Source organism: Papillibacter cinnamivorans DSM 12816 (assembly GCF_900176335.1).
In the GTDB taxonomy this organism is placed as follows: domain Bacteria; phylum Bacillota; class Clostridia; order Oscillospirales; family Oscillospiraceae; genus Papillibacter; species Papillibacter cinnamivorans.
Genome location: NZ_FWXW01000003.1, coordinates 115344 through 173014 on the forward strand (window position 1 = coordinate 115344; position 57671 = coordinate 173014).

The 57671-nt window shown below is 54.8% G+C and carries 51 protein-coding genes, 3 tRNA genes and 5 riboswitches (2 of these 59 cut by a window edge); of the genes, 14 read left to right on the forward strand and 40 right to left on the reverse strand.

Going from position 1 to position 57671, the window contains the following annotated elements:
• From B9A13_RS05420 to B9A13_RS05435, 3 genes are all read right to left on the reverse strand, one after another.
• On the reverse strand, nt 1-290 hold the start of the coding sequence (locus B9A13_RS05420; RefSeq protein ID WP_084234041.1) for a BMP family ABC transporter substrate-binding protein. It extends 847 nt beyond the left edge of the window; only the first 290 of its 1137 coding nucleotides appear in the window; its start codon is at nt 288-290; the stop codon falls past the left edge of the window.
• Between the two features lie 66 nt (nt 291-356).
• Nucleotides 357-929 carry a xanthine phosphoribosyltransferase gene (locus tag B9A13_RS05425; protein ID WP_084234042.1) on the reverse strand — a complete coding sequence of 191 codons (573 nt, stop codon included), beginning with the start codon at nt 927-929 and terminating at the stop codon, nt 357-359.
• 382 nt (nt 930-1311) lie between these two features.
• Entirely contained in the window at nt 1312-8004 is a 6693-nt protein-coding gene (locus B9A13_RS05435) for a DUF7601 domain-containing protein (protein ID WP_084234044.1), read from the reverse strand.
• A gap of 193 nt (nt 8005-8197) precedes the next feature.
• Nucleotides 8198-8301, reverse strand: a riboswitch (cyclic di-GMP riboswitch).
• Nucleotides 8302-8390: 89 nt separating this feature from the next.
• A riboswitch (cyclic di-GMP riboswitch) is annotated at nt 8391-8495 on the reverse strand.
• A 1636-nt stretch (nt 8496-10131) separates the two neighbouring features.
• A riboswitch (cyclic di-GMP riboswitch) is annotated at nt 10132-10217 on the reverse strand.
• A 173-nt stretch (nt 10218-10390) separates the two neighbouring features.
• On the opposite strand from B9A13_RS05435, the gene B9A13_RS05445 reads away from it, so the two are divergent.
• Together B9A13_RS05445 and B9A13_RS05450 are read left to right on the forward strand one after the other, a co-directional pair.
• Nucleotides 10391-11374 (forward strand): class D sortase, encoded by a 984-nt coding sequence (locus B9A13_RS05445; protein ID WP_084234046.1) that lies wholly within the window; start codon nt 10391-10393, stop codon nt 11372-11374.
• Nucleotides 11375-11518: 144 nt separating this feature from the next.
• A riboswitch (cyclic di-GMP riboswitch) is annotated at nt 11519-11604 on the forward strand.
• A gap of 73 nt (nt 11605-11677) precedes the next feature.
• Nucleotides 11678-11763, forward strand: a riboswitch (cyclic di-GMP riboswitch).
• A gap of 75 nt (nt 11764-11838) precedes the next feature.
• On the forward strand, nt 11839-12486 hold the full coding sequence (locus B9A13_RS05450; protein WP_159448036.1) for a CAP domain-containing protein: 648 nt from the start codon (nt 11839-11841) through the stop codon (nt 12484-12486).
• Between the two features lie 219 nt (nt 12487-12705).
• Here B9A13_RS05450 and B9A13_RS05455 read toward each other — a convergent pair whose 3' ends face one another.
• From B9A13_RS05455 to B9A13_RS05470, 4 genes are all read right to left on the reverse strand, one after another.
• On the reverse strand, nt 12706-13278 hold the full coding sequence (locus B9A13_RS05455) for a nitroreductase family protein (protein WP_084234048.1): 573 nt from the start codon (nt 13276-13278) through the stop codon (nt 12706-12708).
• A gap of 94 nt (nt 13279-13372) precedes the next feature.
• Nucleotides 13373-14461: an oxidoreductase gene (locus tag B9A13_RS05460; RefSeq protein WP_084234049.1), complete on the reverse strand. Its 1089-nt coding sequence runs from the start codon at nt 14459-14461 to the stop codon at nt 13373-13375.
• A 68-nt stretch (nt 14462-14529) separates the two neighbouring features.
• Complete coding sequence (locus B9A13_RS05465; protein WP_084234050.1) at nt 14530-14967, reverse strand: Rrf2 family transcriptional regulator; 438 nt, start codon at nt 14965-14967, stop codon at nt 14530-14532.
• 73 nt (nt 14968-15040) lie between these two features.
• Complete coding sequence (locus B9A13_RS05470; RefSeq protein WP_084234051.1) at nt 15041-15814, reverse strand: enoyl-CoA hydratase/isomerase family protein; 774 nt, start codon at nt 15812-15814, stop codon at nt 15041-15043.
• A 385-nt stretch (nt 15815-16199) separates the two neighbouring features.
• Between B9A13_RS05470 and spoIIID the strand changes: the two genes are divergently transcribed.
• From spoIIID to B9A13_RS05485, 3 genes are all read left to right on the forward strand, one after another.
• On the forward strand, nt 16200-16448 hold the full coding sequence (spoIIID, locus tag B9A13_RS05475) for a sporulation transcriptional regulator SpoIIID (protein WP_084234052.1): 249 nt from the start codon (nt 16200-16202) through the stop codon (nt 16446-16448).
• A gap of 199 nt (nt 16449-16647) precedes the next feature.
• Nucleotides 16648-17355 (forward strand): AzlC family ABC transporter permease, encoded by a 708-nt coding sequence (locus B9A13_RS05480; RefSeq protein WP_084234053.1) that lies wholly within the window; start codon nt 16648-16650, stop codon nt 17353-17355.
• Nucleotides 17352-17687 carry a branched-chain amino acid transporter permease gene (locus B9A13_RS05485; RefSeq protein ID WP_084234054.1) on the forward strand — a complete coding sequence of 112 codons (336 nt, stop codon included), beginning with the start codon at nt 17352-17354 and terminating at the stop codon, nt 17685-17687. Before B9A13_RS05480 ends, B9A13_RS05485 begins: the two co-directional genes overlap by 4 nt.
• 354 nt (nt 17688-18041) lie before the next feature.
• Here the strand turns inward: B9A13_RS05485 and B9A13_RS05490 are convergent, their stop codons facing one another.
• The 4 genes from B9A13_RS05490 to B9A13_RS05505 all read right to left on the reverse strand — a co-directional run bounded on the left by B9A13_RS05490 (nt 18042) and on the right by B9A13_RS05505 (nt 21165).
• Nucleotides 18042-18632, reverse strand: a complete 591-nt coding sequence (locus B9A13_RS05490) for an ABC transporter ATP-binding protein (protein WP_084234055.1) — start codon at nt 18630-18632, stop codon at nt 18042-18044.
• Nucleotides 18629-19423, reverse strand: a complete 795-nt coding sequence (locus B9A13_RS05495) for an ABC transporter permease (RefSeq protein WP_084234056.1) — start codon at nt 19421-19423, stop codon at nt 18629-18631. The genes B9A13_RS05490 and B9A13_RS05495 overlap by 4 nt, the downstream gene beginning before the upstream one ends.
• Complete coding sequence (locus tag B9A13_RS05500; RefSeq protein ID WP_084234057.1) at nt 19401-20411, reverse strand: ABC transporter substrate-binding protein; 1011 nt, start codon at nt 20409-20411, stop codon at nt 19401-19403. The genes B9A13_RS05495 and B9A13_RS05500 overlap by 23 nt, the downstream gene beginning before the upstream one ends.
• 61 nt (nt 20412-20472) lie before the next feature.
• On the reverse strand, nt 20473-21165 hold the full coding sequence (locus B9A13_RS05505; RefSeq protein WP_159448037.1) for a Crp/Fnr family transcriptional regulator: 693 nt from the start codon (nt 21163-21165) through the stop codon (nt 20473-20475).
• Nucleotides 21166-21369: 204 nt separating this feature from the next.
• On the opposite strand from B9A13_RS05505, the gene B9A13_RS05510 reads away from it, so the two are divergent.
• Complete coding sequence (locus tag B9A13_RS05510; protein WP_084234059.1) at nt 21370-22332, forward strand: LCP family protein; 963 nt, start codon at nt 21370-21372, stop codon at nt 22330-22332.
• Between the two features lie 129 nt (nt 22333-22461).
• Here the strand turns inward: B9A13_RS05510 and B9A13_RS05515 are convergent, their stop codons facing one another.
• The 9 genes from B9A13_RS05515 to ymfI form a co-directional block, all read right to left on the reverse strand.
• On the reverse strand, nt 22462-23847 hold the full coding sequence (locus tag B9A13_RS05515) for a nucleoside kinase (RefSeq protein ID WP_084234060.1): 1386 nt from the start codon (nt 23845-23847) through the stop codon (nt 22462-22464).
• 403 nt (nt 23848-24250) lie between these two features.
• Nucleotides 24251-24335: transfer RNA gene (locus B9A13_RS05520), tRNA-Tyr, on the reverse strand.
• Between the two features lie 4 nt (nt 24336-24339).
• Nucleotides 24340-24415 (reverse strand) — tRNA-Thr (locus tag B9A13_RS05525).
• A 201-nt stretch (nt 24416-24616) separates the two neighbouring features.
• Nucleotides 24617-25318 carry an ABC transporter ATP-binding protein gene (locus tag B9A13_RS05530; protein WP_084234061.1) on the reverse strand — a complete coding sequence of 234 codons (702 nt, stop codon included), beginning with the start codon at nt 25316-25318 and terminating at the stop codon, nt 24617-24619.
• Nucleotides 25319-25390: 72 nt separating this feature from the next.
• Complete coding sequence (locus B9A13_RS05535; protein WP_084234062.1) at nt 25391-26188, reverse strand: ABC transporter ATP-binding protein; 798 nt, start codon at nt 26186-26188, stop codon at nt 25391-25393.
• Nucleotides 26172-27203 (reverse strand): branched-chain amino acid ABC transporter permease, encoded by a 1032-nt coding sequence (locus B9A13_RS05540; protein WP_242942791.1) that lies wholly within the window; start codon nt 27201-27203, stop codon nt 26172-26174. Before B9A13_RS05540 ends, B9A13_RS05535 begins: the two co-directional genes overlap by 17 nt.
• Nucleotides 27190-28065 (reverse strand): branched-chain amino acid ABC transporter permease, encoded by an 876-nt coding sequence (locus B9A13_RS05545; RefSeq protein WP_084234063.1) that lies wholly within the window; start codon nt 28063-28065, stop codon nt 27190-27192. The genes B9A13_RS05540 and B9A13_RS05545 overlap by 14 nt, the downstream gene beginning before the upstream one ends.
• A 222-nt stretch (nt 28066-28287) precedes the next feature.
• Nucleotides 28288-29475, reverse strand: coding sequence for an ABC transporter substrate-binding protein (locus tag B9A13_RS05550; RefSeq protein ID WP_084234064.1), 1188 nt, complete (start codon nt 29473-29475; stop codon nt 28288-28290).
• A gap of 269 nt (nt 29476-29744) precedes the next feature.
• Nucleotides 29745-30479 carry an elongation factor P 5-aminopentanone reductase gene (ymfI, locus tag B9A13_RS05555; protein ID WP_084234065.1) on the reverse strand — a complete coding sequence of 245 codons (735 nt, stop codon included), beginning with the start codon at nt 30477-30479 and terminating at the stop codon, nt 29745-29747.
• A 219-nt stretch (nt 30480-30698) separates the two neighbouring features.
• Between ymfI and B9A13_RS05560 the strand changes: the two genes are divergently transcribed.
• Nucleotides 30699-30774 (forward strand) — tRNA-Val (locus B9A13_RS05560).
• Nucleotides 30775-31133: 359 nt separating this feature from the next.
• On the opposite strand, the gene B9A13_RS05565 is transcribed toward B9A13_RS05560, so the two are convergent.
• The 5 genes from B9A13_RS05565 to B9A13_RS05585 all read right to left on the reverse strand — a co-directional run bounded on the left by B9A13_RS05565 (nt 31134) and on the right by B9A13_RS05585 (nt 36208).
• Nucleotides 31134-32489 (reverse strand): sigma-54 interaction domain-containing protein, encoded by a 1356-nt coding sequence (locus B9A13_RS05565; RefSeq protein ID WP_084234066.1) that lies wholly within the window; start codon nt 32487-32489, stop codon nt 31134-31136.
• A 215-nt stretch (nt 32490-32704) separates the two neighbouring features.
• Nucleotides 32705-33004 (reverse strand): AtuA-related protein, encoded by a 300-nt coding sequence (locus tag B9A13_RS05570; protein WP_084234067.1) that lies wholly within the window; start codon nt 33002-33004, stop codon nt 32705-32707.
• Between the two features lie 3 nt (nt 33005-33007).
• On the reverse strand, nt 33008-34348 hold the full coding sequence (locus B9A13_RS05575; protein ID WP_084234068.1) for an acyclic terpene utilization AtuA family protein: 1341 nt from the start codon (nt 34346-34348) through the stop codon (nt 33008-33010).
• Between the two features lie 25 nt (nt 34349-34373).
• A complete protein-coding gene (locus B9A13_RS05580; protein ID WP_084234069.1) occupies nt 34374-35693 on the reverse strand; it encodes a CitMHS family transporter in 1320 nt (439 codons plus the stop codon).
• Nucleotides 35694-36028: 335 nt separating this feature from the next.
• Nucleotides 36029-36208 (reverse strand): hypothetical protein, encoded by a 180-nt coding sequence (locus B9A13_RS05585; protein WP_084234070.1) that lies wholly within the window; start codon nt 36206-36208, stop codon nt 36029-36031.
• A gap of 399 nt (nt 36209-36607) precedes the next feature.
• Between B9A13_RS05585 and B9A13_RS05595 the strand changes: the two genes are divergently transcribed.
• Entirely contained in the window at nt 36608-36958 is a 351-nt protein-coding gene (locus B9A13_RS05595) for an Asp23/Gls24 family envelope stress response protein (RefSeq protein WP_084234380.1), read from the forward strand.
• 25 nt (nt 36959-36983) lie between these two features.
• Entirely contained in the window at nt 36984-38615 is a 1632-nt protein-coding gene (locus B9A13_RS05600) for a DAK2 domain-containing protein (protein ID WP_084234072.1), read from the forward strand.
• Between the two features lie 132 nt (nt 38616-38747).
• On the opposite strand, the gene B9A13_RS05605 is transcribed toward B9A13_RS05600, so the two are convergent.
• A complete protein-coding gene (locus B9A13_RS05605; protein WP_084234073.1) occupies nt 38748-39350 on the reverse strand; it encodes a ferritin family protein in 603 nt (200 codons plus the stop codon).
• A 288-nt stretch (nt 39351-39638) separates the two neighbouring features.
• On the opposite strand from B9A13_RS05605, the gene B9A13_RS05610 reads away from it, so the two are divergent.
• Nucleotides 39639-40373 (forward strand): ABC transporter ATP-binding protein, encoded by a 735-nt coding sequence (locus B9A13_RS05610; RefSeq protein ID WP_084234074.1) that lies wholly within the window; start codon nt 39639-39641, stop codon nt 40371-40373.
• A 23-nt stretch (nt 40374-40396) separates the two neighbouring features.
• Nucleotides 40397-41287, forward strand: a complete 891-nt coding sequence (locus tag B9A13_RS05615) for a SufB/SufD family protein (protein ID WP_341456021.1) — start codon at nt 40397-40399, stop codon at nt 41285-41287.
• Nucleotides 41288-41354: 67 nt separating this feature from the next.
• Here B9A13_RS05615 and B9A13_RS05620 read toward each other — a convergent pair whose 3' ends face one another.
• The 13 genes from B9A13_RS05620 to B9A13_RS05680 form a co-directional block, all read right to left on the reverse strand.
• Nucleotides 41355-42071, reverse strand: coding sequence for a GNAT family N-acetyltransferase (locus B9A13_RS05620; RefSeq protein WP_159448038.1), 717 nt, complete (start codon nt 42069-42071; stop codon nt 41355-41357).
• Between the two features lie 413 nt (nt 42072-42484).
• Nucleotides 42485-43627, reverse strand: coding sequence for a sensor histidine kinase (locus B9A13_RS05625; RefSeq protein ID WP_242942793.1), 1143 nt, complete (start codon nt 43625-43627; stop codon nt 42485-42487).
• Nucleotides 43620-44309, reverse strand: a complete 690-nt coding sequence (gene vanR, locus B9A13_RS05630; RefSeq protein WP_084234381.1) for a VanR-ABDEGLN family response regulator transcription factor — start codon at nt 44307-44309, stop codon at nt 43620-43622. The genes B9A13_RS05625 and vanR overlap by 8 nt, the downstream gene beginning before the upstream one ends.
• Nucleotides 44310-44549: 240 nt before the next feature.
• The gene (locus B9A13_RS05635; protein ID WP_084234078.1) at nt 44550-46298 is read right to left on the reverse strand and encodes an NADH-dependent [FeFe] hydrogenase, group A6; all 1749 of its coding nucleotides are present in this window, start codon (nt 46296-46298) and stop codon (nt 44550-44552) included.
• Nucleotides 46299-46315: 17 nt separating this feature from the next.
• Nucleotides 46316-48109, reverse strand: a complete 1794-nt coding sequence (locus B9A13_RS05640) for an NADH-ubiquinone oxidoreductase-F iron-sulfur binding region domain-containing protein (RefSeq protein ID WP_084234079.1) — start codon at nt 48107-48109, stop codon at nt 46316-46318.
• Nucleotides 48110-48124: 15 nt separating this feature from the next.
• The gene (locus tag B9A13_RS05645) at nt 48125-48502 is read right to left on the reverse strand and encodes a (2Fe-2S) ferredoxin domain-containing protein (protein WP_084234080.1); all 378 of its coding nucleotides are present in this window, start codon (nt 48500-48502) and stop codon (nt 48125-48127) included.
• The gene (locus B9A13_RS05650; protein WP_084234081.1) at nt 48499-49053 is read right to left on the reverse strand and encodes an ATP-binding protein; all 555 of its coding nucleotides are present in this window, start codon (nt 49051-49053) and stop codon (nt 48499-48501) included. The genes B9A13_RS05645 and B9A13_RS05650 overlap by 4 nt, the downstream gene beginning before the upstream one ends.
• A 7-nt stretch (nt 49054-49060) precedes the next feature.
• Nucleotides 49061-49549 (reverse strand): NADH-quinone oxidoreductase subunit NuoE family protein, encoded by a 489-nt coding sequence (locus B9A13_RS05655; RefSeq protein ID WP_084234082.1) that lies wholly within the window; start codon nt 49547-49549, stop codon nt 49061-49063.
• 86 nt (nt 49550-49635) lie between these two features.
• Entirely contained in the window at nt 49636-50361 is a 726-nt protein-coding gene (locus B9A13_RS05660) for a PHP domain-containing protein (RefSeq protein ID WP_084234083.1), read from the reverse strand.
• Complete coding sequence (locus tag B9A13_RS05665) at nt 50352-50696, reverse strand: hypothetical protein (protein ID WP_084234084.1); 345 nt, start codon at nt 50694-50696, stop codon at nt 50352-50354. The genes B9A13_RS05660 and B9A13_RS05665 overlap by 10 nt, the downstream gene beginning before the upstream one ends.
• Nucleotides 50693-52063, reverse strand: coding sequence for a [Fe-Fe] hydrogenase large subunit C-terminal domain-containing protein (locus B9A13_RS05670; protein ID WP_084234085.1), 1371 nt, complete (start codon nt 52061-52063; stop codon nt 50693-50695). Before B9A13_RS05670 ends, B9A13_RS05665 begins: the two co-directional genes overlap by 4 nt.
• An 82-nt stretch (nt 52064-52145) precedes the next feature.
• Complete coding sequence (locus tag B9A13_RS05675) at nt 52146-52607, reverse strand: ATP-binding protein (RefSeq protein ID WP_084234086.1); 462 nt, start codon at nt 52605-52607, stop codon at nt 52146-52148.
• The gene (locus B9A13_RS05680) at nt 52607-52960 is read right to left on the reverse strand and encodes a DRTGG domain-containing protein (protein WP_084234087.1); all 354 of its coding nucleotides are present in this window, start codon (nt 52958-52960) and stop codon (nt 52607-52609) included. Before B9A13_RS05680 ends, B9A13_RS05675 begins: the two co-directional genes overlap by 1 nt.
• Nucleotides 52961-53634: 674 nt before the next feature.
• On the opposite strand from B9A13_RS05680, the gene serC reads away from it, so the two are divergent.
• The 3 genes from serC to B9A13_RS05695 all read left to right on the forward strand — a co-directional run bounded on the left by serC (nt 53635) and on the right by B9A13_RS05695 (nt 56654).
• A complete protein-coding gene (gene serC, locus B9A13_RS05685; RefSeq protein ID WP_084234382.1) occupies nt 53635-54723 on the forward strand; it encodes a 3-phosphoserine/phosphohydroxythreonine transaminase in 1089 nt (362 codons plus the stop codon).
• Nucleotides 54724-54770: 47 nt separating this feature from the next.
• Nucleotides 54771-55940, forward strand: a complete 1170-nt coding sequence (locus tag B9A13_RS05690) for a phosphoglycerate dehydrogenase (RefSeq protein ID WP_084234088.1) — start codon at nt 54771-54773, stop codon at nt 55938-55940.
• Between the two features lie 90 nt (nt 55941-56030).
• A complete protein-coding gene (locus B9A13_RS05695) occupies nt 56031-56654 on the forward strand; it encodes a class II aldolase/adducin family protein (protein ID WP_084234089.1) in 624 nt (207 codons plus the stop codon).
• Nucleotides 56655-56741: 87 nt separating this feature from the next.
• Here B9A13_RS05695 and B9A13_RS05700 read toward each other — a convergent pair whose 3' ends face one another.
• Nucleotides 56742-57671, reverse strand: the 3' portion of a protein-coding gene (locus B9A13_RS05700; protein ID WP_084234090.1) for a peptide ABC transporter substrate-binding protein. Its footprint extends 711 nt past the window's final position; only the last 930 of its 1641 coding nucleotides appear in the window; the start codon falls outside the window, past its right edge; its stop codon occupies nt 56742-56744.

The window sequence follows — 57671 nt, forward strand, 5'->3', positions numbered from 1 at the left end:
TCAGAGTCGGCGTTCTCAGGAACGTCTTCCACGTACATGCACTGAATGCCCATGGCTTCCAGCGCCAGCCTGCCCTGATCGTGAGCCTGGGTGTATCCCTGGTCGTTGATTTCACCAATGTAGATAAATCCGACCTTCAGGTCTTCCTTGGGGATACCGGCGGCCTGTGTGGGTTCCTCGGTGGGCGCCGCGGTGGGGGTCGGGGTGGCCTGGGTGCCGGTTCCGCCGCAGGCGGTGAGGACCAGCACCATGGCTGCTGCAAGAAGCGACGCAATCCATCTCTTCTTCACTATTTTTTCCTCCCAAATTTTTTTATATTTACACGGCTTAAGCCAAGTGTAAATCCGAATCGGGCATTACCGGAACACAATCCCGGTCCTGGGATCCATGGATTCAATCACTGCCAAAGATTCCACGCGGACTCCCCTGGCACGGACCAGGGCTCCGCCCTCCTGAAATCCTTTTTCAATCACGATACCCGCGCCCACCAGCTGGGCGCCCGCATCCTGCACCAGCCCCACCAGGCCGAGAAGCGCGCTGCCGCGGGCCAGGAAATCGTCTATAATCAAAACCCTGTCCTCGGGCTTTAAAAACTCCCTGGAGACGATGATGTCGTAGCTTCTCCCATGAGTAAAGGATTCCACGCTGCGGGTATAAACATCCCCCGAAATGTTCTTGGTCTGATTTTTCTTTGCAAATAGCACCGGAACATTAAAAAACTGCGCCGCAACACACGCGATCCCTATGCCGGAAGCTTCCACCGTCAGGATTTTCGTTACACCGCAGTCACCAAATATTCTTTTAAATTCTTTTCCGATTTCACAAAGCAGAGAAACGTCGATCTGGTGATTCAAGAAGCTGTCCACCTTCAGAACGTTTCCCTCTTTTACTTTTCCATCTCTGCAGATCCTGTCCTTCAAAAGCTGCATGGCGGGCCTCTTTCTGCCCCCTCATCCGGGGCAAACACATTGACAGAAAACACACGTGCCTTATATTAAAATTTTACCTTACCGGCGCATATTAAACAATTTATTTATTTGAACAAAAAGAAAGAAAAATTCACGGTTTTTTTGTAGAGAAAGGCAGAATTTCGCCGAGGGGGAAAAAGTCGGGAAAAACCGGCGGGCGGAGGATTGTGATATGCGTTGGACCGCGCATAAAAGCATACGTAATACTGATATGCGCCGGCGCTTTTTGGCCGAGGCCGATGGTGAGCAGACGATGAGGCTTTCCCGATAAAATAACCGCCTCCCCGGGAAAACCCGGGGAGGCGGCAGGCAGCGGATTTAACAATCCACGCCGGCGCTTATTTTATTCTTCGTCTTCTTTCTTCTTCCTGAAGCCCAGGATCGCGCCGGTTCCGGCCGTCATCGCGCCAAGGATGGCCATAGCGGTTGCCGCGGAAACTCCGCCGGTCTGCGGCAGGGTATCCGTATCGCCGGCGACGCCGCTGTCATCCGTATCGCCCAGAACTCCGGAGCTGGGAGAAGGAGAGGGCGCAGGCGTGGGAGTCGGAGTGGGGGTCGGGCTGGGGCTGGGGGTCGGAGTAGGAGTCGGGGTGGGAGTCGGGGTAGGCGTCGGGGTAGGAGTGGGTCCGGGATCGCTGTAGATATAGACCTGAGCCGAGGCCTGGCCGTCAATCCACTCTTCGTGACTGTTGTAGAAAGCAGCCCCAACAACCGTATTGGTGTAGCTGGCCGTATGCTGCGCCGTATAGGTCACGGTAACGGTGGCACCCACTTCGAAGGCATCGTCATAGTCAAACTCCAGGGTGTTGCCATTGATCTCATACCCCGTCAACGTTGACGTGCTGCCGTTGAGAGTCTTGGTGACACTCACCAGGCTGAAGCTTGCGGTTCCGAAAATGGGATCCGTAAACTGCACGTGACACAAATCGAGATTGCTGGTGTTAGTAATAGAGGCCGTGTAGGTCACCGTCGTCCCATATGGTACTGTGACGATCGTGGAGCCGTTCACCAGTTTGGTAACCACGACGCCCACGCTGGGATCCGCAATCTGGACCGAGGCGGTGTCGGAAGCCGTAGCCGTCTTTCCGCGGAAGCTCAGGACCGCAGAGGCGGTGTTGCCATAGGACCCATCTTCTTTGAAGACGATGGTATAGGTGATGGTAACGGTCGCTTCCGAAGCCACTTTGGGATAGCTGGGCTCACTGACCGTCCCGCTGTTGAAGTTCAGGGTGCCGGTGGTGCCGTCCAAGGAGTATGTGCCGCTGTCCACAGTCGTGTCTCCGATCTTGACGACCAGATTGGAAAGCGTAATACCGGTGTTATCTTTGAACATGTCGTCGGTTACACTGATGAGATCCATGAGCTCGGTGTAATCATTCGTGATGGTAATGGTGTAGCTTACAGGCTCGCCGGTCAGAGCGGAGGCGGGAGAAACGGATTTGTCAACCGCAATCGTCGGAGTTTTAATGTCGACGGTGGCGCTGTCGCTCTTCTCCAGATCCGACCTGCCGTCATTTGCGGTGACGGTTGCCGTGTTTTCATAATAGACTGTCGCCTGAGTGCTGTAGATGACCTCGAGGACATCACCCGCAGCAAGGCTGAACGCAGTAGGAGTCGTGCGGAAGGTAATGGTACGGGCCGTGGTATTGACAAAGTAGTCCGTATCTTTGGTCAGTGCCGACCCGTTGAGGGTCACGCTGTAGATGGTCGCATCCGCGTTGAATAGCTGGTCAGTGAGGACCACGGAGCCGAGAGACGCCTCGGAGGTATTGGTAACCGTAACCTTGTAGGTCACCACATCCTTGTAGTTCACGGTGGCGCTGTCACCAAAGGACAGGGTGCCGGTGGGTTCTCCGTCGGCAATTTTCTTTACGATGCTCATGTCGGAGTCGGGATAGACCGTGATCTTGGCATCGTCGCCGGAGGTGACGGGAACCGTGGTGTTTTCCGGATTCTCCAGATCGGCGTCGTAGACCGCATTGGCCTTGGCGTAGTTATACTTATCACCGTAGGAACTGAAGGAAACCGTATAGGTGATGGTGATGAAATCATAGGCATCGGTATCCATCGGCTGAAGGACATACCCGTCGGTGAAGGTCAGTTTCGCGGTTGCAGTACCGTCTCCGGCTGTCAGAGTATACTCGGTGTCTGGAACTTCATTACCGTCCTTATCCGTCACGGTGACCGCCGCGGATTGGGCAATGACCTGGTCAAACATGGCATCCTCCACATTGTTGAGGACCACCGCCCTGTCGCCGGTGTTGGTCACTTTAACGGTATAGGTGACCGGAGCGTTCTTGGAGACACCGCCCACAGGATAGGCATCGCCGTTGGAACCTTCCGCGCTGAGAAGCGTACCCGCGGAATTATAGGCATCCTTCACGGTGGAGGTCGTGGGCGGATTGTAAGTGTTCGTGCAGGTTACCGCAACGTTCTGTACGGCAAACCTGACGGCCGCCATGGCGCCCGATTGGGCCGAGCCCGTGAACGCTATGCTGTCCGCGTCATTGGTGATTTCGCTTACTGCATATCCCGTCCCTGCGCGCAGTCCCGTGAAAGAGACCGAGGCAGTGGAGGTCGTTGTGATGGTGAAGCGATAGGTCACGGTGCCGGCTTCCGTATTGACTACGGGATTGGGATTTTCCGTGTCGCCGGGAACCAGCGCGCCGTAAGTTCCAGGGACAAAGCTGATGCTGTCGTCCGTCTGGCCGGTAAAGACCACTTCGAACTCATAGACGCCGCCGGAGATGACCGCCGTGTCGCTGACCGACTTGGTCACCGTCAGGGAGCCGGGGGTCACCCGGAAATCGTTGGTGTACAGGATGGTGACGGGACTCTGTCCGGAGTCATCCCGGGGAATTGAGCCTGTCACCAGCAGGTCGTTGACCGTATCCACCGCTGCGCTGGAGGAGCCGGCCGTAACCGCCGCAGAAGAATCCCTGGCGCCGCCGTCGGAAGTTTCTTTCACTTCAAACTTCAGGCCCACCGGCAGGTTGCTGAAAACCAGCTTGCCGTTGTTGGCAAGAGAGAAGGTATAGTGTCCGTTGCCCGCCACGGTATCCGCCGTTATCGAGCCGGTGGAGGGCATCTCGTCCGAAGCCAGATTGTAGCCGACCTTTTCGGTGTAGGCCGCTATTCCACTCGGGTTTTCATCGGAAGGTGCTACCGCCTCGTGTTCCACTTCCGTATAGAAGAAGATCGTGTAGTCGAAGCTTGTGGGAACACCAGAACTGTCAAGCGTAGTGAGAACGCTCTTGCTGATGGTCAGAGTCGCGGGGGTAAGATAGCTGTTGGTAACGGTCACCGTGTCCTGGTCTTTGTCGGCAATGGATCCTGTTTTGGCAGGATCGTAGGTTACGCTGTCGGCGCCCTTGCTGTCGGTCTCTTCGACCGTGTATTCTACGCCGGCGGGAATATTGGAGAAAGTAACCGTGTCGTCGTCAGCCAGGTCGAGATAGAAGGTAAGGGTTCCTGCAACCGTATCCACGCTCCCGGTCAGGTCGGTCACGCTGCAGGTAATCCCGCCAAGATAACCGTCCGAGAAGGTAACCGAGATGGGGTAAGTCATCGTACTGGAAGAGTCCGCATCATCCTGAAGCACGGACTTGCTCACGGTAAGGCTGCCCGTCTTGTAGGTATTCTTGAAGTAAATGGCGGGAGTAGCCGTAGCGTCCGCCGCGGTGGTAGCATAGGTCTGGCTCAGGCCCGAGGTCAGAGACGAGAGGCTGGTGCCGTGCTCGGTGTTATATGCCGAGTTGGCGGTCTCTGTGATCTCATATGTGGCTCCCAGGGGGATCCCTTTGAGGGTCGCCGACTGGCCGCCGTTCAGCACCAGAGTTCCGTCGGTTGAAGTGTGAACCGTCTTGGGGTTGGCGGTATCGTCATTGTATACATAGCTGAAGCCGGTGTATACCGTACCGTTCTTATTTACGGTGAAGGTAAAGGTGTCGCTGGGATTGCTGTCGGAGGTGACCGACTTGGAGATGATCATGTCGCCGGTCAGGTACGTGTTCAGCGCCGTCACCGTGCTGCCGCCGGATATAACGGTTCCGGTCTCCTGATTGTCGCTTCCAAAGCTGGAGTAGTACCCGGAGACCGAATAATCATCTTCCGTGATGGTATAGGACGCGCCCACGGGGATGCCGGTAACGACGACGCTTTCATTCGCTTTCAGGGTAACGGGGATGGTCTCCTGACCCGTTCCAGTCCTGCTGGCCGTCTCTCCGGTCACCGTATAGGTGTGGGAATAGGGAGACGTGGAGCCAATCACGATGGAGAAGTAGAATTCCTTATCGCTGCTTCCGCCCTGGATGCTCTTGGTCAGGGTCAGGGAAGCGGTGGGGATATACCAGTTGGTGAAGATTGCCGCAGTCTTCCCCTCACCGTAGGACACCTGGCCGCTCTTGGTGATGGTGACGGGCACATAGGTGTCGTCCATGCTCCAACCGGTGCCCGCATTGGAGGCATTCCCTTCCTTTACATAGAGGGTAATGGAGGTATCGTTTTCGCCAAAGAGGGTAGCGATCTTATCCATCCGGATCTGCAGAGTCGTACTGTAGGGGGAACCGGAGGGATTCGTGGTGGTCACAGGCGTCCCGGTGGCATCGGTGATCTTGCTGTATGCGGTTCCGTTGTAGGAATACAGCTCAAAGGGGAAGACCACTCCTGCGGGTTCGGTAACGCTGTTATAAAGAGTTTCGACATTCTTTGTGATGCTGATGGTCGCGGTCGGATAGTACTTATTGGTGAAGGTCACCATGTTTCCGAGGGAAACGATGGTCCCGGAGGGATCGCCGGCCGTGGTTGTCACATAGCCGTTGGAGGAATAATCGGTTTCAGAAACAGTGTAAGCGGTGCCGACGGTAATGCCTCCAATGACCACATACTGGCCGTTTGTCAGGGTCACGGCTCCGTTTGTAATATTGATGTCCTGATATGTATCACTGGGAGTGGCAGGCGTATACAGTTTGGCGGAGCCTGTGTAGTTGGTGAGAGGATTTCCCGTCTTCACATTAAAGGTGAAGCTCGAAATAGAACCTACGTTCGTGCCATCATAGGCCTCAACCAGCTTTTTAATGGTGAGGGAGGAGGTGTTGCACCTGAGCTCCACCCATCCGGATTTGGGAAGGAGCATGGTGACTACGCCGGCAGCATCCATGCCCAGGCCGGATTTGGGGACGTAAGTGATGCCGGCGCCGGGAACGTTGGTGATACTCTCTGCAGTAAGGTTGGTTCCGGTCCGATCACCGGTGCCGCCGTTCCAGCTGTAACTCTCATCGTTAAAGAAGAGCACCGTACCGTCGGTCAGTGTTATAGTAATGTCGCAGGTTTGACCGGATCTCGTGATGGTGGCGCCTGTATAGGTATAGGTCTTGCCGTCGCTGTTAGTAAGCCCTACAAGGGTATACACCCGGTTGCTACTACTGCCGGTTCTGTTGATCGTAATGTTCCAGCCACTAGTAGGATAGGTAGGGGCGGTTCCCGTTACCTTATCGTAATAATACAGGTTGGTACCCGAGGGCGTAAAGGTGGCGTTAGCGCCGGGGGCGGTGGCGCCGCTGTCATAAGCCGTCTTGTTGGCATAGTTGGTGTAGTACATGGTGTCCGCCACGGCGCCGCTCTTGAGCGCGACATTAAAGGTCAGCGAGGCGGGGGTCACCGTGTGCGGAACCGCAACCGCGGGGGTTCCTTCCAGGGTATAGTAGTTGCAGGAAAGTTCGGACTCGGGGATGATCCAGGTCAAAGTTTTTGAAGTGGTTCCGGAAAGCACAACCGAGACACCTGCGGGAGCCGTGGTCGTACAGGTATATATGCCGTCCGAATCCGGATCCGTAAAGGTATAGGTTCCGCTCTTAAGAACCATGGTGAGGCTGCCGGAAATCTCAAAGCCCGCGCCGATGGCTTCGGTAAAAGTTACATCACTGCCAGAGGCGAGAGGCGAGAAGTTATTCAGGCTGGAGTTGATGATCGCCTGGAACATGGCAAGAAGATCTGCTGCCAGAGTGGAGGTACCGGAATATGCTCCACCGGGCTGGGGATAATAATACCCTGTGGTGGTGGTAAATCCGGTGTTGGTCAGCTCTGTGGACAGTGGCTTGGATACTCCCGTTACAGCTGTAATGTTGGCCGAAGTGGGATTAAGGGTAGCGTTGGCAAGAGCATTCGCGCTGGTCCCATAGCCGATGGTGTAGATCTGAAGATCATTCATCTGGCTCTTAAGATACAGGGCCTGCACAATTGTATAAGCCGCGGCGGTGATGCCCAGGTTGGTGGTAGTGCCATTGGAGACAGAATCCGGGCCAACCCCCGAAGCAGTGGTAAGGTACCCATAGCCGTCCTGGAGCCAGCCGGAATCTCCATAGGAACCTGTGGGTATTCCCGTATAATTGGTGTTATAGTAGCAGGCGACGCCGTCGCTGAGGACGATCAGGATGGGAACCGAGGTGCTCCCGCTGTTCTTGGCACCCAGCAGCATGTTATAGCCCCGGTTGATGCCGGACTGGATGTTGGTGCCACCTTCGCCGGTAACCTGGAATATGGTAGTTCCATTGCCTGTTGTGGTGGATAGCGCAAAATCAGTGTTCCTCAGGGATACTAAGTTGGCGGAACCGGTGGAAAAGGTGACGACGCCGATCTTGTTGTTTGCGTTGGCGGCAAGAATGGTATCCACTGCCGAGTTGACCGCAGCGACCATGTTGACCAGTTTGTCGTTATCCTGGGTACTGCCGGAGATATCCAGCACGAAGACCACGTTTGCTACCGCAGTGGAATTCGTGACGCTGTTCAGGTTCTGACCGAGAGCCGAGAGCTTAACCTGGAACAGGTCGTCTGTGCCGCTAGCATAGCTCACGGATTTGTCGGTCCAGACCTGGCCGTCGGTCAGGGTCGGTACGGCGGTAACCGCATCCGCTCCCTTGGTCTTCACCGTCAGGCTGGCAGGATCAAAGGACGCCAGGCTTACAGGGACGTATGTAAGCAGCAGCACGGCGACCAGCAAAAACGATAACAGTCTGTTGCGTAGCTTCTTGTTTTTCATGATTTCACTCCCTCAAATCTTCCGGCCGGATTTCCCGGGCCGGTATTTCATACGTGTTTTTTCCACTTTTCCTGCGAATGTCAGAAACGCCGAATCGTTCAGACTTCCAAGGGGATCCCGACGCCGGGAGCCGATTGCAAAACCGCCGGAAAAAACAAAATCCGCATAAAATCGTGAGAGAATGCTCACTCTTTCATGCGGCCGGACTGCCTTTTCACTCACGGCGATGCCGCCGCGCGTGAAGTAGACTCCTAAGCTTTGCGTCCCTGCCTTTCGGCAGGTTTGCCCTTGTATTCAGTTTCGGTTTGTGGATAAATTCTTTCCTCTATTTCCAGCGGCTACAAAAAATAAACAGCCGCATTACCCGTGAGAGAATGCTCACGTGTCCATGCGGCCGGACTGTCATATCACCCGCGGCGGATTCCGCCGAGCATGATTTAGACTCCCAAGCTTTGCGTCCCCGCCTTTCGGCAGGTTTGCCCTTTTCGCCTAATCCTTTCAGTCGATGCGTGCCTCTGATCCTTACACTTTGCGACCAAAAACGCTGCAATAAACCTCCATTGGGCTATTGAGAGTTTTTTTATCATATCACAAAGATGTAAAATTCGCAACATTAATTTGCTTTATGGCATTAATTTTACTTATTCGTTTAATTTTTCGTTATTATGTAAATTTCTGTTTTCACAAGTCATTTCTTCCAGTATCGCCTCCTTCCTTCCTTCGCAGCACCGGGTTATCAGCCCTATTTTACTACTTAATTTTTACTTTTCAAGTATTTTTTGTAATTTTTTCTTTTTTGTTCCATTCTCGAGCGTTCATCACCTCCGTTCGTCCGCCGTTTTCCCGTTTCTGTCTGCGAACTGAAGATCCGGAATAGCTATCACTCCTTTCCCGGCAGTCTATCTCTCTTCATATCCTTTTTCCGTTCGGCTCATGCGCTGCGCTCGTCATTGTCCTGGTTCCGGCCGCGTTTCGGACAGGCTCCGCCGCGGAGACCAGACCTCCGGAAATTTACGCATGCTTCCGCCGGGGCTCTATACCCCATAAATTTCGGACATGCTTTCGCCAAAGCCTTCTGCCCCTGAATTGTTGGACACGCTTGCGCCCACCGCGCGTTCCCGCTGCGGTTTCGCTTTCGGACAAGCTCCCGCCGGCGGCTTGTGATCCGCCCGGATTTGCCCGCGCCCGCCACACGTCCCGTTCCATGTCTTTTGGAACCGGGCGGGCCGTTTTCCTCTTCTTCTGTTTTCATATTCATTCGGCGCTGGGAAGCTTTCGGCGCCGGCGCGGTCTTTCACCTCCTGCGCCGTGCCGGGGCTTTCCCCGACCGGAATGAGCGTATGGAATGGAAATATCCTTATGGGCAGGCTCACGCAAAGGCTCGGTGCCTTCGGAATTTTTGAGCATGCTCACGCGGGGGTCCGATGACCCGGGATTTTCAGGCAAGCTCGCGCGAGGCCGTAGGACCCAAAATTCGGCGCAGGCTCACGCCCACCGCGCATTCGGGCTGCAGTTTTCTTTTCGGGCATGCTCCCGCCAACGGACACCGTTTTCTCCGTCCGTCCGGATTTGCCCACGCCCGCCACAGGTCCTGTTCCACGTCTTTTGGAACCGGGCGAGCCGCTTGCTCAATTTTGCTGTTTGTATATTCATTCGGCACGGAGCAGCATCCGGCAGCGGTGCGGCGATTGTCACGCCGCAAGGGACACGGAACGGTTTCCGTCCGGAATGAGCAAGAATGTGGGTTTTCGCTTTTGGGCAGGCTCTCGCCGGAGCCTGCCGCCTTCCGAATTTTAAGAAGGCTTACGCCGGAGCTTCCCGCCCCGGGATTTTTATGCAAGCTTCCGCCGGGGTCCGACGCCCCGCAATGAAAAACTGAATATAGAAATGCTTCCGCAAACCAGGCGTTTCCGCCACGGTTTACACGCAGGAAAGCCGACGCCAGGATCTGCAGCCAAATCACCGCTTTGCGGCCGGTATCCTCCAGCCCGGTCTCCGGTCATTCTCCCGGGGACAATTTCCGTTTTCGGCGTTATCGCCCTCACCGCTGAACGCGGCGGAAAAACGGAAATAAAAAAGCCGTTCAGGTTACCTGAACGGCTCAATGCATATAGCATGAGATACATTTTCGGCAACCGGCTGTCTTAATCCTTCCGGATTTTAGACCCTTGGTTTTGCGTCCCTGCCTTTCGGCAGGTTTGCTATTATCGCTCTGTAACGATATTCAATTATATGGATACACTGTTATATTAAATCCAAGATTTACATTTGTCAACACTTTTTTATCTGTTTCGACTCGATTCTTCATTGGAAACACAGATATGAATTGCGCCGGAGCATAAGAAATGCTACAATAGCCTCATATTCAGCCAATCCCGGAGGAAATATGAAAAAGCCAAAGAAGTTCAGATTCACCATTGCCCGGATTCTCGTGATTGCCGGGCTGGTGGTTTTTTTGTCCGCGATGGCTTATGAGGCATATCAGTATCCCTGGTCCACCATATTCGGCGGAAGCCAGGCCGAAGACGCCGTCCCGGACCCCACGCCAATCGTGCTGGACAAGGAAGACGCGGGCGCCGACATCGTGGATGAGCCCGAAGCTTCCGTTTCTCCCACGCCGGAAGCAACCGCCAACCTGCCGGGAGACGAAACGGAAGCCGTCGATCCCCTTTCCCAATATGTGCAGCTGGGGATCCTTAAAATTCCAAAATTGAAAGTGTCGCAGTATATACTCGAAGGAACCAAACGGCAGATGCGTTACGGCGTGGGACATGTGACGGGGACCGCCGCAGTGGGCCAGGCGGGAAACTGCGCCATCGCGGGACACCGGCCCTATCCTTTCCGTTATCTGGACAAGCTCGTGTCGGGCGACAGCATCATATTAAAAGCAGACGACCACGTATACACCTATACAGTCTACGACAGCTTTGCCGTTTTGCCCAACGAAACATGGGTATTAAATACTGTGGATGGCGAGCCGTATGCCCTGACGCTCATCACCTGCACACCATACATGGTTTCCAGCCACCGGCTGATTGTACGCGCGCGGCTTACGGACGTCGACGGGATGACACCGGGAGCTTTCTACGGAACGCCGGCAGAGCCCTCTTCCCCCGCGGCGGAGGAAACCACATTGCCGGAAGCCACGGAGCCCGCTCTTTCTGTGGAAGAAGAAACAATCTCTCCTTCGGCGCCTCAGGTTTCGGAAGAGCCTTCGAGCGCGGCGGGGTTGCCGGTGCCGGAAGAGATTTCGCCTTCTCCCGATTCCGCGTACTCCGGCGAAGAAACGGCCGGCGAAGGAGCATTCTCCGAGCCGTCCGCGGCGCCTGAAACGGGTTCCACAGACGGCGGCGAGCCTCCGGCAGCCTGATTTTTTCGAAAATAAGCCATTTTATTATACAATTCAGCAAATTTTTGCTAAAGTTTTAAAAATTTTTGATTTAAATGATTGACAAACGTCGGTTTTTAGGATATTATGGTAACCACCAAGAAATATATCCTTATATTAAACACATACCGATACTAGCAAACCTGCCGAAAGGCAGGGACGCAAAGCCAAGGGTCTAAGGTCCAAACGGACTATGACAGCCGGTTGCCGAAAATGTGTCTCATTTATTTTAAATGGGCTTCGTTCAGGCAATCTGAGCGGAGCTTTCCTTATTTTACCTACACATACCGATAATGGCAAACCTGCCGAAAGACAGGGACGCAAAGCCAAGGGTCTAAGGTCCAAACGGACTATGACAGCCGGTTGCCGAAAATGTGATGCAGTCGTGATCACCCGTTTTGCATCAGATTTTCAGCCACATCTGATGCAGAACGGAGATGCTATACATGTTGAAAAATCGAATATCGAAATTTGCGGCTCTGCTTCTGGCGGTCAGCATGACCGTCGTCCTGGCAACGCCGGCCGCGGCAGCGGAAGAAGCTCCGCTGAAAACATCCTTCTACAGCGTCTGGACTTCGCTCCAGTCCCGGACCGGCACACTCCCGGCCGAAGAAACCGCACCTGAAAACTCAGAAAACACATCCATCCAGGAAACCATGGCCACGCCCGAAGTCACCCAATCTCAGGAAGACACAAGCGCAAAGACCATCTCCGAATTTAAATCCGAAGTGGTCCGGCTGGTGAACGAGGAGCGGAAGAACGCGGGACTCAATACTCTGACTACCATGGACATTCTCGCGGAAATGGCAGACGTCCGGGCAAAAGAATCCGCCGGGAGCTTTTCCCACACACGGCCCGACGGGACCAGATGTTTCACCATCTTTGCCCAGTATTCGCTTACATACCGGTCCGCCGGAGAAAATCTCGCCTTCGGATTCTCCACCCCCGAAGCGGTGGTGGAAGCATGGATGAATTCCCCCTCTCACAAGGCGAACATTCTCAGCGAAAAATATACCTACATCGGAATCGGCTACTACCTCAAGGACAACGGAAAAATTTACTGTTCCCAGCTGTTTTACACCCCTCAGTCCTAACGCTTTCATCCCTCCAAACATATTGCCACCGACAATGAAAAACTCCCTTCCGAAGGGCCTCCGGAAGGGAGTTTTTCATTGTGCGAATGAAGTGGAATATCGAAACCGTTTCTTTCCTGTAGTATCCGTGAGTTATTTCTTCGAAAAAGCGCAATAATTTCAGAATTCCCGGTTATGTTTCCCGACTAACTTTTATCGTTCTATCGGTCTTCCCTTTGCTTAGACTATATCAAATCGACCTTCTTTCCTCCGGTTCGCTTTTGGCACTTGAGCGGGGTACCCTAAGGTAATAGCACATAAGAAATTTCCTTTGGCCGGGGCGAAATTTTCCTTAATCCTGTCTGAAAGACCAGCCTCACTCGGGGCGGTCATTACGCAAGTACCTAGTCCTTTGTCATAGGCAGCCAAAACCAAGTTTTCTACCGCAGCCGCAACGCCCAGTATAGAGGTAATATCTTCATTAAGCTCTTCCTTTAGCAAAAAGGCCAATATAATCACGGGTGCGTTTCCTAAAGAGGTAATGAAAGATCCGGCCACTTTTACTGCTTCAGGATTATTAAAGACTTGCTCCAACTTGGGTCGGAACTTAATGTAGGTTTCTTCCATATACCCCAAATAGTCACTGCGCTTTTCTTTACTCATAACGGCACAAAAGTACCAGGGTTGCTGGTTGGTACCTGAAGGAGCCATTACAGCAGCCTGGAGCACCTCTCGCACCAATTCTTCGGATACCAGCTTGTCATCATATTTACGGATACTACGTCTTCCATAGAGTACATCATTAAATTCCATGATATTTCTTCCTTTGTGGGAGTTTTTATATTTACTTTATAAATGCAGATGCCTAAAAAGATGTTGAAATGGATACCCGCAATCTATAATAATTTCACGCCTGGTTCTGTTTTTTTTGATAGTCTATAAAACATCCATGTTGAGGTGTTAGAAAGCATTTGCCGCAGGTAAGGCATGCCGCTTTGACAGACGTGCCTCTTTCCCAGCGATTTGGTAAGTCTGGTTCCCGAATAAGTGCACGGCAAAGTGAAATAGCCTCTATATCCCCGCTGTTTAGAACGTCAATAATTTTCGTCGGCGAGCGGTATCCCCCAGCGCTAATAACTGCTGTGTTTACATTACTTGTAAGCCGCAGCGCATATTGTGCATTATATGCCTCATCTTTTCTTCCACCTTGCGCAGAGGTGGATGAAGCATCTAGTCCAATACCGGCACTTACTTCAATAGCATCAATGCCGCGTTTATCAAGCCTTTTGCAGTACCATAAAACATCTGGTTCTATAATCCCACCTTCTGCTACATCATTGTAATTGATTTTAACAAGTACGGGATAGCTGTTTCCGACTTGCGTCCTAATCTCATCATAAACATCAAGCAATAGTTTAGATCGACCTTCAATGGGTCCCCCATATTGGTCTGTGCGATGGTTAAAAAGCGGACTCAGAAATTCATTTATTAGATATCCGTGGGCGGCATGGATTTGTACGCCGTCTGCTCCGCATTCTTTACACCTTTGAGCTGCAACGCCATAGGCTTTCACAAGATCATGTATCTGAGTTTCTGTCATGGCTTTCCCCTTGAAAAGAGGGATATCCACATCAGAGGGTGAAAACGCATAGCCCGTACCGTCCAGTTCTTTTGCCTTGGCGCCACAATGTCCCAGCTGAACGACTATTTTGGAACCTTTTTTATGTACATCTTCAACGATACGCTTGAAACGCTCGCTAAAGCTGTCATCATAAATTTTTGTCATTCCAGCATGTATACAAGAATTTAGTGCGACACCCATCATACCTGTGATGATAAGGCCAATTCCACCTAAAGCGAGGTCGTCGTAAATTTGACCAAGTAAGGGTTCAATTTTACCGTTTTTAGCGCCAGCCGTTTCGATAGTAGCGCTGCGAATTAATCTGTTTTTTATGGATAAATTTCCGAGCGTTGCAGGTTCAAACATGGTTTTCATATAGTATCACCTTCGTTATTCATTGAAGCGCATGTGTAACAATTGCGGTTACACTTCTGGACAAAAAATTATTCTATCTCCAATCCGTTCTTTTCAGACATTGGTTTAAGCACTTGATATAAGGTATAAGAAGCCAAACTATCTTCAAAGGCTTTTTGCGCTGCAAGAAGAGGTTCCCTCGTGGTATCTAAAATATATGCGCCTATAGGGCATTGAGGATGGGGATTTTTATGCATATCGAAGAGACGATCTTCTTGTGAACGAACGGCATTGTAAATATCCAACAAAGAAATGTCGCGAGGATTTTTGCACAATTGAGCTCCTTTGATACCACTATGGGTAGATACAATTCCAGCTTTCTTTAATTGCGCCAGGATGCGCCTTATTACCACAGGGTTTGTGCCAACACTAAGTGCCATTCCCTCTGAGTTTTGCGGATCATCCTTAAAAAAAACTAAAATTGCAAGCACATGGACAGCAACCGTGAACTGTGTATTTAGACGCATACATATCACCTATTATAATTATGGTAATAGGAATGCGACTTGTCAATATATTGTTATTGGCTTCTTCACTATATTAAAGTCCTTTAAAAACAGGTTTTCTTTTTGATAAAAAAGCCATTACTGCTTCAAGATGATCCTTCGTATTACCCGAATCATCAAATACCCTCGCTTCTAGTTCACGATATTCATCATAGTCTTTATAAAAATGATCATATATTAATTTCTTTTGTAACGCGACCGTTAGCGGGGCTTTTTCCTTTAACTTTTCAGCGAATTCTTTTGTCGCTATTTGCAGTTGGTCTTCAGGTACAAGTTTAGTGGCTAAACCAAGTGTATATGCGCTTTCACCCTTAATGGGAGTGCCGAGCATCATTAACTCTAAAGTTTTCGACAGACCTACGATATGGTATAAGTGATATAAGCTTCCGGTATCCCCCGTTAATCCCACGCCTATAAATGCGGAGATAAGAGAACTTTTTTCAGACATGATTCTAAAATCACATGCAAGTGCTAGGCCGAAGCCGGCACCCGCAGCTGTACCATTTATCATAGCCACCACGGGCTTTGAGCATTTTTTCACCGCACCACTCATGCCACTGGTAATTATTGCATTCTCATATGATATATAACCTTTCGTCTGCATGGCCTTAACATCCCCGCCAGCAGAAAAATTTTTCCCGCTACCGGTTATTATGACAGCCTTAACACGCTCATCTCTGTCACACTCTTCAAAAACCTCTGTTGTTTCACGAAACGCATCAATACTAAAGGCGTTTCCTGCCTCCGGTCGGTTTAACGTTATCGTAGCAATTCCATCAGTAACTTCATAGATAAGTGTTTTATACATATTATACCTCCTAATGAATGTGATACGGGACTACAAGATATCTAACTGTAACTATTGTAGTTATAGCTGTGGATTTTGTCAATAGTTTTTCACTCCCAATATAGGCGGAATTTTATATTATTCTCTGCTTTTTATTTGGGGAAAACTTGCGTTCCTCTCAGCTCTCTTTCCTAAATCCTTAGATTGGATTTTTAAATTCCAGGGAGGGGACAGGCCACATATATGCGGCCTGTCCCCTCTTTCTCTGCTCCGTGCGCAATCCGTATCTTTCTCCTCCCGATAAAACCGCAACCATTTCGAAATACGCGGTCATTTTCATGACTAACTTACGCCCCGTACGCATATACATCGTAGTAACGATGAAAGGATACGGGGAGTGTTGTCATTGAAAGGTAATATGGAAGAGCGCGCCTGTGAGCTGGCCGTTTACATCATAGAGAATCGGGCAACCGTCCGTGCGGCGGCAAAAAAATACGGCATCAGCAAGAGCACCGTACATAAAGACCTGTCCGAACGACTGCCCACGTTCAATCACACCCTCTATCTGCAGGTCAAGGACATCCTGGAGGAAAACAAGGCCGAACGGCATATCCGGGGCGGCATTGCAACCCGCAGGAAATATAAAGGAGAATAACCGGCCTCTCCTTCGTTTCCGCAGTGTATTTTATGCTTGCATTTCCCCCTGCATTTGAATAAAATAGAGAAAACCGGCGGAGGGCGGCGGTTGGGAACCGCTTTATGCAAAAAGCCCGCCGGACCACTTCTTTCATTTCATCCCGCGGCGATAGCCTGTGTGTTATCGCCGCAGTTATTGTTGTCCGGAGGACCGTCTCATGAACAAAAGCGTATGGAAAGCGGCGGCGGGCGTCACCGTGCCGGTACTGATCGGGTATCTCTTCATAGGGATTGCATTCGGGCTCATGCTGGAAGGCGCCGGCTACGGCGTTCTTTGGGCGTTTTTCATGAGCGTTTCCATCTACGCGGGTTCCGGCCAGTATATGGGAGTCAGCCTTCTGGCTTCGGGAGCGGCGCTTTCCCAGGTGGCGTTCCTGACGCTGATGATCAATTTCCGGCATCTGGTATACGGGCTTTCCATGCTGGACAAGTTCCGGGATATGGGCAGGCGGAAGCTCTACATGATCTTTTCCCTGACGGACGAGACTTACGCCCTTTTAAGTTCGGCCCGCGTTCCGGACGGAATGCGCTCCAGGGACTTCTTTTTTGCCATAGCGCTGCTGGATCATTCCTACTGGGTCATCGGGTCGGTGATCGGGGGACTTGCCGGAGCCCTTCTGGGGTTCGACACCACGGGAGTGGAGTTTGCCATGACGGCGCTGTTTCTCGTCATCTGCACGGATCAGTGGCTCTCCTCCACCAATCACGTTCCCGCCGTCATCGGCGCGGGCTGCACGTTTGTATCCCTTCTCCTGGTAGGGCCGGGAAATCTGCTTCTTCCCGCTCTGGGCGCCATGATCGTCCTTCTTCTGGGACTGCAGGGAAAGCTGGACAAAACGGACGAAAGGCAGGGAGAGGCCGTATGACGCTTTCAACCGGACAGGCTGTCGCCACCATCGCCGTAATGGCCGGAGTCACCTTTCTCACCCGTCTGCTGCCTTTTTTGCTTTTCGGGCGGGGCGAGCGGCCGCCCGCTATTATTTTATATCTGGGCCGGGTGCTGCCGCCGGCCGTCATCGCAATGCTGGTGGTCTACTGCCTGCGGAACGTATCCGTCGCGTCTTACCCTCACGGGATCCCGGAGCTGATCGCCTGCGCCGTGGTCGTGGGGCTGCACGTATGGAAGCGGAACAATCTTCTGAGCATTTTCAGCGGCACGGCGGTTTATATGATTCTGGTGCAGTTTGTTTTTCAATGAGCCTCATCCCCCTGCCCCCTTCCCCGGGGGAAGGGGGAATTTAGACCGTCAAAAAACTATGTTTTTCGACGGGTACGGGGGAAGGACTGCGCCTTTGTGAAGGCGCGCAAAGTATGCCTTGCGGAAAATGAATTCCCGCAAGGCATTGGGATTTCATCTTTTTTGAATTTCGGTCACGGAGCGTAACACGAAATCCAAAAAGCTTTTCGCCGTTGGCAAAAAGGACGATGGGACTTTTTCGACAGGCTGCATTCTCCTTCCTCCTTCCCCGGGGGAGGGGGATGCTGAATTAAGCAGGGACGCAAAAAGCTCACGCTTTTTGCGTCCCCCTGTATTATTCTGGGAATCTACCGCTCAGTCTTCTCCGATCTGTTTCAGAGGCGGGCCGGAAAAATGGTATACCCTGTCGGCCAGAAGACGGATGTCCTCCTCCTCGTGGGTCACCAGGATCACGGGAACGCCCGCGTTCCGGATGAGAGGATACAGGCGTTTTTTCAGTTCCTCGTCCATTCCCAGGAAGGGTTCGTCCAAAACCAGGAGACGTCCCCCATAAGCCAGCGCCCGGACCAGGGCAACTCGGCGGCGCATCCCGCCGGAGAGCTCCGCGGGATACCGCCCGGCCTCGTTTCCCAGCTCCACCCGCCGAAGCCATTCCAGGGCTTCCTTTTCTTCCAGCCCGGGGAGAATCGTCAGGTTCTGCAGGGCCGTCTTCCAGGGGAGCAGCCGGTCCTCCTGAAAAACCACGGCGCAGTCTCCGGGGGCAACGCCCTCCACTTTCCCGGCGTCAGGCTCCTGCAGGCCGACCAGAACCCGCAGGAGGGTCGTTTTTCCGCAGCCGGAGGGACCTTTCAGACAGGTAATCCCTTCCTCCGGCAGCCGAAGGGTAAAATCGGACAGGACCGGTTTGTCACCGAAACTCACAGAGACATTCCGAAATTCAATCACAGGCCCCGCCTCCTTCCAACCCTGCCGCGGCTCATGCGGCCGAAGAGGCGGGTGAGCAGCGTCTCCAGGAGCAGGCTCAGGACGATCACCACGATGGTCCAGGCAAAGAGGGAGGGCGTCTCCAGGTATATCTTGGAGTAATACACCTGGGTGCCCACGGCGGCCTTGGGCAGGCAGAGAACCTCGGCGGCAATCCCCGCCTTCCAGGCAAGACCCATGGCGTTGATGCAGCCACCTGCAATATAGGGGAGAACCGACGGCAGATATACGTCCCTCGCCGTTCTGAACCATCCGATCCGAAACACCCGGGCCATCTCCAGAAGGTTTCCGTCGGTTTCCCGAATTCCACGGACCGTGTTTTCCCAAACCACGGGGATCACCATGAGGACGGCGATGAAAACCGGGACCGTGTCGGTGCGGACCCAGAGCAAAATCAGAATGATGAAGGAGACCACGGGGGTGGCCCTCACCATCCGAATCACCGGGCCGATGAGATAGTCCGCCGGGGAAAGAAAGGCCGTCAGGCCGGCAAGCCCGATCCCCAGGACCGCGCCCAGCACAAAGCCCCGGAAAATGCGGTAGAGAGACTGAAGGGCGGCGTACCAAAAGGCCGGCTCCCGGCCCAGGGCAAGAAGCGTGCGCAGGACGGCGAGAGGGGTAGGAACCAGAAGTTCCTGCCCCACCGCGTACGCGCACAGCTGCCACAGGACGACCCAGAAGGCCGCCGCCGCCAGCCGCTTTAAAACCGCTTCAAGAGCGTATGTTTTTTTACTTCGTGTAATAGATTCCATCGTCAGGCAGGGTGCCGCCCACGGAGGCGGGATCGGCATCAAACAGGACCTGGAAGTAAGCATCCAGGCTGGTCTTCATGTCGTCGCCCGTTAAAAACACCAGGTTGCTGTCCGGAATGGCGGCGGCGGCAATGGCCTCGCTCCCCGTGATTCCATATTGATATATCAGCTTCGCCGCCTCGTCGGAATTCCCGGTCACATAGGAAATGGAATCGGAATACTCCGACAAAAAGGCCTCCAGAGCTTCCGGGTGCTCTTCGGCAAAGGTCTTTTGGACGACAATGCAGCCCTGGGTGAGAACGCCGCCGTCTTCACCCACCGCTTTTTCCCACTCATCCGAGAGGTTCAGCGCGGCGCGGACGGAGCTGTTTTTCAGAAGGACGCCGGTGGCCGCAGGCACCGGAAGCATGGCGATCTCCGCGCCGCCGGAAGCCATCAAGGCGGCCAGTTCCTCGCTGGCTTTATATTCAATCGTGACGTCGACGCCGGGTTCCAGGCCGTTTTTCCGGAGCAGATAGTTCAGAACGTATTCGGGATTGGAGCCCTGGCCGGTGGCATATATCGTCTTGCCCCGGAGGTCCTCCATGGAGTGCACGGTATCCCCGTTTTCCAGGATATACAAAACGCCCAGGGTGTTGACCGCGGCAATCTGCACCTTTCCCCCGGTCTTGTTATACAGCACAGCAGCAAGATTGGTGGGGACGGCGGCGATATCCAGCTCTCCGCTGATGATCTTTCCGGTGATTTGCTCGGGGGCGGTAGCCACCGTGAAATCGTACTCGTTGGCGGCGGTGCCGTCGTCATTCTTCTGCATCAGCTCCACGGCGCCCATTCCGGTAGGTCCCGCCAGCATGGCGATACTGACCTTTGTTTTTTCCACCGGGGTGGGGCTGGGGGTGGGCGTAGAGGCGGTCCCGCCGGCGCAGCCGGACAGGAGGCCGGCGGCTATAGACGCCGCTACGAGCAGATGCAACCATTTCTTCTTCATTTGACAGTCTCCTTTTTCATTCTATAGGTAGCTCCGTTCCGCCCGCCTGAGGCGGGCGAAATCACAGATTGCGGAGCGCTTCCACATCGGAAATATAGATGGTCCTTCCCTCCTGCCGGATGAGGCCCGCCTCCTCCAGCTCGCGAAAGGCCCGGTACAAAGACGCCCGGCCCAGATCCAATGATTCCGCCAGAGCGGTCACACTGCGGTTGAGCCGTATCTCCGCCGTTCCTCGGACCTGCTCCGTGCCCCCCGCAAGAAAAAACGCCAGTTTCCCCGCCGCATTCCCCGCGGCCAGACCTTCGATCCTGTCATTGAGAAACCGGATCCTGCCGGACAGAAAGCACATATAGTTGGTCACAATCCGAAAATCTTCCTGCATGAGGTCCGACACGAGTTCCTGCGGGAAAAAGACTATCCTGGTCAGCTCCCGGGCGGAGAGCACCGTGACATACCGTTCCGTCTCGTTGAACAGGGCGGCGGCGCCGAAAAGGCTCCCCGTTTCCAGGATGCTGAGCATCAGGCCCCGGCCGTCCTCGCCGCCCTTGTGCACCTCCACGGAGCCCCGAAGCAGAACCCCCAGGCTTTTCCGGAAGTGCGTCCTGTCGTATATCACTTCGCCCTTTTGGAACACGCCGATACGGCACCTTGCATCCTCCGCGGCCCGCTTCACCCGCTCGGGAGAAACGCCGGAGAACAGAAAGGTGCCCTTCAGCAATTCCAGATCCGCTTCTGTCCATTGATTCAGTTTCATAATTTGCCTCATTATTGTCTCATATGATACATTTATATTATACTTACTTCTACTTCCGCTGTCAATCCGTCAAGCCTGATAATTTTCCGCATTTGAGTTTCTTAATTAAAAATAAAATCGATCTTACAGCACTTGTAGAACCGGACGGGCTTGTATATACTAGGAGTTGTCGCACAAGGGGGCGCGGAAGGAGAGTATCATGACATGGCAAACGGGAGACGGCAGAAAAAAAGGCGGGCAAGACGATGGCTTCTTCTGATCCCTGTCTGTATCATTGTTGTGTGCGTCATCGCATTTCAGCTGCTGGTGAGGGCTCCGGAAACACCGCCGGATCTGACGTCCATCTCGGTGACGGATAACCCGGAAACCAGCGTTACGGAAGTCCCGGCATTGCGCAAGAGCAACTTTTACACCTTTCTGCTGTGCGGCACGGACGACGGAAACGGGGGCACCGATACCATCATGGTAGCCTCCTACGACACAAAAAACCAGGAGGTCAACGTCGTCAGCGTCCCCCGGGACACCCTCGTGGATGTCAGCTGGGACACGAAAAAGATCAACAGCACGTATAATTACGGAGGCACGGAGCTTTTAAAGCAGGAGCTGTCCCGCATCCTGGGTTTCACGCCGGACTTCACCATCAAGGTGGATCTGCAGGGATTCGTGGATATTGTGGACAAGGTGGGGGGCGTGGACTTCTATGTGCCAACGGACATGTCCTGGCCCGATCCCTACATCGATTTAAAGGAAGGGCAGCAGACCCTGGACGGCGAGCACGCCCTGATGCTGGTTCGGATGCGGCACTGCTACGCAACGCAGGACCTGGGCAGGATCGAAACCCAGCAGGCCTTCCTCAAGGCACTGGTGCAGCAGACGCTTAAAATTTCCAACGCCACCAAAATCGCGGAATTCGCCCAAATCTTTAAGGATTACGTAACCACGGATCTCTCCGCCGGGAACCTCATCTGGTTCGGGAAAGAGGCTCTGGGCCTGGACATGGACAACGTGCACTTTTATACTCTCCCGGGAGACGGCTCGGGATACTACAACGGAATCTCCTATTTTATTCTGGAGCCGGAGAAAACCCTCGCCCTGGTGAACCGCACCGTCAATCCCTTCACGGCGGATATCCCAGAGGACCAGATCCATATATTTACCGGGGAATAGAAAATTCAATCATCCCCCTTCTTCGGGGAAGAGGAAAAGATATGGCGGGGAATATGAAAAACTGTGTTTTTCATATTCCCCGCCATTAAAATTCAGACGCAGCCGGGATTGGCGGCCACTCGCCGGGGGTTATTCCTCGTCAAAATAAATGCTGCCGCCGATAAACTCCCGGAGAATGGAATTAAAGGGGATCTTCGAGCAGTCCATGTTCTGGAAGAAATCTAAAAGATTCATGAGGCGGTCCCGGGTGTCCCGGAAGGGACTGTCGTCGGGGATCTGCTTCAGGGAGTCCTCCGCGAAGGGGCGCAGCGCGTGCATTTCGTAAAGCAGGCTGGAATTGAAGACCACATCGGATTCTTCGGCAAATCTGAAAATCGATTTGCGCTCTCCGGCGCGGACCGCATCCCACTGGCGAATGGTCTCCTCAGGGCTCGTGCCCCTGTAACGCACGCTTCTGACCATTCTGCGCAGGAGCCTTACCTCGGTGGTGGGAACGCGGTTCATGAGGTCCACATTCAGTTCAAACAGCGAACCCAGATAAATCTTAAAGAGATTATATCTGCCGATGGCGGGCAGCAGTTCGGGATTGAGGGCGTGAATCCCCTCGATGAGCAGAATTTCCGAAGGTCCCATGCTCAGGGGCCGGGTCTTTTCCATGCGGGTGCCGGTCACAAAATCAAACAGCGGCGTCTCCACCGTCTCTCCGCCGATGAGCTCCGTTACCTGCCGCTGCAGAAGTTTTAGATCCAGAGCATGAAGGCTCTCAAAGTCATAGGATCCGTCCTTGCGACGGGGCGTCATGTTCCGGTTGAGAAAGTAATTGTCCAGGGAAAGCGGAATGGGCCGAAGGCCGTTCACCCGCAGCTGGGCGGAAAGCCGCTGGGCAAAGGTGGTCTTTCCGGAGGAGGAGGGACCCGTAATGAGCACCACCCGGACGGACCGGCGCTCCTTGAGGATCGTGTCGGCGATATCGGAAATCTCCTTTTCCTGCAGCGCTTCCGCGATGCTGATGAGTTCCAGGCTGCGCCCCGATTCAATATAGGCGTTTACATCGGGCACCAGCTCGATCCCGATGTTGCTGAGCCATTTCTGGGTCTTGTCATAGGCGGAGGACAGCCGTTCCGGAAGAAGCAGGTTCTTTTCCTCTCCGGAGGCCGCGAAATCCACGATGAAGCCGGGAAAAAACGGCAGCACCGAAAAGGGTTCCGCCCTGGAGGCATGGGTATCGGCGGGATACAACACTTTTACCACCGTTTCTCCCATTCTGTAATGGTAATACCCGTCTTTTCTGCAAAGGAATTCGATGGGCTCGTCGTTTTTCACCCATTCCCGGAGGCATACGCCGATTTTTCGCACTTCCCGCTCCGACAGGGCCGACTTATCCAGGCGACAGAACACCCCGTCCTTGATGGAATAAGCGGTCTTCAGCGTCTCACCGGGGAAGAGGTCCTGCACCGTTTTAATAAGCCCCAGCTTGACCGTCTGCCGTTCTTTAAACAAATGCGTTTCCAGCATGGCGAGCTCCTTTCGCGGTTTAATAGCCGTTTCATGGGCCAAAGGCCCCGGCCGGATTGCTCCTACATACAGAATACCCGAACCGGGCGGGTTGTCAAGGGCTGGGGATTTTAACGCAGGAAACGGGCCTGCCGCCCTCCGCTGTATTCCGGAAAATAAGTTGCGATTCATCTATTCTTATCCGTTTGATGAATTATTACTATACCGAGTACCATGTCAGCCACAGCAAAGGGAGTACCACATCCGCCGCATAGAAAAGGCGGGTTTACGGCTGGTATGTTTTTACGGTTTTTTTGTCAGAAGTCCGGAGCGTCAAATCCAAAAAGCTTTTCGCCGTCGGCAAAAAGACGAATCGTTTCTCCCGACAAGTTAAAACGAGCAGGCAAAGCCTGCTCGTTTTCTTTGGTGGGGGAAGGTGGATTCGAACCACCGAAGGAACTTCCAACAGATTTACAGTCTGCCCCCTTTGGCCACTCGGGAATTCCCCCATATTGGAGCTGGTGGACGGACTTGAACCCCCGACCTGCTGATTACAAATCAGCTGCTCTACCGACTGAGCTACACCAGCATCGTCTGTTCGTCTGTTGTCCACAGCAAAAGATATCTTAACAGATACGCACCGCTTTGTCAACATAAAAGTGCGCCCGGTGATTTCTCCCGTTAACCGGAAAAGCCGCCGCGCTGCACCGGGGCAAGAGACGCCCAGGATCCCGGCATCCTGCGGAAACGGCCGACTCCCTTTTATTATCCCTTCCGGCGAAACGGCCGGTCAGCCTCCCAGGTAGGCCTTCTGAACGGCACTGTCGTCCAGCAGTACGGCGGAGTCCGCGGCTGTCACAATCCGTCCGGTTTCGAGAACATATCCCCGGTCCGCGATGGACAGGGCCATCTGGGCGTTCTGCTCCACCAACAGGATGGTCGTACCCGCCCGGTTAAGTTCTCGGATGATCTCAAAAATCTGATAGACCAGCAGCGGCGCGAGGCCCATGGAGGGTTCGTCCAGCATCATGAGTTTCGGGTGGCTCATAAGGCCTCTGCCCATAGCCAGCATCTGCTGCTCGCCGCCGCTGAGCGTACCCGCGATCTGCCGGCGGCGCTCCTTCAGCCTGGGGAACCGCTCGAACACCCGCTCGATGTCCGGAGGGATATCCTGGGGCTTGCAGGTAAAGGCTCCCATCTCCAGGTTTTCCTCCACGGTCATCCGGGAAAAGATGCGGCGTCCCTCGGGAACATGGGCAATCCCCAGCTCCACGATTTTGTGGGGAGGCATGTTTTTAATATCCTGCCCCATAAAGGAGATGCCGCCCGTTTTGGACCTTAAAAGCCCGGAAATCGTCTTCAGCGTAGTACTTTTCCCCGCACCGTTGGCGCCGATGAGCGTTACGATCTCCCCCTCGTTCACCTCGAAGGAAATGCCCTTGATGGCATGGATCGCACCGTAATACACATTCATATCGGTTACCTTCAGCATATGGTTCCCTCCGCGCGCTCACCGCGCCGATTATTTTTGCCGCAATGCTCCGCCGGCCGCTCGGGCTGCGGATCAGGACGCCTGTATACCCTTTTTCCCATCGGAATCCTTCTTCCCCAGATATGCCTCCACGACCAGGGGGTTGTTCCGGATCTCCTCCGGCGTTCCCTGGGCGATCACAAGGCCGTAATTGAGGACCAGAATCCGCTCGCAGATGCCCATGACAAGGCTCATATCGTGCTCAATGAGAATGATGGCTATATTGAAGCGGTCCCGGATGGAACGGATGGTGGTCATGAGTTCCGCCGTTTCCGAGGGGTTCATGCCGGCAGCCGGCTCATCCAGAAGAAGGACCTTGGGATGGGTGGCCAGGGCACGGGCGATTTCCAGACGGCGCTGGGCACCGTAGGGCAGGCTTCCGGCCTTGGCATCGGCAACCCCCTGCATATCGAAAACCGCAAGCAGGTCCATGGCGGTCCGCCTGGCGGCAGCCTCCTGCTTCCAGTAGGAGGGCAGGCGCAGAACCGCTTCCGCAAGGGTATAGCTCATACCGTTGTGCATTGCCACCATGACATTATCCAGAACGGAAATGTCCTTGAACAGCCGGATATTCTGAAAGGTGCGGGCAATACCGGACTGGGTGACCTGATAGGTGTTTTTCCCCTTGGTTTTTTTTCCCTCCAGAGCGATGGAGCCCCGGGAGGGCTGATAGACGCTGGTGAGAAGATTAAACACCGTGGTCTTGCCGGCGCCGTTGGGCCCGATCAGCCCGACAATTTCATTATTATATACCTGGATGTTGAAATCATCCAGAGCCTGCAGACCGCCGAAGTCGATCCCCAGATTGGCTACGTCAAGTATGGGAGTCATGGGATACACCCTCCTTTTTTGCCGCTTTCCGGCGGCGGGAATTGATGATGGACTCTATGGACCGGCTCAGGGAAAAATCATAGGTCCCCATAAGGCCGGAAGGCTTAAAGACCATGACCACCACCAGCAGCAGCGAGTAAATCACCATGCGGTAATTGTCAAAGCCGCGCAGCAGTTCCGGCAGCAGGGTCAGGCCTGTGGCGGCGATGACCGAGCCTATCATGGAGCCCATGCCGCCCAGGACCACCATGACCAGAATCTCTATAGACTTCATAAATCCGAAAGTGCCGGCGTCCAGAATCCCCAGGTAATGGGCGTAAAGGCCTCCGGCGATCCCGGCGAAAAAGGCGGAAACGGTGAATCCCAGCGTTTTATAGTATGTAGTAGGAATTCCCGTGGCCTCGGCGGCGATCTCATTTTCCCGGATGGCGATGATGGCCCTGCCGTGACGGGACTTAATCAGCATATGAAGGACCGCGATGGTGATGACGACGCAGATGAACACCGACGTAAAGTCCGTCGCCCGGGTAATCCCCCGAAGGCCGAAGGCTCCGCCGGTAAAGTCCAGGTTCAGGATGATCACCCGGATGATCTCGGAAAAGCCCAGGGTAATGATGGCAAGGTAATCTCCCCGGAGACGCAGGGCGGGGAGCCCGATGAGTATACCGAAGATCGCGGCGACGATTCCGCCCAGAAGCAGGCCCAGGGGGAAAGAAACCGCGATGGGCAGCGCCACGTTTTTGGTAAAGAGCGCCGCGGTATAAGCTCCCACCGACATGAAGCCGGCGTGCCCCAGGGGAAGCTGGCCGAGAAAACCGGCGGCAAGGTTGAGGCTCACGGCCAGGATAATGTATATTCCCACGGGAATAAGCATTTTTGACTGATACCTGGTAAGCACGTCGCCCTGAAGAAACATCAGAAAGAAGTACAGGGCCAAAACCGCCACCGTATTGATCAGGTATTTCGTACGGGTTTTAAACCGAAATTCCATGGCCTCCACCCTACACTTTCTCATTCATGCTGCGGCCCATGAGACCCGTGGGCTTGATGAGCAGCACGACAATCAGAATTCCGAACACGACGCCGTCGGCCAGCTGGGAGGAGATGTATCCTTTTGTCAGGCTCTCCGCCAGACCGATCACAAGCCCGCCTATCATTGCGCCCGGAATGGACCCGATTCCTCCCAGCACCGCGGCGACAAAGGCTTTGAGGCCCAGCATAACCCCCATGAGGGGAGACAGCTGGGTATAGGCGCTGCAGTAGAGAATCGCACCCACGGCGGCCAGGGCCGAGCCGATGGCAAAGGTAAAGGAAATGGTGTGATTCACATTGATGCCCATCAGCTGGGCGGTAGCCTCGTCCTCGGAGGCGGCGCGCATCGCCTTTCCCATTTTGGTCTTGTTGACCAAAAAGCTCAAAACCACCATGAAAAACACGGACACCACAATGGTCATAATCGTTGTGGCACTGAGCTGACGGCTGCCCAGCTGAATGGAGGGCAGGGTCACAATGGTGGGAAAGCGCTGAGGATTGGCGGTAAAAACAAGCTGGGCCAGGTTTTCCAAAAAGAGGCTCACGCCGATAGCGGTGATCAGCAGGGAAATCCGGGGGGACTTCCGAAGGGGCTTGTATGCCACCTTTTCTATGGTCATTCCCAGTACGGTACAGAAGGCTATGGCAAACAAGATGGAAATCCAGGGGGGCGCGCCCCATTTCATCATTGCCAGCCAGGCACAATAAGCGCCCACCATGATAATATCCCCGTGGGCGAAGTTTATAAGGTTCACGATACCGTAGACCATGCTGTAACCCAAGGCCACAAGGGCGTAAATGCTGCCTACCTGAAGCCCGTTTATCACCTGATAGAGAAATGTCATGGAGAACCACCTTGCTTCTTTACAATTCAGCCGCCGCCCGGCTCCCACCGCAACGCAGCGCGCCGGTCCGGGATGGAGCCGGATATGCACGCGCCTTTATTCGCCTGCATATCCGGCTTTTTCCTTTTTTGCGGGGAATACAAACTATTGCGGGGAGAGGAGCCGAGCTCCTTCCCCCCGCACAGTATTGTGCGCAGGTATTGCACCGCGCTTTATTGCAGCTTAGAACTGGCCTTCGTAGGAATACGCGCCGTTGACGATCTTAATGATGGCGCAGCTCTTGATGGGGTTGTTGTTTTCATCGAAGGTGATGTGTCCGGTGACGCAGTCCATGTCGGTTTTGTCCATGGCGTCGATAACAGCCTGCTTATACTCGGCGGTGCCGGCCGTGAGTCCGGCGTCTTCCGCAGCCTGGATGCCGGCCAGAAGGATCTTGGCGGCGTCATAGGTGGTGGCGGCAAAGGCGTTGGCGGTCTCGCCGTAAGCGGCTTCGTAATTCTTCAGGAAATTCTGCACCAGCTCGGAGGTGTCGGCGGTGGAATAATGGTTGCAGAAGTAAGCGCCTTCCACGGCAGAAGCGTCATTGCCGGTAACGGTAAGAACGCCGTCCCAGCCGTCGCAGCCCAGGAGGGTGGCGGTGAGGCCGACGGACTTGGCCTGCTGGGCAATGAGGACAACCGTATTATAGTAGTCCGGGCAGAGCAGAACGTCGGGCTTCTGGGTGGTGATATTGGTCAGCTGGGCGGTAAAGTCCACGTCGCCGGTGGCATAGCCTTCGGAGGCGACCACGGTCATGCCCAGTTCCGTCGCGGTGGAGGTAAAGGATTCGGCAAGGCCCTTGGAATAGTCGTCGCCGGTGTTATAGATGACGGCGACCTTGGTGGCTCCCAGCTTTTCCTGGGCGAACTTCGCCATGGTCGTGCCCTGGAAGGGATCCAGGAAGCAGGAGCGGAACATGTTGTTGCCGTAGCTGGTCACGTCGGCAGCGGTAGCGGTTCCGGAAATCATGGGCATATTGTCTTCCACGGAAATCTGGGCAACGGCAATGGTGGGCTTGCTGGTCACGTCACCGATGATGGCGGTCACGCCGTCGTCCACCAGCTTGTTGTATGCGTTAACCGCTTCGGTTGCGTCGCCTTTTTCGTCGTATTCGATGAACTCAATCTGCTTGCCGTTGATTCCGCCGGCTGCGTTGACTTCATCTATGTAGAGCTTTGCGCCGTTGCGGGCGGCGATCCCGTATACCGCAACGTTTCCGGTGAGGGGAGCCAGGCAGCCGATCTTAATCGTCTGCGGCGCGGCAGCGGTAGGCGTAGGCGTCGCGGCAGTTCCTCCGCCGCTGCATCCGGCCAGGGTAGCAATGCAAAGAGCTAAAGCAAGAGCCAGCGCAAGAAGACCTTTCTTTTTCATTATTTTACCTCCCAAACTGTTCATATGAAATGGCATTTGCTCATTACCACGGGGACGTTTCCCGCAGAAAAAAGAATGGCATTTTTCTTTCTCCCGCATGCATTTTTAAAGGCAAATTCCCATTTGCGTATGAGTTATTGGTAATTATACATTTAATAAATGCAATTGTCAATAAAACTTATGGCGAATCCGGGGGGTCCCATTCCGGGAAACCAGGCCTGTTTTTTCAAGCTATAACCGGTAAAACCTTCACTCCGTCGGGCCGGAATTCATATCACAAATCCCCCGTTGGGGCTGAGCACCTGGCCTGTTATAAAATCGGCACTGTCGGAGGCCAGATACAAAACCGCCCCGGCTACATCCGCCGGGCTTCCCAGCATGCTCAGGGGGGTTTCCTCCCGAAGCGCGCTAAGCGCGGACTCGGAAAGGTTTCTGCTCATCCCGGCGTCAATCACCCCGGGGGCAACGCAGTTGACCCGAATCCCGGAAGGCCCCAGTTCCTTCGCCAGCGCGCGGGTCAGGCCGATCACCGCCGCTTTCGAGGCGGAGTAAGCCGCTTCGCAGGAGGCCCCCGTCATGCCCCAGACAGAGGAAATATTGACGATCTTTCCCCGCTTTGCGCGGAGCATAGCCGGCAGGACCGCCCTGCAGCAGTGAAAGACCCCTTTGACATTGACGGCGAACAGCCTGTCCCATTCCTCTTCCGTCACATCCTGAAACTGACCCCAAAGAGAAACGGCGGCATTATTTACCAGAACATCAATCCCGCCGAAGGCGGCCAGAGCGGAGCGCACCATACCGTCCACCTGCTCCCGGTCCGCAACATCGGCCCGCAGAGCAAGCACGCGGGTTCCCATCCTCTTCAGTTCTTCCGCAAGGTCCAGCGCCTCCGCCTCGCTCCGATAATAATTGAGAACAAGAGAGTATCCTTCGCGGGCCAAAAGCCGGGCCGTCTCCCTGCCGATTCCCCGGGAGGCGCCGGTAATAAGCGCGGTTTTTTCCATGACCGACCTCCTTAGGTTTCCGAAACTTAAAGGCACGAGACCGTATATAACCTTACCAGCTTGTCTTTGCCCGGTTTACCGGGCGGATTTTTCTTATTCTATCACGCCGGGGCGGGCTTTGCAACGGCCCGGCGTCCGCCCCGGGAGGGCAAAAAGGTATTGACAAAGAGGGTTCTTTGGGGTAAGATATCATACGACTCTGAAGGCGAAAAACTGAACGGACGATTAGCTCAGCTGGTAGAGCATTCGCTTGACGTGCGAAGGGTCAGCGGTTCGAACCCGTTATCGTCCACCAAAAAGAAGGACAGGCTTTGCCTGTCCTTCTTTTTGGGTTACGCGGCCTTCTCGGGCCGCTCCACCTTTTGATTTCATCGCCACGGCGGAAATGAATTCCGCCTGCGAAAATTCTCCGCCCTGCTCCGAATTTACGCGCCACCCGGCGCGTCCCGCACAAGGCGGGATTTGGGACAGGCTTTGCCTGTCCTTCTTTTTGGGTTACGCGGCCTTCTCGGGCCGCTCCACCTTTTGATTTCATCGCCACGGCGGAAATGAATTCCGCCTGCGAAAATTCTCCGCCCTGCTCCGAATTTACGCGCCACCCGGCGCGTCCCGCGCAAGGCGGGATTTGGGACAGGCTTTGCCTGTCCTTCTCGGTCAGTCGTCAGAAGCTTTATCCTGGAGCTTGCCGTACAGGCTGGTAAGGGAAATACCCAGCGCCTCCGCGGCCTGCTTCTTGCCCTCCAGCGTATCGCCGTATATATCAATGGCGTGAAGAATCTGCTTTTTCTCAAAGGCTTTTACCTTTACTTTGAGATTGGAAACTTTCACATCACTCTGGGCATACAGATTCTGAAGACGTTGAGGGAGGTCCTCAAGGGTGATTTCAAAACCGTTCATAAGAGTGGCCGCAAAATCAATTGCGTTTTTCAGCTCCCGTATATTCCCGGGCCATTCGTAAAGAAGAAGAGCCTTTCGGGCTTCTTCCGAGATATCGATCCGGCGTCCCAGCTGGGTCTCGTAATTGCGCAGAAAGTATCCCGCCATGGGCAGAATGTCGTCCGGTCGTTTCCGAAGAGGCAGGATTTCAATAGGAAACACCGCAATTCTATAATACAGGTCCTCCCTGAAAATCCCCTTGGCAATTCGGCTTTCCAGGTCCACGTTGCTGGCCGCGATGACCCGGACGTTGACCGGAATCTCCTTGGTCCCTCCCACACGGCGTACCGTCTTCTCCTGAAGCACGCGCAGCACTTTTGCCTGCAGGTCATAGGGCAATTCAGAAATTTCGTCTAAAAACATAGTCCCGCCTTCCGCCGCCTCAAACAGGCCCGCCTTGCCGCCCTTCCGGGCGCCCGTAAAGGCCCCCTCCTCATAGCCGAACAGTTCCGATTCCAGGAGATTGTTCTGAAGGGCCGCGCAATTGACCGCAATAAAGCTCTCCTCCCGGCGCTCCGAAGCATTGTGTATGGCCTGAGCATACATCTCCTTGCCCGTACCCGATTCGCCGGTGATGAGAATATCGATGTTTTTCCGGGCTACCTTTTTAGCAAGATACTGCAGTGAAAGCGAGGACAGATCCTTTGCAACGATATTGTCAAATGTAATCGATGCCCGCTGGATGTCCTTGATTGTTCTGGTAAGCTCACTGATTTTATGCTTGTATTTTGAGACCATTTCGCTGTTTTCAAGGGCATGCTTCAGCAGAGCTCCCACGGAAACACCGCCGATGATTTCGCCTTCGTGGACGATGGGATACAGAGAGGTCACATATTCCTGAGCCCCCTCCACGCGCTTGATGTATTTCTGTTTCTGTCCCTGGTCCATCACATTTTTCAGCCGGGCGCCGGGCCTCATCTCCAGCAGCAGCCTTCCCACAATCTGCTCCGACCTCAGGCCGATAAGCTGTTCATAGGCTCTGGACGCGAACACGATTCGCCCCGCCCTGTCGATCATCAGAAAACCGTCGTCAATGCTGTTTAGAGCAGCTATCAAGAACGTACTCAATTCCATAGGGATCTCCTTTGCAGCAGTTTGCACATCAACAAGCCTTATGAAAAATACAGTCTTGCTTACATTTATTATTGTATCACAATTCCCCCAATTTCGATCCGTTTTTCCGCCCGCGTCCGCCTATACCTCTTCGATTATGCATCTGCAGAGACGGCCGAATTTCAATCCGGCCGTCTCTGCAGAGGAGGGCATATATAGGAACACACGGGACGCTCTCAGATGTCCATCATCAACAAAAACTGACTGAGAGCCTTGCCGTGCGGATCGATATCCAGGGTCTTCGTAACGCCGCCGCCCAAGGCGTCGTACATCACGAAATTCAGTGCGCCGAGCTGAGGCAGCTCATAACGGACCACTTTTCCCCTGACCTTGTCCCTGAACCATTCCTTCACCCGTTCCGCGGTCACCTTTTCTCTGATGAGGTCGTAGTTCTTTCTATTGTATGCGATGAGCGAAACATTGGAAATATTGCCCTTATCTCCCGTACGGGAGTGCGCTATATCCGCTAATTTCATGTATCACACCTCCCGATAGAATACGCGTATATTCACATCTGTGCAGGGGATCAGAAGGGACAGGATCGCCAGCACTTCCTTAAAGTTTGCGGTAAGGATTGATGCCCCAGCCGGGCAGGAAAGCGGCGGATTTGCCAGTTCAATCTGGCGCTTCACCCTCTGCATACTGTCCGCCCGGACGGCAATTCTCGCTCTGACCTCGGGAATCTGCGTCAGGTCAAAATTCATATGCTCCGCATCCCTGCAGATGGAATTGTAACCGATAATGGAAAACTGGTGCTCTTCCGGCTTTTCTCCATATGCTTGCCAGCGCTTCTCCGCCGCTTCAAAATACAGGTCGCATCTCTCCTTCCAACGGAGGCCGCACAGGCCCAGCTCGCTGATGCCGACATAGCTGTCTTTGTACCCGACGCTCACCTTGTATTTGCCCGTGGCGGGACGTCCTGTGGCGCCTGTCACCTTTACCCTGTTTTTCGCCACTTCTTCAAACCGGACTCCGGAGAAATCGGCAACGCAATTGGGAGTCAAATAACTCGCCGGATCGTGAATTTCGTACAGCAGCTGCTCGGTGCAGGTCTGCACATCCACGCGGCCGCCCGCCCGGTCCAACTTGGTTACAAAAAATGTGCCGTCTTCGCTGACTTCCGCAATGGGAAATCCGATGTTCCAGAAATCCTCCACGTCGCTTTTCCCGGGAATGCAGAAATACCCTCCGGTCAGATACGAGGAGCACTCCATGAGGTGGCCCACCAGGGTACCCTTGCCGTACATCTCGTAGGTGTTCCAGCCGAATTCGTGGACCAGGGGACCGAGAAACAGGGCGGCATCCGCGCAGCGCCCGGTAATCACTACGTCGGCGCCGTTGTCCAGAGCCTCGGCGATTCCCTCAAACCCCAAATACGCGTTTGCAGAAACCAGAGGCTTTTTGAAGCCGCCGAAACGTTCACCGGTTTCGAAGATCGGAATATCCTTATAGCGATCCAGCTTGTCGAACACGTCGTCTCCCATAACACCGGCTACTTTCAGCCCGGTGAGGCCGAGCCGTGCGGCGATCTCCATGGTTACTTCCATCGCCCGCTCGACGTTCGCCGCGCCCATATTGGTGATTACCTTGATCCCCTTCTCCCTGGCCAGGGGGAGCACATGCTCCATGCGGAATTCCAGTCCGGCATTATAGCCCTTCCGGGGATTTGCCAGCTTCTGCTGCTGGGCGATGGCGATGGTACGCTCGGCCAGACATTCAAAGCAGATGTAATCGATGTCGCCGTATTTCATCAGGTCCAGCGCAGGCTCCAGATCGTCTTCCGAAAATCCGGCGCCGCCGCCAATTCTTATTGTACGCATCTATAAGACTCCTTAATATATATCGTTAGAAGGTAACTGCGCCGGTGATGTATAAAACCAGAAGAATGACCCAGCCCACAATAATAGCCAGAGGTATGCCCTTGCGCTGCCAGGGACCCCATTCCAGGCCGCACATTCCCACCAGAAGGATTGCGGCGGCAGATAAAGGCGTAAACGGGAACGCAACTGTTGCGTTGGCGGAAAGAGACGCTCTTGCCACCATTTCATAACCAATACCGAAGTTAACTGCGACATTGGAGAGAACGGGGAGAATGGCAAAGAAAAACGCCTCCATGGGAATGAAGAACATGACAGGAACCGCCAGAATGCCGAAGAGCAGGGGAAGAAGTCCGCCGGCATTTTGAGGCGTTATGGCCATGATGAGTTGGGTTATGCCGTCGGACATTCCGCTGCCGCTCATAACGCCAGACAGCACACCCGAGGCGAAGATGACGGCCACCATGAGGACGATATTCTTCGCGTGGGCGTTGATACGGGCCATCTGGGCCTTGGGATTGGGATAATTGATCATCAGCGCGATGCAGGAGGCTAAAATAAAGGTCAGGGTATTGGACAGCCAGCCGGCGATCATACAAACGATAGATAAAATAATCAAAATCAGGTTGGGGATGAACATCTTGGGGCGCAGAAGGGCGTCATCTTCCTCCGACGAGTTCATATCCGCAACAAAGGTGCCGGCATACGCTTCGCTCCCAAGTCCTCCCGTTTTTATCACAAATTCTTTTTCCTTCTTGCCCAGCAGGTAGGCAATCACCAGAACCGCCACCAGACCTGCAATCTGTGCCGGGATCATAGCATTGTACAACTGTGTGGTCGATATTGCAAGGCCTGTCGCCGCCCGCAGGGTTGGCCCACCCCAGGGTTCGATGTTCATAACTCCGGCCGCCAGGGCGACCACCATTGCGAGAGTCATGGGACGCATGCCAAGCTTTTTATACAGAGGCAGCAGCGCGGGAATGCAAACCATAAAGGTGACCACGCCGGAACCGTCCAGATGAACAATCATTGCCAAAATGGCCGAGCCGACGGTGATCTTGACAGGATCGTTCCCAACCACCTTCAGAACCCCTTTAACAATGGGTCGGAACGTACCGGCGTCTGTGAGTACGCCAAAGAACAGAATGGAAAAAATAAACATTGTGCCGGTGGCGGCAACGCTCTTGATTCCGGCCGCGACATAGTCGGACAGCCCGGCCGCGCCGCCCACAATCACGCAGAAGATACACGGGATCAGCGCCAGTGCAATGATAGTAGGAACCTTGTTGGACATAATCGCGGCGAGAATCACAACCATCATGACGATTCCCATGATTCCTAAAAACACAGATATTACCTCCCTCAATTTTTCGTTTAGCGCTCCGCTGTATTTATAGCGCCATCTCCCTCCCGGTCTGCACAGCGGCCAAGCAGATATTAAATTTACATCTTTGCTTAAGGCAAAATCCGTGCCAAGAAATCCGGGCTTTTTCAGACGTTTTAACCCGGTAAGTTTTCATAATTCTGAAATATTGAAATATTCGTCACTAAAATTCCGAAATTCCGAAACTGTTACCGTATCGGATTTTTCTCTAAAAAATCAAAAGCGAGCCCGGCCGATCCGGCCGGGCTCGCTTTCATTCAGTTCAAGGCTCCGTATTTCAGGGAACGTCTTCCGCGGAGCTACTTTACATCCGCGTAATCGTCATACTCCGAGGGGACAATTTTCCGGGTGAGCACCGCCTTCGTTCTGGAGCAGCAGGCGAAAATTTTCTTTTTATATGCAACCATAAGGCAGATCACCGCCGCCAGCATCAGGCACACTCCAACAATTTTCAATACAAAACCCACCGTGTCTTTCAAACCGAACCTCCTATCCCGCCCGGCGGCCTGCCGCCGAACTTTCCTTTGTGCATCCGCCGCAAGGCGCGGCAGATTTCCTTTTCTATATTTTACACTCTTTTGCAGCTATAATACAATAAAATTTTCATTACGATTCCGTTACGAAACTTTAAAGCGGATGCCGGCCGCTTTAACCGCAGTCCTGAAGCTCCCTGTGCTTTTTACGGTCCCTCTGCGGCGCGCATTTTTCTCTTGTCCTTTGCGATAAAATGGATTACAATGTAAGGACGTACCATGAGGATACCCCCGGGAGCGCCGCTCCACGGGCAGAGGATATTCCGGAGACCCGAAGGGTTTTCCGGAGCGGCCGGCTGCAGGCCGGTACTTGGAATTTGAGAGAAGGGAATGGACAGCATTATGATAAAGCTGCAAACCGATAAGGGTGAAGTACTCATCAGCAGCGACGTTTTTACGAACATTACGGGTGCCGCGGCCACCAACTGCTTCGGCGTCAAGGGCATGGCCTTCCGTTCCATGACGGACGGCCTGGTTCATCTGCTGCGCAGGGAATCCATGGCCAAGGGCGTCCACGTAACATACCACGAGGACAATTCGGTATCCATCGAGCTGCACATTATTATCGACCACGGCGTCAATATCACGGCTCTTTGCCGGTCCATCATCAGCGAAGTGCGGTATATTGTCAACAAAACTACCGGAGTTGAGGTCAAGTCGGTTGACGTCTTTATCGACTCCATGGTCATCGGCTGATCTTGGCAAAGGGGATGATATCACAATGAGAGAAACCATCGACGGGCTGTGGTTCAAGCAGATGATTTTATCTGCCTCAGCCCTTATCAATCTTCACAAACAGGAAATCAACGAACTCAACGTATTCCCGGTTCCCGACGGAGACACCGGCACCAATATGAGTCTTACCATCGGCACCGCTGCGGCGGAACTGCGCAAGCACAACCCGGAAACCGTGGGAAAGGCGGCGGAAATCACCGCCAACGCCCTTCTTCGGGGCGCGCGGGGCAACTCCGGGGTCATATTGTCCCTTCTTTTCCGGGGAGTTGCACGGTCGCTGCGGGATAAGGAGCACATCGGCGGGGCGGAGTTTGCCGCCGCGCTGGGAGAGGGCGTTTCCGCAGCCTACAACGCGGTGATGAAACCCGCCGAGGGCACTATACTGACGGTCTCCCGGATGGTGGCAAAACAGGCCGTGGACGCATCGGAGCGCAACCAGTCCATCGAATTCGTGCTGGAAGAAGCCATTGCCGAAGGAAAGGTCGCTCTGGACAATACGATTCATCAGAATCCCGTTCTGAAAAAGGCGGGGGTTATCGACGCAGGCGGCAAGGGATACCTCATTTTGCTGGAAGGCATGCTCAAGTGCCTTCAGGGGGAGGCAATCCCGGATGCGCCCGTCCAGGAGGAGCCCGCCAAGGAGAGAGCGGACTTCGAGGCATTTGCCACCGAGGATATCAAGTTCGGCTACTGCACCGAATTTATCGTAAGCCGGGAAAACCAGAGAGATCCCAACAAGCTGCGCCTGTTTCTGTGCGATCTGGGAGACAGTTTGGTATTCGTGGACGACGACGAGATCATCAAGGTCCATGTGCACACCAACAATCCCGGCGTCGCGCTGGAGGAGGCGCTGAAATACGGGCCCCTTCTTACCGTCAAGGTAGAAAATATGCGGGAGCAGCACACCGAGATCCTGGAAAACGCCGTTTGCGAGGCCACGCGCAATGTGGCGGAGCCGACGAAGAAATACGGCTTCATCTCGGTCTGCGCCGGAAAAGGAATCCAGGCCGTATTCACCGATCTTGGCGTGGACGGCATCGTGGGCGGCGGACAGACCATGAATCCCGCCACAGAAGATATTCTGCGGGAGATCGACAAGACCCCTTCGGAGATCATCTATATCCTGCCCAACAATAAAAACGTGATCCTGGCGGCGGAGCAGTGCGTTCCCCTTTCGGAAAAAAAGGTGATTGTACTGCACACGGAAAGCGTTCCCCAGGGGGTTGCCGCTATGCTGGCGGTGGATCCGGAACTGGAAGAAGCGGAACTCACTAAAGCCATGACAGAAGCGTATTCCAAGGTATATACCGCCCAGGTCACCTATGCGGCCCGGGATTCGGAATATGACGGATTTTCCATAACCGAGGGAGATTACCTGGCTCTGGCCGGCAATCAGATGTTCGGTACGGACAAGGATCTTACCGCCCTGCTCGCCCGACTGGCAGAAATGATTGCCGGGCGGAATCCCGAGTTCGTCACGGTGTTCTACGGGGAATCCGTGAGTCCGGAGGAGGCCGAAAGGGTTAAGGATTTGTTTTCCGCCGCCTGTCCTTCCGCAGAAACCAGCCTTGTTTACGGGGGACAGCCCGTGTATTACTATATGATCTCGGCCGAATAGGGACTGGATAGATATGAAAAATATCCGGGCGCGGGAATTGATCCCGCGCCCGGGCTTTTCAGCAGGCCTGCGTTTCGCGGCCGTTTGCATTCCGACGCTCCTAGCTGCCGGTTTCCCGCAGCGGGCGCGGGATTAAACCTTCATCTCGCAGGCCAGCAGGTCGCGCAGGGTTTTCGCATGGGCATACTCGTCCTCGGCAAGATTTTGGAACATTTCGCTCATGCACATGTCGTCGGTTTCCTCCGCCGCCTCCAGATAGCTTTTCGCACCCTGGCATTCTTCCGTAAAGCGCATGCGCAGCCCGTCGCAGTATTCCGGCATGGGGGTGCAGACCGCCTGATGGTGCGGGCAGTAGTTCATCCCCGTCATTAAATAATATGTAGCGATGAGCTTCCTGGCATGCCTGCCCTCTTCCGCCGAGATCTCCATCAGGCGCTGGGACGCCCAGCGGCTGGGGGCGCACTGGGCAAACCGGGAATAAAAATGGCAGTCCGACAATTCTCCGAGAATAAAACGCTTCACGGTCTGTACGGATTGTTCCGAACTGCCGTCCATGCATCCGGTGCGCATGGGCATTGGCGTCTTCTCCTCCTGCATCTTCCGGACCGGCATGGGTTTATTATCGGTCTCGTCATCCGTCTCCTCCGCCGCCATCACCCGATGCCATACCCTGGCGCTTTTCAATCTGAGCTCATCATCCATTCCAGCTTCTCCGGGATAGTACCTGTTGTCCAAATTCGTATCCTCCTTCCCTTCTGATACGCCATAGTATGCCGCAGGGAGGCCGATTGCCAGCGGGCTTCAAGGAAAATGAACAAAACATTGCTCTTTGTGCCCTGTTTATGTTAAAATACTGTTTACCGAAGAAGTAAAAACGCGATACAGCTCCGGACTGCGGCGGCATATCGGGCCGGAAGGTAAAAGATCCCCCGGACAGCGCCGGCTAAGCCAAAAAACGGTTCGCGGCGAAGGAAATACAATGTTTCCAACCATTCAAATTATTGCTTACCAAGGAGAATCTCTATGCTTCAAATTGAAAACCTGAGCTTTCAGGTAAACGGGGAGAACGGGGTCACGGATATCCTGAAAAACGTGAGCCTCACCATCCCGGACAATCGCTTTGTGGTGATTACCGGCCCCAACGGGGGCGGAAAGACCACGCTGGCAAAGGCTATCATGGGCCTGGTTCAGCCGGTCACAGGATCCATCCGCTATGACGGCACCGAAATCACCGGTCTGAGCGTCACGGAACGGGCCAGACTGGGAATCAGCTACGGATTTCAGCAGCCGCCGAGGTTCAAGGGACTCCGGGTTCAGGACCTTCTGTCTCTGGCGGCGGGAAAGGCGAGCCTTTCCCAGGACGAATGCTGCCGGTATCTGACCCAGGTGGGGCTGTGCTCCTGCGACTATCTGGACAGGGAGATGGACACCAGCCTTTCCGGCGGGGAGATCAAGCGGATCGAAATCGCCACCATCCTGGCCAGAAATTCCAGTCTCATGATTTTCGACGAGCCGGAGGCCGGCATCGACCTGTGGAGCTTTGCCCGGCTCACGGAAACCTTCAAGGGGATCCGGGACCGGGGCGGCGTCACGCTGCTCATCATTTCCCATCAGGAACGCATCATTCAGCTGGCGGACGAGATCGTCGTTCTTTCCGAAGGGGAGCTCCGGCAGAAGGGGCCGCGGGACGAGATCTTCCCCCTGATCCTGGCCGATACCGTAGCCGGCTGCAGCTATATGGAGGGGGTACACCAGTGAACAAAATCGATCTTAAGCTTCTGATGAAGATCGCCGGAATGGACGGAACCCCCAAGGGCGCGTTCAACATCCGGAAAAACAGCCAGCTGGAGTCCCGCGCTTCCAGCGAAAACATCATCATTACCTCCAAAACGGATCAACCGGGAATCGACATCCACATCAAGCCCGGAACGAAAAAGGAGTCGGTGCATATTCCCGTCCTCATCACCGAAAGCGGAATCGACGAGATGGTCTACAACGATTTCTTCATCGGAGAGGACTGCGACGTGGACATCGTGGCCGGGTGCGGAATCCACAACGACGGGCCGGAATGTTCCCAGCACAACGGGATACACACGTTCTACGTGGGCAAAAATTCCCGTGTCAAGTATTCGGAAAAGCACTACGGAGAGGGTGACGGCGCCGGGGAGCGGATCATGAATCCCCAGACGGTGGTCCATCTGGAGGAAGGAGCCTTCATCGAGCTGGAAACCGTCCAGATCCGGGGAATCGACTCCACCAAGCGGTATACGAAAATCATAGCCGGGAAAGACGCGGAGGCCATCATCACCGAGCGGCTTCTGACCCACGGAAAGCAAAGCGCCGTATCGGAGATGGACGTCATACTGGACGGGGAGGGCGCCAACGCCCGGATCATCTCCCGTTCGGTGGCCCAGGATTCCTCCCAGCAGACCTTTTATCCCCGCATGATCGGCAACAGCAAGTGTTTCGGGCATGTACAGTGCGACTCCATCATCATGGGAGACGCCAAGATCCGTTCCATCCCGGAGATCTCCGCCAACTGCGCGGACGCCCAGCTGGTGCACGAGGCGGCCATCGGCAAAATAGCCGGCGACCAGATCCTGAAGCTGATGACGCTGGGACTCACGGAGCAGGAAGCAGAAGAGAAGATTCTGGACGGCTTCTTAAAATAACGCCGAGAACAGTCAACCCCCGGTAATATTCCGTTGGAATATTACCGGGGGTATTGGTTTTTTCGAGCTATTTCGTCATCCAGAACGTATTGGAGCCCGCAGGGATGAAACCCAGCTTTTTTTGGAGCCGGAAGGAAGCCTCGTTTCCTTCCTTCACCTGTCCGTACGGAATCCCTCCTTCGGCCAGAACGGCGTTGGCAACCGAGGCCTGGAGCGCCGCGGCAATCCCCATCCGGCGACACTCCGGCAGGACCTCCAGAAGCCCGATGGAACCCTCCGCATGGGTACCGGCAAAACCGCAGGGCCTGTCGCCGATAAAAGCGCCGAGTATGGCCCCCTCCCGGATACGGGACCTAAGGTACGGCAGGGGCGCAAGGCTGAAGAGGCTGTAATGGGCCGCCACCCAGTCCGTATATTCCTCGGTGAGAGGACGTATCATCGCAGGGCAGTCCGGGACCTTCAGATTTTCCCGTCCCAGATAAACCACATTGGTACAGACCATGGTCCGCAGGGGACCAAAGCGCGCCTGTACGGGTTCCAGGAAAAAATCCTGATGCACCGTGACGCAGTCGGTTCCCGGAGGCAGAAGGGCAACCAGATTCCGGGCAAAGGCCGGGGAAGAGGCGCTCATCATGTAGACTTCTCCCCGACGCTCAAAAAGGAGTACCCCTTCCCCATCCGCTTCCAGTATATCCGCGCTTTTCCGGCGGAGGCACTGCAGCATGTCGGCATGGAGAAGAAAATCCCCCTCCAGAAAACACCGGGCCCGCTCTTCCGCTTTCACTTTCATTCCTCCCTGTGCGCTCCGTCCGCTTCCCGCAGATGCGGCTGGAGGCGTACGCTTTTACAGTATACCACAGGTTCCGACCTTTTCTCACGAAACATTTCAGTCTTTTCGGCAGCCCGCCGTCCTTCTTTCCCCGACATACAGGAAAATATTTTGGCCCCCGCAGCACACGGCTGCGGGGGCCCACGAAACGATATATCTATTTTATATGTGAACCGCAGGGCAAAGGCTGCATGGAGGGTGCATACAGCAGCCTGCGGAATACCATTTTCCATCGTCCGCCGTATTCATTTTGAAAAGGGGCCCTCATGATTTTCGGCCTTCCCTTTGACAGTTTTCATTCTATCAGGAGGGAAGGCCGAATGTGTTACATTTTTGTGAGCAACTTCTTAATATTTCATTACAAATTATTATGAAGTATGAAACGGGCCCTCAGGCCCGGGAAGCTCCACGGTGAACTCCGTCTGTTTCCCGTTGCTGCTGGCCATGATCTTTCCATGATGAAGATCCACGATTTCCTTTGCTATGGCAAGGCCCAGGCCTGCTCCGCCCGTTCCGGAGCGGCGGGCCTCATCCAAGCGGAAAAACTTTTGAAAGATGCTGCTGAGCTTATGTTCCGGGATCTGCAGACCCTGGTTCCGGACGGAAACCCGCACCCGGTTTTCCTGCTTTTCCCCCCGGATGACGATTTCGGAGCGGGGATCGCTGTAACTGATGGCGTTCCTCAGGAGATTGTCGAATACCCGGGCCAGCTTGTCGGCATCCCCTATCACCACGAGACCGGGCGGAATCTGAAGGGAACAGGAGAGTTCCTTCTGCTGGAACATGGGGATAAACTCATCCGCAATCTGCTCCAACAGAAAAGACAGGTCCACACGTTTTTTCTCAACGGAGATGTTTTGAAGATTATACCTCGTGATCTCAAAAAACTCGTTGATGAGATCCTCCAGGCGCTCGGCCTTGTCCAGGCAGATAGCCAGATACTTATCCCGGGTCTCCTCTGTGAGTTCTCCCTTTTCCGACAGAAGGGTCAGGTACCCGATCACCGAGGTGAGGGGGGTCTTCAGATCGTGGGCAAGGTATACCATCAGGTCGTTTTTCCGCTGCTCGCTTTCCGCCGCCTCCTGCTGCCGCCTTTTGAGAGTTGTTTTGATCTCGTTGAGCTTGTCCTCCATGGGCTGAAGCTCTTCCGGCAAAGTAATGGGTTCTTCCGTCTCCTCCACAACCTTGTCCACTCCGTCGCTGATCTGGTTCAAATAGGTTGTAAACCGGCCCATGGCGATATAAAAGAATACGAGAATCAAAAGGATCATGCCGCCCAGCACCAGGTCGGTCTTGTTGTCCCGGATCATCACCTGGTAAGCGGCCAGAGCCTGATCATTCGTCATGCGGAGCACCTGCCGGCAAAAAACCACAAAGGCATTGGCAAAGGGCGCCTGCAGGACGCCGTCTATCACATAGTTGAGGATAAAGCTCCCCACCAAGCTGGCCGCAATGATGGCCATCACCGCGAGAAACAGCATCTTTAGCTTCAGTCGCGTAAAGTTATTCAATCTTATACCCCACTCCCCATACCGTCTTGATGAATCTGGGATTCCGGGAGGGTTCCCCCATCTTTTCCCGAAGTCTTCGGATGTGCACCATCACGGTGTTGTTCCGGTCCAGGTATTTTTCACCCCAGACCCGCTCGAACAGCTGCTCGGAGCTGATGACCTGGCCGCGGTTGGAGCAGAGCAGCCACAGGATGGAAAACTCTATGGGGGTAAGGGACAAAGGCTCGTCAAAAAGTGTGCACTCGTGAGTATTGCGGTTGATCACCAGCCCGTCGAAGTCGATGACGCTCCCGCCCGTTTTTTCGTTCTCGTTATAGCGGGTATACCTGCGCAGCTGGGCCTTGACTCTCGCCACCATCTCCAGGGGATTGAAGGGCTTGGTGATATAGTCGTCCGCCCCGATGGTAAGGCCGGTGATTTTGTCGGTGGCCTCCACCTTGGCCGTGAGCATAATCACCGGGAAATTATACTCTTTTCGAATCTCCGCGCAAAGGGCAAAGCCGTTCATCTCCGGCAGCATCACGTCCAGGATGGCAAGATCCAGGGGTGTGGTCCTGACGCACTGAAGAGCCTCCCGCGCGGTATAAAATTTATGGACGGTGTAGCCTTCGCTGAGAAGATATACCTCCACCAGGTCGGCAATCTCCGGTTCGTCATCCACAATCAGCACCGAAAAACCCATGACTTCGTCCTCCGTCTTTTGTTTCCGGCCCCGGCGCTCTTTCGCCGTACCCGGCGGGCGCCGCATAACCGCTTTCTATTATAATGCGCAATGAGTAAAGTCGCAAGTTCTGATAGCCAGGGCTTTCGGAATCACGATGCCGACATCCCCCCCGAAGCGCAGGAAAAAGGCCAAATAAAAAAGAGGCGGCCTCAAAACAGTATTTTGAGGCCGCCCCGCACAACATTATTCAGAAGGTTTTCAGTACTGCTCCCGGGCCACATACGTCGTGTGTAGGACGTGATGGGCCTTGTGGCTTCCCGGCTTTTCCAGATAATCCTCGTAGAGCTTTTTCACGGTCTCGTTCTCGTGGCTTTTACGGAGGTTCATAGCGGCGTCCTCGCTGTACAGGGCGCCGGCCCGGAGGGCGCGGATATCCACGGAACCGCGGACATTAGCGGGCTGAATCGGCTGCCCGCCGCCGTTTACGCAGCCGCCGGGGCAGGCCATGATTTCCACAAATTCATACTGCTTTTCGCCGCTCTTGATGCTGTCCAGCAGTTTTTTAGCGTTGGATATACCCGATGCCACAGCCACGCGAACCTTGGTGCCGTTCAGATCGTATACCGCTTCCTTGACGCCGGCAGTGCCTCTTACATCTTCCAGATCCAGCTGGACCAGCGGTTTTCCCGTTACAATTTCCGCGACCGTGCGCAGAGCCGCCTCCATGACGCCGCCGGTGGCACCAAAGATGTGGGCGGCGCCGGACGCCTCGCCGAAGGCGGGGTCAAACTGCTCATCGGGCAGATCGACAAAGCGGATGCCCGCTTTTTTGATCATCCGTCCCAGCTCACGGGTGGTAAGGGAGACATCCACATCGGGATAGCCGGAGGCACTTTCGTCGGCACGGCCGATTTCAAATTTCTTGGCGGTGCAGGGCATGATGCTAACAACAAAGATATCCTTGGGATCGATTCCCTGCTTTTCGGCGTAGTAGGTCTTCATGAGAGCACCGTACATCTGCTGGGGCGATTTACAGGAGGAGATGTTGGGAATGAACTCCGGATAGTAGTATTCGCAGAACTTGATCCACCCGGGGCTGCAGGAGGTGATGAGGGGAAGATTCTTGCCTTCCGCAAGACGGCCTAAAAGCTCGGTTCCCTCTTCCATAATGGTGACGTCCGCCGCGGTATCCACGTCAAACACTTTGGCAAAGCCCAATCTGCGAAGAGCCGCGACCATGCGTCCTTCCACATTGGTCCCGATGGGAAGTCCGAACTCCTCGCCAAGGCCCGCGCGGACGGAAGGCGCGGTGGCTACCACCACATGCTTGGTGGGATCTGCCAGAGCGGCCCATACCTTGCCGGTATCATCCTTTTCGGTGAGGGCGCCGGTGGGGCAGACGTTGATGCACTGGCCGCAGGAGATGCAGGGCACCTCACTGAGAGGCAGATCAAAGGCGCTGCCGATATGGGTCTTGTATCCGCGGTTATTGGTCCCGATGACGCCCACGTACTGCAGGCGGGAGCAGGCGGCCACGCAGCGGCGGCAAAGGATGCACTTGGAATTGTCCCGGACCAGGTGGGGAGCGGAAGCCTCGATGTCCGGGGTGTCGTTCCCTTCAAACTCGAAGCGCACCTCCTCCATGCCCAGATCTTTTGCCAGTTTCTGCAGCTCGCAGTCCTGGCTGCGAACACAGTTGAGGCAGTCTTTCCGGTGGTTGGCCAGAATCAGCTCCAACGTCATCTTCCGGGCTTTCTGGACCTCCGGGGTATTGGTCCACACCTCCATGCCTTCGGAAACCGGGTACACGCAGGAGGCCACCAAAGTTTTCGCGCCCTTGACCTCCACCACGCAGATGCGGCAGGAACCGATGGCGTTGAGTCCCTTCAAATAACAAAGGGAGGGGATGTCGATACCGCAGTATTTCGCGGCTTCGATAATGGTCGAACCGGCGGGCACTTCCACGCCGAGTCCGTTGATCTTCATTTTCACAGTGCTGTTTTCCATGTTCCTCTCTCCTTTCCTCACTTCTTCGAGATAGCCTTGAATTTGCACTTGGACGCGCAGACGCCGCATTTGATGCATTTGCTCTTATCAATAACGTGCGGCTTCTTGAGTTCTCCCGTAATGGCGCCCACCGGGCAGTTTCTGGCACAGAGCGTGCATCCGGTGCACTTATTCGGATCTATCTCGTAGGTGAGGAGGCTCTTGCACACTCCGGCGGGGCATCTCTTGTCCCGCACATGGGCCACATACTCGTCCCGGAAATACCGGAGGGTGGACAGCACCGGGTTGGGCGCCGTCTGTCCCAGGCCGCACAGAGCCGTATTCTTAATGTGCACGCACAGTTCTTCCAGCCGGTCCAGGTCCTCCATCTCGCCGTTTCCGGAGGTGATCTTCTCCAGGATGTCCAGGAGCTTCCGGATGCCGAGGCGGCAGGGGGCGCACTTTCCGCAGGACTCGTCTACGGTAAACTGGAGGAAGAACTTGGCGATATCCACCATGCAGGTGTCCTCATCCATGACGATGAGGCCGCCGGAGCCCATCATAGAGCCGATGGCGATGAGGTTGTCGTAGTCTATGGGGGTGTCGAAGTGCTGGGCGGGGATGCAGCCGCCGGAGGGTCCGCCGGTCTGGGCCGCCTTGAACTTCTTTCCATTGGGAACGCCGCCGCCGATATCCTCCACGATCTCCCGGAGGGTTGTGCCCATGGGGATCTCCACAAGGCCGGTGTTGGTGATCTTGCCGCCCAGGGCGAACACCTTGGTGCCCTTGGACTTTTCCGTGCCGATGGCGGAGAACCACTCGGGACCGTTGAGGATGATCTGGGCCACGTTTGCAAAGGTCTCCACGTTATTGAGGATGGTGGGCTTTCCGAACAGGCCTTTCACCGCGGGGAAGGGAGGACGGGATCTGGGTTCGCCCCGGTGACCTTCGATGGAGGTCATGAGAGCGGTCTCCTCGCCGCAGACAAAAGCTCCGGCGCCCAGGCGGATGTTCAGGTCAAAGTTGAAGCCGGTTCCGAAGATGTCCTTGCCCAGCAGGCCGTATTCCTTGGCCTGTTTGATGGCCGTGTTCAGGCGCTTGACGGCGATGGGGTATTCGGCGCGGACGTAGATGTAGCCTTCATCCGATCCGATGGCGTAACCGGCGATGATCATGGCCTCGATGACTGCATGGGGATCTCCCTCCAGAACGGAACGGTCCATAAAAGCGCCGGGGTCGCCTTCATCGGCATTGCAGCAGACGTATTTCTTCGGTCCTGGGGAAGCGGCCGCAAATTTCCACTTCATGCCGGTGGGGAAGCCCGCGCCTCCGCGGCCGCGGAGGCCGGAGCGCAGAACCACGTCGATGACGTCCGCCGGCTTCATTTCGGTTAGCGCCTTGCCCAGAGCGCGATAGCCGTCCATGGCTATGTACTCTTCAATGTTCTCGGGGTCGATGACACCGCAGTTGCGAAGAGCGATGCGCATCTGCTTTTTGTAGAAGGGCGTATCGTTGAGGGACTTGGTAACGTCCCCCTCCACGATTTCCTTGTACAGAAGCCTCTTGACAATCCGGCCCTTGTACAGGTGCTCCTCCACGATCTCGGGGACGTCCGTCACCTTGACATGGCTGTAAAACACGCCTTCGGGATAGATTATCATATTGGGGCCTTCCTCGCAGAGGCCGAAGCAGCCCGTCCGGACCACCTTGACCTCCTTGTCCAGTCCCTTTGCCTTGATTTCCGTTTCCAGGCTCTTAATCAGATTTTCGCTCCCGCCTGCAGTACAGCCGGTGCCGCCGCAAACCAGGACATGCGATCTGGCAAGTTCCATCACTCATACCCTCCCTTATTTCTCAGCGGCGCCGATGGTATACTCGTATACAATCTTGCCGTTTACGATATGTTCATTCACTATGCGCCTGGCCTTTTCATCGGTGAGCTTTACATAGGTGGTTTTGCTGCCGTCGGGCATAAACACCTCGGCCATGGGCTCAAGCCTGCACATGCCGATGCATCCTACCTGGGACACCATCACGTGCTTGAGCTGGCGCTTGTTCACCTCATCCACAAAAGCATTCATCACCGGCCGGGCTCCGGCGGCGATTCCGCAGGTGGCCATGCCTACCACGATCTTGATCTTGTCCGTATCCCTGTTTTCCTCGCGCAGATTCATGGTCTGCGCCATTTTATCCCGAATGGCAGCCAGTTCGGCTAAGGACTTCATATATCAGCACCTCCGTATAAATCATTCATTTTTTCGCGGATATATTCCCGGGTCCAGGTCAATACCTCCGGAGTGTTCAGAGGAACGCCCCCCAGCAGTTCCCGCATGCTCCGGGTGTCTATCTCAAATCCTCTCCCGTCATGCCGCATCTGCAGCGAAAAGTCAACTCCAGGACTGCCACCGATGAGAATGGCCATGGTCTCTTCCAGTTTTCCCATGGGCTGGCGGTCGATGTGGCGGAGACGAAGCCTCGCGGTCACGGTCGTTCCTTCCCCCAGGACCGAACGAATTTCAAAATCGCCGCCGGCCGCTTCCGCAGCGTGTTTGAACAGCGGAATCCCCAGACCGACCTTTCTCGTGGTTCTTGAGGTGACGAAAGGATCGGTCACCTTTTTCACGAGCTCCTCGCTCATTCCCTTTCCGTCGTCCGTGATTTCAATGGTTATCCAGTCGGTTTTTGTATCGGAATCGACGAGAATGGAAATGTTTTTGGCGCCGGCCGTCACGGAATTCTGAGCAATGTCCAGAATGTGGAGCGACAATTCTCTCATGGGAGCCTCAGTATTTCGCCAGAATTTTTTCCACGTCGTCCACGGTGAGCTTGGCGTAAACGTCTTCGTTCACCATGCAGACGGGAGACAGGCCGCAGGCGCCGATGCAGCGGGTGGCGTCCAGGGAAAACTTCCCGTCGGACGTGCACTCACCGATATCGATCCCCAGGGCTTCCTTGAATTTTTCCAGAATAGGTCCCGAGCCTCTCACATAGCAGGCGGTGCCCAGGCAGACGTTGATGGAGTACTTTCCCTTGGGGTACAAGGAAAACTGGGTGTAAAAGGTCACTACCCCGTACACCTCTTCCAGCGAAATCTTCATTTCCTCCGCGACCATCTTCTGAACCTCAATGGGAAGATAGCCATAAATCTGCTGCGCTTCCTGCAGGATCGGCATCAGGGCTCCGGGAACGTCCTTATAGTCCTGGAACACCTTTTTCAGCCGTTCTTCCTGCTCCTTTGTCCCGTGGAAGGGAACCGATGGTTGTTTGGTCATACCACTGCCTCCTCAAATTTCAAATATCTGAACTGTGAACAGGTTTCTTCATGTTTTCTGTCGCGGAATCCGGGCCTGCCGGAATCCTATTCGCGGCGCTTCACCTCGTTTAGCCGGTGGATAACCGCTTCCGGGGAAAATTCCGGGACGAGAAGCTTATTTCCCAAAACGGAGATATCCGTAAGACGGTGCGCATCGGAATTGCGCAGCACCAGAAACCGCCCGACGGCCGGAAAGCGGCGCTCAAGATCTTCCAGAGACGCGATTTTGGATATTTCAACGGCGGTAAATCCGGAGGAATCCGGGATATCACCGAGGTTAGCCAGCATGCTGAAAGAGGGCCTGTCGATATGGGCGGGAAACGCGGCGCCCTGAAAGACTTTTACCGCGGCCGAAACGGCGTCGACGCTCAGGCGGGTGGCCGTCAGCAGCAGCCTGTCTTCCTCCCCCAGAACAAGGTCGTTCCGGTCCATGAGGATCTGACGGCCGAAGATTTCGGGGCGGTTCTTCACCGGCGGAGACAGGAGTGCAATCTCCTTTTCAAAGGCGACGGCTTTTTTAGGATCGGGGAAAAGGCAGACCACGTGCACTTCCTCGGCGGTCTCCAGTTCCATGCCCGGCAGAACCATCAGGCCCTGTTCCAGGCCAACCTCGTATGCCGCCACCGCATTTTTCACCGTATTGTGATCCGTTACGGCGATGAGATCCAGCTTTAGAAGCCGGGCCAGACCCACGATGTTATTCGGCGTCATATCGTCGTCGGCGCAGGGAGAAAGGCAGGAGTGAATGTGCAGGTCGTAGGTCAGTTCCATTGCGCCATCGCATCCTTAAGATTACAGGCAATTTCATAGGAGGTCCCCTGCCCGGACAATATCACCACTTCCTGCGCCCCCGCTTTTTCAACGAGAGCGGGGTCCGCCTCGATCCCCTCCGGAATGAGGACGCAGGCGGCATCGGTGAGAGCCGCAACGGCGGCTACGTTCAGGTTGTTCTGCACCGTAATCCACATGTCTCCGGAGCGGCACCTTCCCATGGCCCAGCTTAAAAGGTCGCATATGTAGCAACCCGTGATCTCTCGCCGGGCGGCCGCTTCCGGAGAAGAGAGCACCCTGTGCCCGGCAGCCTTAGCATACTCCAAAACCGTCATGGCTCTCCTCCCGGGTTCTGTGCCGTTTCATCCGTCGGCAGATTCTTCCGGCGGCTTTTATCGTCTGATCGGAAGGGCGGCGGCAGGTAATCCTGCAGGTAATTCATCTGAACGAGCAGACTGTTCAGCTTCTCCCGCATCTTGAACACGCAGTCCCCCTCTTCCGCCACGCCACGTACGATGTCTTCGGCCAGCGCCCGGCAGGAGGGAGCGCCGCAGGAGCCGCAGTCCAGCCCCGGCAGGGATTCGGTGATTTCATCAATCCGTTTCAGCTTGGCGATGGCCTTTTCCATATCCTCGTCCAGTTTCATAATAGGGGTATATTCCAGAGGAAGCGCCCAGTCCAGGTCAAATTCACCGCCGGCCGCTTCTTCCGTGTCGGTATCCCGCTGTCTCAGGTTTTTCTCCATGGACTGGAGCCGAGCGCGGGCGATATAGGGATTTTCCACCGTCAGGCAGCCGCCGAGACAGCCAGGCTCGCAGGCGTTGAGTTCTATGAATTCCACCGTTTTAAGCTTCCCGTTTTCGATGTCCTCCAGAATCTCAATGCAGTTGTCAATCCCGTCCACCGCGATAAACAGATCCCGTTCGGCCGCCTTTCCCTCGCCTCCGGAGATGGCCCAGCCGATTCCCATGAAACTGGCCTTCGCCAGTATTTCCGGCTCCTGGATATCCTTTATGACCGGCAGCAGCCGGCGGTAAACTTCGGCCATGGAGAAGGTCCCGTCGATGATGGCCTCCTTGTAGCCGATGGGAACCTTGGCAGCGGTAATCTTGGCCGGACAGGGGGAGATAAAGAAGATCCCGATCTCCTCGCTTTTCAGGCCGGTCTTTTCTTCCGCGATGCTTCGGGCCACCTTCGCCGCCAGATCCACGGGCGCCATGATAGGCAGAACGTTGTCAATGAGATCGGGGAAGCGGATTTTTATCAGCTTGATCACCGCCGGACAGGCGGAGCTGATCACCGGGCGCTTGGGCACCGTGTTTTCCAGAAACAGCTTCCTGGTATGCCGGCTCACCGTCTGAGCGGCCAGGGCCACCTCAAACACGTCGTTAAATCCGATTTTCTTCAGCCCCGTGAGAATCTTGTTGATATCGGGCTTGTGAAACTGGGCGTAAAAGGACGGAGCGGGAAGCGCCACGGTATATTTGTACTGCCCCAGCATATCCAGGGAATCATACCGCGCCTTTTTGGCATGCTGGGGGCAGACGCGGATACACTGGCCGCAGTCGATGCACCGTTCGCTGATAATGGCGGCCTTCCCGTTTCTCACCCGGATGGCCTCCGTGGCACAGTGCTTCATGCAGTTGGTGCAGCCTTTGCACTTATCCTCTTCCAGCACGACGCTGTGAAACGAATCAGGCATACTACCCTCCCTTTCCCGAGCAGGGGTATCCGACTTTCATCCAAAAACCGGAATAAGGCCGGCTAAGATCCTGCCGCTCCAATCATTGGGCGGACGATCCTCCGACCCTCACCAGCATGGAGATCGAGGTACCTTTTCCGACCTGCGATTCCACTATGAGTTCATCCGTATAGGATTGCATATTGGGAAGGCCCATACCGGCTCCGAAGCCCATCTCGCGGGCCAGTTCCGAAGCGGTGGAATACCCTTTCTGCATGGCAAGGGCAATATCCGGGATTCCGGGGCCGCTGTCAACCAGTTTTATGCGAATTTCATCCGGCGTGATTTCCACGTCGGCCACGCCGCCGCCGGCATGGATAAACATATTGATTTCTCCCTCGTACATGGCGATGGTGGCCCGGCGAACCACCTCGGGAGGGAAACCCAATTGTTTCAGGGTCCTTTTAAGATTCGCGGAGGCTTCTCCGGCAGAGGAAAAATCTCCGGCATCCACATCGTAATGAAGCGTAACGGTATTGCCGCTTCCAAATCCACGGCCCTGCATCAGTGTATTGTGCCTCCTACAAGACCGCCGGCATACAGCGTGCCGCACGCGGTAAACATAGAATACGGCGTACTCATAACAACGATATCCTTTTCAGCGGCAAGATCCACCACCGACGGGCCGGGAAGCTTTCCCCTCACAAAAACGACGCACCTCATGTCCATCATTTCGGCGGTACGGATGGCCTGGGCATTGACAAGTCCGGTGAGAAGCATGCCCTGATCCTTGACAAAAGCCAGAACGTCGCTCATCAGATCGCTGCCGCAGGCAGCATTGACTTCCAGTTCATCCAACAGCCTGTCATTGCACAGCACCGTCGCTTTCAGCAGCTCCTGCACCCTACTTAATTTCATTTCCCGCTCCCTTCGCCGCCGGGCCTTCCAAAGAACCGGCTCTCCCCCGGAGCCGCTCTCCCGTACCCAAACTGCCGCTCTTCAGCCGGCGGCCGGCCAACTTCAGCTTGCCTTGGCTCAGGTCCGGCGCCGATTCGTTCCTCCAGCGGGCAAACGCGGCCATCGACGCTCTATCGGTTATAGTATCACATCCGCCCGCTCTGTAACAGCGGAATATTCTTCTTTTCTACTCTGTAAACAAAAAAAAATCTCCGTATATGCTTTTTGCAATTTCCATGCCAGCCCTGCCGTCCAGACAATATCCGTCTCCGGAAATCGGAATCGCGCTTCTAATTCTTATATCGGGACCATTGCGTCACTTTATGAGGGATTTCTTTCAAAATAATGTTAATTTATTAACAATCACAATATATTTATACATTAATTTTTCATAAAAGTCAATTGAAAGTCACCAAGTATTTTATTTTTTTCGCTGTTTTTTTGTGTTTGTTAATTAATTGACAAATTCATGCGTGCTTTCTATAATCAATGCTATTATAATGGTATTATTCTTTAACAATTTCGTATGAAATCAACTAGCATATTGTTTGGAAGAGTGATATAATCTGCAGAAAACGCCTGTACAAAACAAAAGGGGTGTTTCAATTTCATTGTTCAAAGAAAGGTGGTTCATTGTGGAAAAGACGAGAATTTACAATTTTGCAGCCGGCCCTTCCATGCTCCCGCTGGAGGTTCTGGAGCGCGCCAGTTCCGAGATGACAAACTACAAGGGGTCCGGAATGTCCGTCATGGAGATGAGCCACCGAAGCAAGATCTACGACTCCATTTTCCAGGACGCAAAGGAGAAACTCAAGAAGATCCTGCAGGTGCCCGACGAATACAAGATCCTGTTTCTTCAGGGGGGCGCAACGCTGCAGTTTGCCATGGTACCCATGAACCTGATTCCCAAAACGGGGCGCGCGGACTATGCCGTAACCGGCAACTTTTCCGAAAACGCATTCAAGGAAGCCAAAAAGTACGGTGAAATCCGCCTTGCGGCCACCAGCGCGGACAAAAAGCACTCCTATATCCCTCCCCAGAGCCAGCTGGCCCTGGACGCGGAGGCATCCTATTTCCATTACACCGCCAACAATACCGTTTACGGAACCGAATGGAAATACGTCCCAGAGACGGGAAATATCCCCATCGTCTGCGACATGTCCTCCAACATCCTGTCCAAGCCCGTGGACGTCTCCAAATACGGGGTCATCTACGCCGGGGCCCAGAAAAACATGGCTCCCGCAGGGCTCACACTGGTCATCATCCGGGAGGATCTGGCGGGACACGCCTTCCCCTACACCCCCGTCATGCTGGACTACGCGGCCATGATCAAGGGAGATTCCATGTACAATACCCCGCCCTGTTACAATATTTATATTCTTGGCCTGGTACTGGACTGGATCGAATCCATGGGGGGCCTTGCGGGCATGAAGGCACACAACGAGGCCAAGGCGGCCGTTCTCTACGACGTGCTGGATCACAGCAAGCTTTTTATTCCCCACGCGGAAAGCGAAGCCAGATCCCTTATGAACGTCACCTTCCGGACCGGCCGGGAGGAGCTGGACGAGAAATTCGTCAAGGAAGCCACCGCAAAAGGTTTTTCGAACCTCAAGGGGCACCGGGCAACCGGAGGCATGAGGGCATCCATCTACAACGCCATGCCCATGGAAGGCGTCCGCGCTCTTGCGGAATTCATGAAAGCATTTGAGCAGAGCAATTCCTGAAGCACACGGCCGGCGGCCGGTTCAGAAGAATGAATGGAGGCATCCGCATGTTCAGAATCAAGACACTCAATCGAATTTCCCCTGCAGGTCTTTCCAAGCTGGACAACACGCGCTTTTCCGTGGGAGATGAGACAGACAATCCCGACGGAATTTTGGTGCGCTCTTCCGAAATGGGGGATTACGTTTTTCCCGACACACTGCGGGCTATCGCCCGGGCGGGCGCCGGCACCAATAATATCCCCGTGGCCCGCTGTTCCGAGGCGGGCATCGTGGTGTTCAACACGCCCGGGGCAAACGCCAACGCCGTGAAGGAGCTGGTGCTCTGCTCCCTCTTCCTGTCTTCCCGGAAGATTGTCTCCGGGATCGACTGGGTCAAGCAGCTGGCCAGAAAGGGCGAGGACGTGGCCGCCGCCGTGGAAAAGGGAAAGGCAGCGTTCGTCGGTCCGGAGCTGGAAGGCAAATCTTTGGGAATCGTGGGTCTGGGCGCCGTGGGCGTACAGGTGGCCAACGTCGCCGTTAAGCTGGGTATGAAGGTGTACGGCTACGACCCGTTTTTGTCCGTGGAACACGCTCTGAACCTGACCCGCAGCATTCACCGGGTCATGGATCTGGAGAGCATCTACAAAACCTGCGACTATATCACCCTTCACGTTCCCCTCAATCCGGAAACCAAAGGCATGATCAACACCGACTCCATCCATATGATGAAGGGGCACGTGCGCATCATCAATCTGGCACGGGGCGAACTTGTGGACACGAAGGACATTCTGGAGGCGCTGGAAACCGGCAAGGTGGGCTGCTATATTACCGATTTCCCCAACAACGACCTGGCCCTCGCGAAAAACGTGGTGGCAATCCCCCATCTGGGCGCCTCCACGCCGGAGAGCGAAGACAACTGCGCCGCCATGGCAGCCATGGAGCTGAAGGACTATCTGGAAAACGGGAATATCAAGAACTCCGTCAACCTGCCCGACGTATCCATGGAATTCTCCGGGATGGACCGGCTGTGCGTCATCCACAAGAATATCCCCAACATGCTGGGCAGCATCATCTCGATCCTTTCGCCGGAAAATATGAATATCGAAAACATGGTGAACAAATCCAAAAAGGACTACGCTTACACCATGCTGGACGTCAACTCCAAAGTGCCGGAGAACGTAATCGACAAAATCAAGGCCGTGGAGGGTGTCCTGCGCGTGCGTGTGATCCACCACTGAGTCTTGCCTTGCGCCAATATCAAAAAAAGGGTACAATACATAGGTATTGTACCCCTTCCTATTTTATTGGGTACGGCGGGAGGAATTCGTATGACTGAGGCGGAAATGCGGGAACAGTTCTGTGAAATCGGGCGGCGCTGCTGGCAGCGGGGCTGGGTGGCGGCCAACGACGGCAATTTCAGCGTCCGGCTGGGCGAGAACGTATTTCTCGTGACACCCACCGGGGTGAGCAAGGGATTCATGACGCCGGAGATGCTACTTCTGGTGGACTCCGACTGCAGAGCGCTTTCCAACACGGGAGGAAAGCCCTCGTCGGAACTGAAGATGCATATGCGCTGCTACAGGGAACGGCCGGACATCCGCGCCGTGGTCCACGCCCACCCGCCGGCGAGCACCGCTTTTGCAGCGGCGCGGCTGCCTCTGGACGCGCCCATCTTATCCGAATTTCTCATGAGTCTCAAGGAAGTGCCCGTGGCACCCTACGCCACGCCCGGAACGGACGAGGTGCCCGATTCCATCGCTCCGCTCCTGCCTTCCCACAATGCGGTTCTCCTTGCCAATCACGGAGCCGTCACTCTGGGAGAGACGCTGATGCAGGCTTATTATCGGCTGGAATCCCTGGAGCACACCGCGGAAATCTTCCTCTCGGCCCGGCTTCTGGGAGGGGGCGTTCCCCTGACGCCAGAGCAGGCCGCGCGGCTGAAGGCGTTTTAAGCAAACGAAAGGCGCTTTTTCAACAAATCCCAAAAATAAAAAGGACCGCCCGGGCGAAAATCGTCCGGGCGGTCCTTTTTTGCTGCGTCAGGAAGCTTCGGTTACGTACATAAAGTATTTGTATCCCAAAGGCGAGGTGTAGAAACCGGCAAGGCCGGGATCAATCATATAGGGATCGGTATTGAAATACAGGGGGATCATGGCCATATCCGCCATCAGGGCGTCCTCCGCCAGGTGCATGTTCCCAATACGGTCCGCTCTGTCCTCCGAATCCCGGGCCCGGGTGATGAGCTCGTCATAATGGGCATTGGAGTAGCGGGCTATGTTGTTTCCGTTCCCGGTTGTCCACATGTCCAGGAAGGAGATGGGATCGTTGAAATCGGCCAGCCAGGCAAGGCCCGCCATCTGGTAGCTTCCGCCCAGCACGTCGTCCATAAAGCCGCTCCAGTCCCGGGCGGAAAGGGTGACGGTAACGCCCAGCTCATCCTGCCACATATACTGCAGGGCCTGGGCAATCTTATCGCTGACATCGTCGTTCACATAGAGATACTCGACGGCCGGGAACCCTTCCCCATCGGGATATCCCGCTTCGGCAAGGAGTTTTTTCGCTTCTTCGCAGTTGGCCTCATAAGACTGGGCGCTTGTATCGATATACGCTCCGCCCACCGACCGGAAATCCTCGCCGGCCGCGACATCGGACAAACCGTCGGGTACAAGGGCGGAGGCCGGGATTTCGCCGCCTGCCGTCACGTTGTCCACCAGGTAATTTCTGTCCACGGCGAGGGAAAAGGCCTTGCGCACCTTCGGGTCGTCAAAGGGTTTCGACGCATCGTTGAGGCAGGAGAAATAAACGCCCATCACGCCCTTGACGGTGAGTTCCCCGTCCTTCTTCAGGGTGGGGATCTCCCCGGCGGGCACCTGGTCGATAAAGGACAGCTCCCCGCTCCGGTAAGCCGTCAGCATGGCCGCGGAATCATCCATGAGGTAAAATTTGATCGTTTCCGGTCCGACGGCTTC

Bases quoted from the DNA above. Each gene is read 5' to 3' on its own strand.
- B9A13_RS05570 (WP_084234067.1), bottom strand. From the start codon at position 33,004: ATGAAATTAGCGGATATAGCGCACTCCCGTACGGGAGATAAGGGCAAT.
- B9A13_RS05695 (WP_084234089.1), top strand. From the start codon at position 56,031: ATGACTGAGGCGGAAATGCGGGAACAGTTCTGTGAAATCGGGCGGCGC.
- B9A13_RS05610 (WP_084234074.1), top strand. From the start codon at position 39,639: ATGCTTCAAATTGAAAACCTGAGCTTTCAGGTAAACGGGGAGAACGGG.
- B9A13_RS05550 (WP_084234064.1), bottom strand. From the start codon at position 29,475: ATGAAAAAGAAAGGTCTTCTTGCGCTGGCTCTTGCTTTAGCTCTTTGC.
- B9A13_RS05615 (WP_341456021.1), top strand. From the start codon at position 40,397: ATGAAGATCGCCGGAATGGACGGAACCCCCAAGGGCGCGTTCAACATC.
- B9A13_RS05545 (WP_084234063.1), bottom strand. From the start codon at position 28,065: ATGACATTTCTCTATCAGGTGATAAACGGGCTTCAGGTAGGCAGCATT.
- B9A13_RS05500 (WP_084234057.1), bottom strand. From the start codon at position 20,411: ATGAAGAAGAAATGGTTGCATCTGCTCGTAGCGGCGTCTATAGCCGCC.
- B9A13_RS05660 (WP_084234083.1), bottom strand. From the start codon at position 50,361: ATGGAACTGACCTACGACCTGCACATTCACTCCTGCCTTTCTCCCTGC.
- B9A13_RS05650 (WP_084234081.1), bottom strand. From the start codon at position 49,053: ATGAGAGAATTGTCGCTCCACATTCTGGACATTGCTCAGAATTCCGTG.
- B9A13_RS05575 (WP_084234068.1), bottom strand. From the start codon at position 34,348: ATGCGTACAATAAGAATTGGCGGCGGCGCCGGATTTTCGGAAGACGAT.
- B9A13_RS05680 (WP_084234087.1), bottom strand. From the start codon at position 52,960: ATGAAATTAAGTAGGGTGCAGGAGCTGCTGAAAGCGACGGTGCTGTGC.
- B9A13_RS05665 (WP_084234084.1), bottom strand. From the start codon at position 50,696: ATGACGGTTTTGGAGTATGCTAAGGCTGCCGGGCACAGGGTGCTCTCT.
- B9A13_RS05535 (WP_084234062.1), bottom strand. From the start codon at position 26,188: ATGACTCCCATACTTGACGTAGCCAATCTGGGGATCGACTTCGGCGGT.
- vanR (WP_084234381.1), bottom strand. From the start codon at position 44,309: ATGGGTTTTTCGGTGCTGATTGTGGATGACGAACCGGAGATTGCCGAC.
- B9A13_RS05540 (WP_242942791.1), bottom strand. From the start codon at position 27,203: ATGAGAAAGTGTAGGGTGGAGGCCATGGAATTTCGGTTTAAAACCCGT.
- B9A13_RS05480 (WP_084234053.1), top strand. From the start codon at position 16,648: ATGAACAAAAGCGTATGGAAAGCGGCGGCGGGCGTCACCGTGCCGGTA.
- B9A13_RS05465 (WP_084234050.1), bottom strand. From the start codon at position 14,967: ATGCGTCTAAATACACAGTTCACGGTTGCTGTCCATGTGCTTGCAATT.
- B9A13_RS05445 (WP_084234046.1), top strand. From the start codon at position 10,391: ATGAAAAAGCCAAAGAAGTTCAGATTCACCATTGCCCGGATTCTCGTG.
- ymfI (WP_084234065.1), bottom strand. From the start codon at position 30,479: ATGGAAAAAACCGCGCTTATTACCGGCGCCTCCCGGGGAATCGGCAGG.
- B9A13_RS05640 (WP_084234079.1), bottom strand. From the start codon at position 48,109: ATGGAACTTGCCAGATCGCATGTCCTGGTTTGCGGCGGCACCGGCTGT.
- B9A13_RS05645 (WP_084234080.1), bottom strand. From the start codon at position 48,502: ATGAAGTCCTTAGCCGAACTGGCTGCCATTCGGGATAAAATGGCGCAG.
- B9A13_RS05670 (WP_084234085.1), bottom strand. From the start codon at position 52,063: ATGCCTGATTCGTTTCACAGCGTCGTGCTGGAAGAGGATAAGTGCAAA.
- B9A13_RS05470 (WP_084234051.1), bottom strand. From the start codon at position 15,814: ATGTATAAAACACTTATCTATGAAGTTACTGATGGAATTGCTACGATA.
- B9A13_RS05455 (WP_084234048.1), bottom strand. From the start codon at position 13,278: ATGGAATTTAATGATGTACTCTATGGAAGACGTAGTATCCGTAAATAT.
- B9A13_RS05510 (WP_084234059.1), top strand. From the start codon at position 21,370: ATGGCAAACGGGAGACGGCAGAAAAAAAGGCGGGCAAGACGATGGCTT.
- B9A13_RS05655 (WP_084234082.1), bottom strand. From the start codon at position 49,549: ATGACCAAACAACCATCGGTTCCCTTCCACGGGACAAAGGAGCAGGAA.
- B9A13_RS05485 (WP_084234054.1), top strand. From the start codon at position 17,352: ATGACGCTTTCAACCGGACAGGCTGTCGCCACCATCGCCGTAATGGCC.
- B9A13_RS05460 (WP_084234049.1), bottom strand. From the start codon at position 14,461: ATGAAAACCATGTTTGAACCTGCAACGCTCGGAAATTTATCCATAAAA.
- B9A13_RS05505 (WP_159448037.1), bottom strand. From the start codon at position 21,165: ATGAAACTGAATCAATGGACAGAAGCGGATCTGGAATTGCTGAAGGGC.
- B9A13_RS05600 (WP_084234072.1), top strand. From the start codon at position 36,984: ATGAGAGAAACCATCGACGGGCTGTGGTTCAAGCAGATGATTTTATCT.
- B9A13_RS05690 (WP_084234088.1), top strand. From the start codon at position 54,771: ATGTTCAGAATCAAGACACTCAATCGAATTTCCCCTGCAGGTCTTTCC.
- B9A13_RS05450 (WP_159448036.1), top strand. From the start codon at position 11,839: ATGTTGAAAAATCGAATATCGAAATTTGCGGCTCTGCTTCTGGCGGTC.
- B9A13_RS05435 (WP_084234044.1), bottom strand. From the start codon at position 8,004: ATGAAAAACAAGAAGCTACGCAACAGACTGTTATCGTTTTTGCTGGTC.
- B9A13_RS05530 (WP_084234061.1), bottom strand. From the start codon at position 25,318: ATGCTGAAGGTAACCGATATGAATGTGTATTACGGTGCGATCCATGCC.
- B9A13_RS05675 (WP_084234086.1), bottom strand. From the start codon at position 52,607: ATGCAGGGCCGTGGATTTGGAAGCGGCAATACCGTTACGCTTCATTAC.
- B9A13_RS05565 (WP_084234066.1), bottom strand. From the start codon at position 32,489: ATGGAATTGAGTACGTTCTTGATAGCTGCTCTAAACAGCATTGACGAC.
- B9A13_RS05515 (WP_084234060.1), bottom strand. From the start codon at position 23,847: ATGCTGGAAACGCATTTGTTTAAAGAACGGCAGACGGTCAAGCTGGGG.
- B9A13_RS05635 (WP_084234078.1), bottom strand. From the start codon at position 46,298: ATGGAAAACAGCACTGTGAAAATGAAGATCAACGGACTCGGCGTGGAA.
- B9A13_RS05495 (WP_084234056.1), bottom strand. From the start codon at position 19,423: ATGGAATCTATTACACGAAGTAAAAAAACATACGCTCTTGAAGCGGTT.
- B9A13_RS05425 (WP_084234042.1), bottom strand. From the start codon at position 929: ATGCAGCTTTTGAAGGACAGGATCTGCAGAGATGGAAAAGTAAAAGAG.